The 57,527-nt window shown below is 70.0% G+C and carries 51 protein-coding genes and 1 riboswitch (1 of these 52 running past the window's edge); of the genes, 21 read left to right on the top strand and 30 right to left on the bottom strand.

Translation table 11 applies throughout. The features are described from left to right. Positions 1–412, bottom strand: the 5' portion of a protein-coding gene (locus ABT186_RS29140) for a metallophosphoesterase family protein (protein WP_351235982.1). Its footprint begins 386 nt before the window's first position; the window shows 412 of its 798 coding nt (coding positions 1–412); its start codon is at positions 410–412; its stop codon lies beyond the left edge, outside the window. Positions 413–720: 308 nt separating this feature from the next. Here ABT186_RS29140 and ABT186_RS29135 point away from each other — a divergent pair, with 308 nt between their 5' ends. Then, positions 721–2,517, top strand: a complete 1,797-nt coding sequence (locus tag ABT186_RS29135; protein WP_351235984.1) for an AMP-dependent synthetase/ligase — start codon at positions 721–723, stop codon at positions 2,515–2,517. Positions 2,518–2,539: 22 nt separating this feature from the next. Here the strand turns inward: ABT186_RS29135 and ABT186_RS29130 are convergent, their stop codons facing one another. Both ABT186_RS29130 and ABT186_RS29125 read right to left on the bottom strand, forming a co-directional pair. Next, positions 2,540–4,177, bottom strand: a complete 1,638-nt coding sequence (locus ABT186_RS29130; protein WP_502973355.1) for a GMC oxidoreductase — start codon at positions 4,175–4,177, stop codon at positions 2,540–2,542. A gap of 178 nt (positions 4,178–4,355) precedes the next feature. Beyond that, entirely contained in the window at positions 4,356–5,498 is a 1,143-nt protein-coding gene (locus ABT186_RS29125) for a glycosyltransferase family 4 protein (protein WP_351927573.1), read from the bottom strand. Positions 5,499–5,640: 142 nt separating this feature from the next. Between ABT186_RS29125 and ABT186_RS29120 the strand changes: the two genes are divergently transcribed. Next, complete coding sequence (locus ABT186_RS29120) at positions 5,641–6,873, top strand: glycosyltransferase 87 family protein (protein WP_502973356.1); 1,233 nt, start codon at positions 5,641–5,643, stop codon at positions 6,871–6,873. On the opposite strand, the gene ABT186_RS29115 is transcribed toward ABT186_RS29120, so the two are convergent. Next, entirely contained in the window at positions 6,834–8,144 is a 1,311-nt protein-coding gene (locus ABT186_RS29115) for an MATE family efflux transporter (RefSeq protein ID WP_351927571.1), read from the bottom strand. The two genes, ABT186_RS29120 and ABT186_RS29115, sit on opposite strands and share 40 nt — an antisense overlap. A gap of 102 nt (positions 8,145–8,246) precedes the next feature. On the opposite strand from ABT186_RS29115, the gene ABT186_RS29110 reads away from it, so the two are divergent. After that, on the top strand, positions 8,247–8,771 hold the full coding sequence (locus ABT186_RS29110; protein WP_351235994.1) for a PadR family transcriptional regulator: 525 nt from the start codon (positions 8,247–8,249) through the stop codon (positions 8,769–8,771). A 13-nt stretch (positions 8,772–8,784) separates the two neighbouring features. Here ABT186_RS29110 and ABT186_RS29105 read toward each other — a convergent pair whose 3' ends face one another. The 5 genes from ABT186_RS29105 to ABT186_RS29085 all read right to left on the bottom strand — a co-directional run bounded on the left by ABT186_RS29105 (position 8,785) and on the right by ABT186_RS29085 (position 14,287). After that, positions 8,785–10,005, bottom strand: coding sequence for a hypothetical protein (locus tag ABT186_RS29105; RefSeq protein WP_351927569.1), 1,221 nt, complete (start codon positions 10,003–10,005; stop codon positions 8,785–8,787). Positions 10,006–10,050: 45 nt separating this feature from the next. Then, positions 10,051–11,085 (bottom strand): C40 family peptidase, encoded by a 1,035-nt coding sequence (locus ABT186_RS29100; RefSeq protein WP_351927567.1) that lies wholly within the window; start codon positions 11,083–11,085, stop codon positions 10,051–10,053. Positions 11,086–11,303: 218 nt separating this feature from the next. Continuing rightward, positions 11,304–12,338, bottom strand: a complete 1,035-nt coding sequence (locus tag ABT186_RS29095) for a C40 family peptidase (RefSeq protein WP_351927565.1) — start codon at positions 12,336–12,338, stop codon at positions 11,304–11,306. A gap of 325 nt (positions 12,339–12,663) precedes the next feature. Beyond that, positions 12,664–14,013 (bottom strand): NYN domain-containing protein, encoded by a 1,350-nt coding sequence (locus ABT186_RS29090; protein WP_351236352.1) that lies wholly within the window; start codon positions 14,011–14,013, stop codon positions 12,664–12,666. A gap of 34 nt (positions 14,014–14,047) precedes the next feature. Continuing rightward, a complete protein-coding gene (locus ABT186_RS29085; protein WP_103843079.1) occupies positions 14,048–14,287 on the bottom strand; it encodes a hypothetical protein in 240 nt (79 codons plus the stop codon). A gap of 156 nt (positions 14,288–14,443) precedes the next feature. Here ABT186_RS29085 and ABT186_RS29080 point away from each other — a divergent pair, with 156 nt between their 5' ends. Both ABT186_RS29080 and ABT186_RS29075 read left to right on the top strand, forming a co-directional pair. Then, positions 14,444–15,175, top strand: coding sequence for a rhomboid family intramembrane serine protease (locus tag ABT186_RS29080; protein WP_351236350.1), 732 nt, complete (start codon positions 14,444–14,446; stop codon positions 15,173–15,175). Beyond that, the gene (locus tag ABT186_RS29075; RefSeq protein ID WP_351236348.1) at positions 15,172–15,453 is read left to right on the top strand and encodes an Lrp/AsnC family transcriptional regulator; all 282 of its coding nucleotides are present in this window, start codon (positions 15,172–15,174) and stop codon (positions 15,451–15,453) included. The genes ABT186_RS29080 and ABT186_RS29075 overlap by 4 nt, the downstream gene beginning before the upstream one ends. A gap of 88 nt (positions 15,454–15,541) precedes the next feature. Here the strand turns inward: ABT186_RS29075 and ABT186_RS29070 are convergent, their stop codons facing one another. The 6 genes from ABT186_RS29070 to ctaE form a co-directional block, all read right to left on the bottom strand. Then, the gene (locus ABT186_RS29070) at positions 15,542–16,915 is read right to left on the bottom strand and encodes an aminotransferase class V-fold PLP-dependent enzyme (protein WP_351927563.1); all 1,374 of its coding nucleotides are present in this window, start codon (positions 16,913–16,915) and stop codon (positions 15,542–15,544) included. Positions 16,916–17,117: 202 nt separating this feature from the next. Next, a riboswitch (SAM riboswitch) is annotated at positions 17,118–17,234 on the bottom strand. Between the two features lie 102 nt (positions 17,235–17,336). Further along, complete coding sequence (gene trpD, locus ABT186_RS29065; RefSeq protein ID WP_351927561.1) at positions 17,337–18,401, bottom strand: anthranilate phosphoribosyltransferase; 1,065 nt, start codon at positions 18,399–18,401, stop codon at positions 17,337–17,339. 139 nt (positions 18,402–18,540) lie between these two features. Continuing rightward, positions 18,541–20,178 (bottom strand): cytochrome bc1 complex cytochrome b subunit, encoded by a 1,638-nt coding sequence (qcrB, locus tag ABT186_RS29060; protein ID WP_351236342.1) that lies wholly within the window; start codon positions 20,176–20,178, stop codon positions 18,541–18,543. Then, entirely contained in the window at positions 20,175–21,248 is a 1,074-nt protein-coding gene (gene qcrA, locus ABT186_RS29055) for a cytochrome bc1 complex Rieske iron-sulfur subunit (protein ID WP_351236340.1), read from the bottom strand. The genes qcrB and qcrA overlap by 4 nt, the downstream gene beginning before the upstream one ends. Then, the gene (gene qcrC, locus ABT186_RS29050) at positions 21,245–22,057 is read right to left on the bottom strand and encodes a cytochrome bc1 complex diheme cytochrome c subunit (RefSeq protein WP_351236338.1); all 813 of its coding nucleotides are present in this window, start codon (positions 22,055–22,057) and stop codon (positions 21,245–21,247) included. The genes qcrA and qcrC overlap by 4 nt, the downstream gene beginning before the upstream one ends. Positions 22,058–22,169: 112 nt before the next feature. Continuing rightward, on the bottom strand, positions 22,170–22,790 hold the full coding sequence (gene ctaE, locus ABT186_RS29045) for an aa3-type cytochrome oxidase subunit III (RefSeq protein WP_351236336.1): 621 nt from the start codon (positions 22,788–22,790) through the stop codon (positions 22,170–22,172). 187 nt (positions 22,791–22,977) lie between these two features. Between ctaE and ABT186_RS29040 the strand changes: the two genes are divergently transcribed. Then, complete coding sequence (locus tag ABT186_RS29040) at positions 22,978–23,379, top strand: response regulator (protein ID WP_351236334.1); 402 nt, start codon at positions 22,978–22,980, stop codon at positions 23,377–23,379. A gap of 162 nt (positions 23,380–23,541) precedes the next feature. Here the strand turns inward: ABT186_RS29040 and ABT186_RS29035 are convergent, their stop codons facing one another. From ABT186_RS29035 to ctaC, 4 genes are all read right to left on the bottom strand, one after another. Further along, positions 23,542–24,852: a L,D-transpeptidase gene (locus ABT186_RS29035; RefSeq protein WP_502973353.1), complete on the bottom strand. Its 1,311-nt coding sequence runs from the start codon at positions 24,850–24,852 to the stop codon at positions 23,542–23,544. Between the two features lie 129 nt (positions 24,853–24,981). Further along, the gene (locus ABT186_RS29030) at positions 24,982–25,380 is read right to left on the bottom strand and encodes a cytochrome c oxidase subunit 4 (RefSeq protein WP_351233082.1); all 399 of its coding nucleotides are present in this window, start codon (positions 25,378–25,380) and stop codon (positions 24,982–24,984) included. After that, positions 25,377–27,113, bottom strand: coding sequence for an aa3-type cytochrome oxidase subunit I (gene ctaD / locus ABT186_RS29025; RefSeq protein WP_351233080.1), 1,737 nt, complete (start codon positions 27,111–27,113; stop codon positions 25,377–25,379). The genes ABT186_RS29030 and ctaD overlap by 4 nt, the downstream gene beginning before the upstream one ends. Next, positions 27,110–28,069, bottom strand: a complete 960-nt coding sequence (gene ctaC / locus ABT186_RS29020) for an aa3-type cytochrome oxidase subunit II (protein ID WP_351233078.1) — start codon at positions 28,067–28,069, stop codon at positions 27,110–27,112. Before ctaC ends, ctaD begins: the two co-directional genes overlap by 4 nt. 263 nt (positions 28,070–28,332) lie before the next feature. On the opposite strand from ctaC, the gene ABT186_RS29015 reads away from it, so the two are divergent. Next, on the top strand, positions 28,333–29,709 hold the full coding sequence (locus ABT186_RS29015) for a cysteine desulfurase/sulfurtransferase TusA family protein (protein ID WP_351233076.1): 1,377 nt from the start codon (positions 28,333–28,335) through the stop codon (positions 29,707–29,709). Between the two features lie 61 nt (positions 29,710–29,770). Here the strand turns inward: ABT186_RS29015 and ABT186_RS29010 are convergent, their stop codons facing one another. Beyond that, positions 29,771–30,745, bottom strand: coding sequence for a carbohydrate kinase family protein (locus tag ABT186_RS29010; RefSeq protein ID WP_351233074.1), 975 nt, complete (start codon positions 30,743–30,745; stop codon positions 29,771–29,773). A 133-nt stretch (positions 30,746–30,878) separates the two neighbouring features. Between ABT186_RS29010 and ABT186_RS29005 the strand changes: the two genes are divergently transcribed. Next, entirely contained in the window at positions 30,879–31,088 is a 210-nt protein-coding gene (locus ABT186_RS29005) for a hypothetical protein (protein WP_351233072.1), read from the top strand. 165 nt (positions 31,089–31,253) lie between these two features. Then, positions 31,254–32,795 carry a hypothetical protein gene (locus ABT186_RS29000; protein ID WP_351927559.1) on the top strand — a complete coding sequence of 514 codons (1,542 nt, stop codon included), beginning with the start codon at positions 31,254–31,256 and terminating at the stop codon, positions 32,793–32,795. Between the two features lie 94 nt (positions 32,796–32,889). Here ABT186_RS29000 and ABT186_RS28995 read toward each other — a convergent pair whose 3' ends face one another. Beyond that, positions 32,890–33,246, bottom strand: a complete 357-nt coding sequence (locus ABT186_RS28995) for a HesB/IscA family protein (RefSeq protein WP_351233068.1) — start codon at positions 33,244–33,246, stop codon at positions 32,890–32,892. A 333-nt stretch (positions 33,247–33,579) separates the two neighbouring features. Here ABT186_RS28995 and nadA point away from each other — a divergent pair, with 333 nt between their 5' ends. Continuing rightward, on the top strand, positions 33,580–34,764 hold the full coding sequence (gene nadA, locus ABT186_RS28990; RefSeq protein WP_351233067.1) for a quinolinate synthase NadA: 1,185 nt from the start codon (positions 33,580–33,582) through the stop codon (positions 34,762–34,764). Between the two features lie 106 nt (positions 34,765–34,870). Here the strand turns inward: nadA and ABT186_RS28985 are convergent, their stop codons facing one another. The 5 genes from ABT186_RS28985 to ABT186_RS28965 all read right to left on the bottom strand — a co-directional run bounded on the left by ABT186_RS28985 (position 34,871) and on the right by ABT186_RS28965 (position 41,382). Continuing rightward, positions 34,871–37,996 carry an efflux RND transporter permease subunit gene (locus ABT186_RS28985; RefSeq protein WP_351233065.1) on the bottom strand — a complete coding sequence of 1,042 codons (3,126 nt, stop codon included), beginning with the start codon at positions 37,994–37,996 and terminating at the stop codon, positions 34,871–34,873. A gap of 191 nt (positions 37,997–38,187) precedes the next feature. Next, positions 38,188–38,871, bottom strand: a complete 684-nt coding sequence (locus ABT186_RS28980) for a response regulator transcription factor (RefSeq protein WP_351233063.1) — start codon at positions 38,869–38,871, stop codon at positions 38,188–38,190. 22 nt (positions 38,872–38,893) lie between these two features. After that, positions 38,894–40,141, bottom strand: coding sequence for a sensor histidine kinase (locus tag ABT186_RS28975; protein ID WP_351233062.1), 1,248 nt, complete (start codon positions 40,139–40,141; stop codon positions 38,894–38,896). A gap of 122 nt (positions 40,142–40,263) precedes the next feature. After that, a complete protein-coding gene (gene pspAA / locus ABT186_RS28970; protein ID WP_351233061.1) occupies positions 40,264–40,542 on the bottom strand; it encodes a PspA-associated protein PspAA in 279 nt (92 codons plus the stop codon). A 42-nt stretch (positions 40,543–40,584) separates the two neighbouring features. Next, a complete protein-coding gene (locus ABT186_RS28965; RefSeq protein ID WP_351927557.1) occupies positions 40,585–41,382 on the bottom strand; it encodes a PspA/IM30 family protein in 798 nt (265 codons plus the stop codon). Positions 41,383–41,680: 298 nt separating this feature from the next. Between ABT186_RS28965 and ABT186_RS28960 the strand changes: the two genes are divergently transcribed. The 3 genes from ABT186_RS28960 to ABT186_RS28950 all read left to right on the top strand — a co-directional run bounded on the left by ABT186_RS28960 (position 41,681) and on the right by ABT186_RS28950 (position 44,230). Further along, positions 41,681–42,307 (top strand): DUF3043 domain-containing protein, encoded by a 627-nt coding sequence (locus ABT186_RS28960; RefSeq protein WP_351233060.1) that lies wholly within the window; start codon positions 41,681–41,683, stop codon positions 42,305–42,307. 83 nt (positions 42,308–42,390) lie between these two features. Continuing rightward, positions 42,391–43,092 (top strand): class I SAM-dependent methyltransferase, encoded by a 702-nt coding sequence (locus ABT186_RS28955; protein WP_351233058.1) that lies wholly within the window; start codon positions 42,391–42,393, stop codon positions 43,090–43,092. A gap of 67 nt (positions 43,093–43,159) precedes the next feature. After that, positions 43,160–44,230, top strand: a complete 1,071-nt coding sequence (locus ABT186_RS28950) for a S1C family serine protease (protein ID WP_351233056.1) — start codon at positions 43,160–43,162, stop codon at positions 44,228–44,230. Between the two features lie 43 nt (positions 44,231–44,273). Here the strand turns inward: ABT186_RS28950 and ABT186_RS28945 are convergent, their stop codons facing one another. After that, positions 44,274–44,483 (bottom strand): hypothetical protein, encoded by a 210-nt coding sequence (locus ABT186_RS28945; protein WP_351233054.1) that lies wholly within the window; start codon positions 44,481–44,483, stop codon positions 44,274–44,276. A gap of 234 nt (positions 44,484–44,717) precedes the next feature. Between ABT186_RS28945 and ABT186_RS28940 the strand changes: the two genes are divergently transcribed. After that, on the top strand, positions 44,718–45,917 hold the full coding sequence (locus ABT186_RS28940) for a bifunctional adenosylcobinamide kinase/adenosylcobinamide-phosphate guanylyltransferase (RefSeq protein ID WP_351927555.1): 1,200 nt from the start codon (positions 44,718–44,720) through the stop codon (positions 45,915–45,917). Here ABT186_RS28940 and ABT186_RS28935 read toward each other — a convergent pair. Beyond that, positions 45,906–46,988 carry a class I SAM-dependent methyltransferase gene (locus ABT186_RS28935; protein ID WP_351927553.1) on the bottom strand — a complete coding sequence of 361 codons (1,083 nt, stop codon included), beginning with the start codon at positions 46,986–46,988 and terminating at the stop codon, positions 45,906–45,908. The two genes, ABT186_RS28940 and ABT186_RS28935, sit on opposite strands and share 12 nt — an antisense overlap. A 165-nt stretch (positions 46,989–47,153) precedes the next feature. Here ABT186_RS28935 and cobT point away from each other — a divergent pair, with 165 nt between their 5' ends. From cobT to ABT186_RS28920, 3 genes are all read left to right on the top strand, one after another. Continuing rightward, a complete protein-coding gene (gene cobT / locus ABT186_RS28930) occupies positions 47,154–48,239 on the top strand; it encodes a nicotinate-nucleotide--dimethylbenzimidazole phosphoribosyltransferase (protein ID WP_351927551.1) in 1,086 nt (361 codons plus the stop codon). 126 nt (positions 48,240–48,365) lie between these two features. Further along, positions 48,366–50,159, top strand: a complete 1,794-nt coding sequence (locus tag ABT186_RS28925; RefSeq protein WP_351236907.1) for a phosphatidylglycerol lysyltransferase domain-containing protein — start codon at positions 48,366–48,368, stop codon at positions 50,157–50,159. 28 nt (positions 50,160–50,187) lie between these two features. After that, positions 50,188–50,889 carry a hypothetical protein gene (locus tag ABT186_RS28920; RefSeq protein WP_351236909.1) on the top strand — a complete coding sequence of 234 codons (702 nt, stop codon included), beginning with the start codon at positions 50,188–50,190 and terminating at the stop codon, positions 50,887–50,889. On the opposite strand, the gene ABT186_RS28915 is transcribed toward ABT186_RS28920, so the two are convergent. Further along, positions 50,829–51,590 carry a hypothetical protein gene (locus tag ABT186_RS28915; protein WP_351236911.1) on the bottom strand — a complete coding sequence of 254 codons (762 nt, stop codon included), beginning with the start codon at positions 51,588–51,590 and terminating at the stop codon, positions 50,829–50,831. The genes ABT186_RS28920 and ABT186_RS28915 overlap by 61 nt on opposite strands. A gap of 84 nt (positions 51,591–51,674) precedes the next feature. Between ABT186_RS28915 and ABT186_RS28910 the strand changes: the two genes are divergently transcribed. Then, on the top strand, positions 51,675–52,457 hold the full coding sequence (locus ABT186_RS28910; protein WP_351236913.1) for an adenosylcobinamide-GDP ribazoletransferase: 783 nt from the start codon (positions 51,675–51,677) through the stop codon (positions 52,455–52,457). A gap of 17 nt (positions 52,458–52,474) precedes the next feature. On the opposite strand, the gene ABT186_RS28905 is transcribed toward ABT186_RS28910, so the two are convergent. Further along, the gene (locus ABT186_RS28905) at positions 52,475–53,275 is read right to left on the bottom strand and encodes an endo alpha-1,4 polygalactosaminidase (protein WP_351236915.1); all 801 of its coding nucleotides are present in this window, start codon (positions 53,273–53,275) and stop codon (positions 52,475–52,477) included. Positions 53,276–53,609: 334 nt separating this feature from the next. Between ABT186_RS28905 and ABT186_RS28900 the strand changes: the two genes are divergently transcribed. From ABT186_RS28900 to ABT186_RS28890, 3 genes are all read left to right on the top strand, one after another. Then, positions 53,610–55,139: a leucyl aminopeptidase gene (locus tag ABT186_RS28900; protein ID WP_351927549.1), complete on the top strand. Its 1,530-nt coding sequence runs from the start codon at positions 53,610–53,612 to the stop codon at positions 55,137–55,139. Positions 55,140–55,441: 302 nt separating this feature from the next. Continuing rightward, positions 55,442–56,830, top strand: a complete 1,389-nt coding sequence (lpdA, locus tag ABT186_RS28895; RefSeq protein WP_351927547.1) for a dihydrolipoyl dehydrogenase — start codon at positions 55,442–55,444, stop codon at positions 56,828–56,830. 62 nt (positions 56,831–56,892) lie between these two features. Continuing rightward, positions 56,893–57,527: biotin/lipoyl-containing protein (locus ABT186_RS28890; RefSeq protein ID WP_351927545.1), on the top strand; the 635-nt coding region annotated here is incomplete at its 3' end.

The raw sequence follows: 57,527 nt of genomic DNA, 5'->3' as shown, positions 1-57,527 counted from the left end.
CCTGTCCGGCGTACTCGGGCCAAAGAGTCGGCATGTCGACATTGCCGTAGGTGGCGTACGTCGGCGCCGGGAACGCGGCGAACAGTTCGGCGTACTGCCTGCGGACCGCCTTCTCGATGGCCGCGCCGCGGTCCGCACCCACGCCGGCCCACAGTTCGGCGCCGAACGCCCGCGCCTCCTCGTAGCGGCGGGCGGTGCGCAGTTCGACCAGCCGGTCGGTGTTCTCCTCGCCGAACAGGTCCGGGAAGATCCCGCGCGAGTGGTCGGCGTAGTCGAGGAACAGGACCAGGTCACCCAGACAGATCAGGGCGTCCGCCCCGTCGCCGGCCCTGGCCAGGTCGCGCGCGTTGCCGTGCACGTCGCTGACCACGTGAATCCGTGTCCTGCGGTTACCGCCCGGTGTGGGTGCCATGACGATCAAGCGTAGGGGTGTGCGGCAAACGTGAACAGTGTCGACCGATCCTGCGGTTACTGGCCAGTCAGTAATGGCGTCGACTACTGTGCGCAAAGGAACGCCAACACGTGTGACGCACGGAACATCTCGTCGGGACCCCCTGTCGTAGAAGCCATACCGGCGGGTAACGTCCGGGCAGTCCAGTCGTGCTCAGGGTTTCAACCAACGACTCCGTAGGAAGAACCCTGCGCACCTGCCCGAGCCTTGGACCGCACCGTCGCAGCACACCGAGTCGTGGCGTCGGCGCCCTATGAGGAGCAGCAGCTTTGCGCGAGTTCAGCCTTCCGGCTTTGTACGAGGTCCCTGCGGACGGCAACCTGACCGACATCGTCCGCAGAAACGCCGCGCAGCATCCCGATGTCGCCGTCATCGCCCGTAAGGTGGGCGGTTCCTGGCAGGACGTCACCGCCACCGCCTTCCTCGCCGAGGTGCGGGCCGCGGCCAAGGGGCTCATCGCCTCCGGTGTGCAGCCGGGCGACCGGGTGGGTCTGATGTCCCGGACCCGTTACGAGTGGACGCTGCTCGACTTCGCGATCTGGAGCGCGGGCGCGATCACCGTGCCGGTGTACGAGACCAGCTCGCCGGAGCAGGTGCAGTGGATCCTCAGTGACTCGGGCGCGACCGCCTGCATCGTGGAGCTGGACAGCCACGCCACGGCCGTCGAGTCGGTGCGCGACCGGCTGCCCGCGCTCAAGCACGTCTGGCAGATCGAAGCCGGGGGCGTGGAGGAGCTGGGCCGGCTGGGCCAGGACGTCAGCGACGCCACCGTCGAGGAGCGCAGCTCGCTCGCCAAGGCGGACGACCCGGCGACCATCGTCTACACCAGCGGCACCACCGGCCGCCCCAAGGGCTGTGTGCTCACCCACCGCAGCTTCTTCGCCGAGTGCGGGAACATCGTGGAGCGGCTGCGGCCGCTGTTCCGCACCGGTGAGTGTTCCGTCCTGCTCTTCCTCCCGCTCGCGCACGTCTTCGGCCGTCTGGTCCAGGTCGCGCCGATGATGGCGCCGATCAAGCTGGGCAACGTCCCGGACATCAAGAACCTCACCGACGAGCTGGCCGCGTACCGGCCGACCCTGATCCTGGGCGTCCCGCGCGTCTTCGAGAAGGTCTACAACTCGGCGCGCGCCAAGGCGCAGGCGGACGGCAAGGGCAAGATTTTCGACAAGGCGGCGGACACCGCGATCGCGTACAGCAAGGCGCTGGACACCCCGTCGGGCCCGTCCCTCGGTCTGAAGATCAAGCACAAGACGTTCGACAAGCTCGTCTACAGCAAGCTGCGCGCGGTCCTCGGCGGCCGTGGCGAGTACGCCATCTCCGGCGGCGCCCCGCTGGGCGAGCGTCTGGGCCACTTCTTCCGCGGCATCGGCTTCACGGTCCTGGAGGGCTACGGCCTGACCGAGTCCTGTGCGGCCACCGCGTTCAACCCCTGGGACCGGCAGAAGATCGGTACGGTCGGCCAGCCGCTGCCCGGTTCCGTGATCCGTATCGCGGACGACGGCGAGGTGCTGCTGCACGGCGAGCACCTGTTCAAGGAGTACTGGAACAACGAGGCCGCGACCGCGGAGGCGCTGGCCGACGGCTGGTTCCACACCGGTGACATCGGCACCCTCGACGAGGACGGCTACCTCAGGATCACCGGCCGCAAGAAGGAGATCATCGTCACCGCGGGCGGCAAGAACGTCGCCCCGGCCGTGATCGAGGACCGCATCCGGGCGCACGCGCTGGTCGCGGAGTGCATGGTGGTGGGCGACGGGCGGCCGTTCGTGGGCGCGCTGGTCACCATCGACGAGGAGTTCCTGGGCCGCTGGGCCGCCGAGCACGGCAAACCGGCGGGCTCCACCGCGGCGTCGCTGCGCGAGGACCCGGATCTGATCGCGGCGATCCAGGACGCGGTCGACGACGGCAACGCCGCGGTGTCGAAGGCGGAATCGGTGCGGAAGTTCCGCATTCTCTCCTCCCAGTTCACCGAGGAGTCGGGCCACCTCACGCCGTCCCTGAAGCTCAAGCGCAATGTGGTGGCGAAGGACTACGCGGACGAGATCGAGGCCATCTACCGGAAGTAGCAGGCCACGTACGGCAGTCGGCTCATGGCGCGGTGTCCTCGGCGAGGACCCGCGCCATCGTCCGTTCGGCGAGCGCGGTGATCGTCACGAAGGGATTCACGCCGATCGACCCGGGCACGAGCGAGCCGTCGGTGACATACAGCTTCGAATAGCCTTTCACCCGGCCGTAGTTGTCGGTCGCTTTGCCCAGCACGCAGCCACCCAGCGGGTGGTACGTGAAGTCGTCCGCGAAGACCTTGCTCGTCGAGCCGAACAGGTCGTAGCGGTAGATGGTGGCGTTGGCCGCGTTGATCCGGTCGAACAGCTTCTTGGCCATGGCGACCGAGACCGCGCTCTGGGCCGCCGTCCAGCCGAGCTTCACCCCACCGCTCGCGGAGTCGTAAGTGAACGACGCCCGCTCGGGGTTCTTGGTGATCGCCAGATAGAGGCTGACCCAGTGCTCGAAGCCCATGGGCAGCGGGGCGATCTCGGCGAAGACGGGGTTGTCGGTGTTCGCCCAGTCGTCGATGCCCATGACCGGCATGGTCGCCTGGTTGGCGCCGACCGTGTCCCAGATGTGGTTGGCGCGCCCGAGCATGGTGTTGCCGTTGGTCCCCCAGCCGCCGCCGACACCGGCGTCCAGGTTCGGCAGGGTGCCCGTGTCCCGGGCGCGGACCAGGAGTTCGGTGGTGCCGAGGCTGCCACCGCCGAGGAAGAGGTACGTACAGCTGTACTGCTTGGTCTCGACGACCGCGCCGGTGGTGTCGATGCGGTCGGCGGTCAGCAGCCAGCTCCCGTCACTCGCCCGGCTGATGGTCTTCACCTTCTCCAGCGTGTGGATGGTGACGTTGCCGGTGCCGAGCGCGGAGGCCAGGTAGGTCTTGTCGAGGCTGCGCTTGCCGTAGTTGTTGCCGTAGATGACCTCGCCCGCCAGCGCGGACTTGGTCGCGGTGCCGAGCGCCTCGCGCTCCATGTGGTCGAAGTCGTAGACGTTCGGCACGAAGGTGGTCTTCAGGCCGGCGTTCGAGGCCGCCTTCCGGGAGGTGCGGGCGAACTGGTACCACTCCGTCGACTCGAACCACGTGGGGTCGATGGTGTTCACGCCGAGCATGGAACGGGCGCGCGGGAAGTAGGTGCCGTACATCTCGTCCGCGTCCACGGTCGGGAACTGCTCGGCGAAGTACGACTGGAGCGGGGTCACCGCCATGCCGCCGTTGACCAGGGAGCCGCCGCCCACTCCCCGGCCGACGAAGACCGACATGTTGTCGAAGTGCACGCGGTCGAGGACGCCGGGGTAGGAGTTGATGTTCTTGTTGACCACATCCAGCCACAGGAAGGTGGCCAGCGGCGCCTCGGTGCGGGTCCGGAACCACATCGATCTCTGGTCCGGGGCGGTGGTGGAACAGAAGATCTTGCCGTCGGAGCCGGGGGTGTTCCACAGCCGGCCCATCTCCAGGACGAGCGTGCGGATGCCGGCCTGGCCGAGGCGGAGGGCGGCTACGGCGCCGCCGTAGCCGGAGCCGACGACGATGGCGGGAGCGGTGTCGACTGCGTCGGGCTCGGCGGCTTGGGCGGACTGCAGGTCGATGCGGGTCAGGCCGAGTGTCGCTGCCGTTTGGAGGGCGACCATGCCGAGGATTTGACGTCTAGTCAGATGACGATGTGTCAGTTTTCCTGTCATGGGCGCAGCATCGGCGGAGGTTTGCCTTCCGGCTAGGGGTTTCGGCCGGTTTTTGGGCGCCATCCGGGGTGCCGCGCAATCCGGTCGGGCGGGTACGGGTTCTCTGTGGTTTCTCGCGCCCACGCGGCAAAGCCGCATATCGACACAGCCCCGCGCCCCTGAAGGGGCGCAACTGCTCTCACAGAAGTTCCCGGAGCCTCTCCGCCAGCAAGTCCCAGCGCCACCTCTCCTCGACCCACTGCCTGCCCCTCTCGCCCATCCTCCGGCGCAGCTCCGGATCTCCCAGAAGGGTGATGATGCGGTCCGCCGTCTCCTCCACCGAGCCGCCGCGCACGACCCAGCCCGTCTCGCCGTCCAGGACCGCGTCCGGTGCGCCGCCCGAGTCGCCGGCGACCACCGGGAGGCCCGTCGCGGACGCCTCCAGGTACACGATGCCGAGGCCCTCGACATCCAGGCCACCCCGGCGGGTGCGGCACGGCATCGCGAAGACGTCGCCCGCGCCGTAGTGTGCGGGCAGCTCCGACCAGGGCACCGCGCCCGTGAAGTGCACCGCGTCACCGACCCCGGTCTCCCGGGCGAGCCTGCGCAGGTCCTTCTCATAGGGCCCGCCGCCGACGATCACGAGTACCGCATCCGGCGCCTTGCCCAGGATGCGCGGCATGGCGCGGATCAGCGTGTCCTGACCCTTGCGCGGGACGAGACGGGAGACGCAGACCACCACCGGACGGTCCGTGAACCCCAGGCGGGCGCGGACCTCGTCGCCGCCCGAGCCCGGGTGGAAGGTCCTCTCGTCGACCCCGGGCGGCAGCTGCACCATCCGCCCGGCCGCCTGCGGCGTCAGCGCGGAGGCGATGCGCGAGCGCGTGTACTCGCCGAGGTAGGTGATCGTGTCGGTGGACTCGCCGACCCATCGCAACAGGGTGCGCGCGGCGGGCAGTTGGGCCCAGCCCGCCTCATGGCCGTGTGTGGTCGCCACCAGCCGCTCGGCCCCGGCCCGCCGCAGCGCGGGCGCCATCAGGCCGAGCGGTGCCGCCGCCCCGAACCACACCGACGTACAGCCGTGCTCCCGCAGCAGCCCCACCGCCCGCCGGGTCGCGCCCGGCGTCGGCAGCAGCATCGTCGTGCGGTCGCGTACGACGGTGAAGGGCTGCTCGGCGTCGAAGGCGGCCGTCGCCTCGACCCCCTCCCGGCTGCGCTTCCAGGTGGAGGCGTAGACGACCAGCCGCCCGGGGTCCAGGCGCAGCGCCATGTTGTGCAGGAACGCCTGGATGCCGCCCGGCCGCGGCGGAAAGTCGTTGGTCACGATCAGGGTCTTGTGCATCGTCGTCGACAGTACCGAATCCGATGTGCGACCGTACTCACAGCTCCGTACGGCCGCGCTTCATGGCCCTCGCATTGTCCGACGGGGGATCATGGCTCATCGACGCAACTGCGACGCGAGCGGCGCACGGACGGGGGATCAGGTGGACATGGCGGGCACACGGCGGTTCCCGGGCTGGCTGATCGCCACTTGGGTCCTGACCAGACTGGTCCTGCTGCTCTTCGTCTTCAAGGTGTGGATCTTCCCGGGCCCGGACATCACCACCGACGTCTCCGTGATCTACCAGGGCTGGTACGGCACCCTGCGCACCGGATCGTTCCCGCTGAACGACGTCACCTGGCAGTACCCGCCCGCCGCCGCGCTCGCGATCCTCTCCCCCGGGCTGCTGCCCTTCATGGACTACACGCAGGCCTTCTACGTCCTCGCCTTCCTCGCCGACCTGGGGGTCTTCTGCCTGCTGCAGTACGCAGGGCTGCGCCCCGGCAAGACGCTGCGCGGCGCCTGGGTCTGGGTGATCGGCGTCGCCCTGCTCGGACCGACCGTGTACGCCCGCTACGACCTGATGGTGACGGCGGTGGCCGTGGCCGCACTGCTGGCCGGGGCGCGCCACCCGCGGGTGATGGGCGCGCTCGTGGGCTTCGGCGCACTGCTGAAGGTGTGGCCGGCGCTGCTGCTGGCGGGTGCCGTGAGGCGCCGGGCCTGGTTGTCCGCGGCTGCGACGGCCGGGGTCCTCGCTGTGCTGTTCGCTCTGACGATGCCCGGGGCCTTCTCCTTCCTGACCTCCCAGCGCAACCGCGGCACCGAGGTCGAGTCGGTGGGCTCGTTGGTCTTCCATGTGGCCCGGCACTTCGGCTGGCAGGGCCAGGTGATGTTCCACTACGGCTCGGTGGAGTTCGTCGGCCCGTACGTCGACTGGGTCAGCGCGGCGGCCCTGTTCCTGACCGTGATCGCCTTCGGCTGGATGCTGCTGTGGCGGGTGAGTGTGCGGCGCATGCCGTCGCACACCATCGCGGACGCGGCGTTCGTGGCGGTGCTGATGTTCACGGTCACCAGCCGGGTGATCAGCCCGCAGTACCTGGTGTGGCTGGTCGGGCTCGCGGCGGTCTGTCTGTGCTTCCGTGGCAGCCGGATGACGCCGCCCGCCGTGATGGTGCTGGCCGCCTGCCTCGCCACGGTCCTGGAGTTCCCGGTCCACTTCGGGGACGTCGTCGCAAGCAACCGGCTGGGCGTCTCGCTCCTCTTCGCCCGCAACGGCCTGCTGGTGCTCGCCACGCTGACCGCCGCCCGGGAGCTGTGGCGCGGCACGGTCTCGCGGCCGGCCCCGACCGTACCGACTCAGGCCGCCCGCACCCAGGAGACCCTCACGCCCTCCTGACGGCGCGCGAGCAGAAGCAGCGCGCCGCACTGCAGCGCCATGGAGAGCGCGAACGCCAGACAGATGCCGGGCAGCCCGAGCCCCGACAGGACATGGGCGAGCGGTAGCTGCACCACCGTGCCGAGCAGCGTCACGCGCAGCAGCAGGGGCGCGCCCCCGCTGCCCTCGAGGACCCCGCCGAGCGCGATGAAACAGGCCATCAGCAGCAGGTACGGGCCGATGCAGCGCAGGAAGAGCACCCCGTCGTGCGCGACCGCGGGACCGGCACCGAAGGCACGCATGATCCATGGCGCGAGGGCGCACAGCAACGCCACCGCGGCCAGCCCCACCGTCCCCGACACGAGCACGGCCTGCCGCCCGATGGCCCACCTCTCGTCCCGGCCCGCGCCCCGGGTGTGCGCGGTGTGGATGGAGGCGGCCTGCCGCACGGCGTAGAAGGCCATGGTCGCGATGTACATCGCCTTGTAGGCGATCGCGTACGCGGCCACGGCCGTCACCCCGAGCCGGGCCACGATCGCGACCAGGACCAGCGCCCCGGTCTGCCGCACGGTGAAGTCGGCGGACATCGGCAGACCGGTGGTCAGCGTGCGGCGCAGGGCGGCACCGGCGGTCTCGGCGGGCGGGACGCCCAGGGAGGTCCGCAGGAGGGCGTTGCGGCGCAGGGCGCGCAGCCCCACCGCCAGGGCGACGGCACGGCACAGCACCGTCGAGGCGGCGGCGCCCGGGACGCCGTAGAGATGGATGAGCAGCGGGTCGCCGACGAGGATCAGCCCGTTGGCGAGGAGCGCGAGGCGCATCGGGGTGCGGGTGTCGCCGGTCCCCTTGAGGACGCCGTCCACAAGCTGCTGGGCGAAGAAGACCGCGACGCCGGGCAGGGAGATCGCGCAGTAGCCGACGGCGAGGGACAGTGCGGGGCCGTCGCCGCCCAGGACCAGCCGGGCGAGGGGTTCCCGCAGCAGGTAGCCGCCGGCCATGACGACCGGTGTGATCACCGCGCACAGCAGCCATCCGCCGCGTACGGCCGCGCGGACCGCTCCCGGATCCCGGGCGCCCCGGGCATGGGCGACCAGGACGGTGGTGCCGGAGGCGAAAACGAGGGCGACGCCGAGCAGCACGTTCTCCGTGTTGGTCGCGACGGCGACCGCCGCCACGGCCGGGCCACCGAGCCGGGAGACCCAGACGGTGTTGATGATCCCGGCGGCCACGGAGGCGAGCAGGGAGAAGTAGACGGGATGGGCGAGCGATATCAGCTGCTTGCGATGGGCGTTCACGGCAGTACCTCTTCCATATCCCTCGATCCGACTTACCTCGATTCGAGGTAACTCGATAAGAGGTATCATGGGTGTACGACGTCTGCAAGAAGGAGCCGACCGGTGCTGGAACTGTCGATCCTGGGCTTCCTGGCGGAGGAACCGCTGCACGGCTATGAGCTGAAGGAACGGATCAAAGCCCTGAGCGGCCATGTCCGCCCGGTCAGCGACGGCGCCCTCTACCCCGCCATCAACCGGCTGGTGGCCGCGGGCAGGCTGGACCAGCACACCGAGCCGGGGACGAGCGCGGCCCCGCGCCGCATCCTGTCGCTCACCGAGGAGGGCCGCGAAGACCTCCGGGAGCGGCTGCGGCACCCCAAGCAGGCGGAGATCACCGACCACGTGCGCTTCAACACCGTGCTCGCCTTCCTGCGTCACCTCCCGGACCGCACGGAACAGGCCAAGGTCCTCCGCCGCCGCCTGGACTTCCTCGAGACCCCGGCGAGCTTCTTCTACCGCGACGGCGAGCCCGTACGGGCCGAGGAGGCCGACGACCTGTTCCGGCAGGGCATGCTGCGGGTCGCCCGGGCGACGGGCGAGGCGGAGAGGACCTGGCTGAGGGAGGCGATCGCGCAGCTGGAGGGCTGAACTCCGGGGCGGGTCAGCCCAGTTGTTCCTTCAGATACGCCCGCCACTGCTGCGTGAACTTCTCCGGAGTCGTCCCGAGCACCTTCTGCATCGCGCCCTCGACCGCCCCCGCGCGCTTCCGGTGGTCGCCCACTGCCCGGTAGAAGTCGTTCAGCCGGGCCTCGCCCCAGCGGTCCGCGATCATCCGGCAGGCCATCCAGCCGCCCTCGTACGCCTGCGCCAGCTTCTCCGCCTCCCCGGCGAAGGCGAAGTCCCCGTCCTCCGGCAGCGCCGCCGGGACACGCCCCAGCGCGACGGAACGATCCAGTTCGGGGGCCACCTGCCGGGGCGTACGGCCGCTGCCGCGGTAGCCGACCCAGTCGGCGTACCCCTCGGAGAGCCACAGGGGCGTGGCCGGCGTGGTGTGGGCGCGGGTGGCGACATGGGTGGTCTCGTGCGTGAGCACGACCTGTTTGCCCAGGTCGCCGAGGAGGCCGTAGGCATCGGGGTTGACGATGATCCGGTCCGCGGGCGCCTGCCCCGTACCGCCCGCCTCACCGGTGGTGACCGCGGCGATCCCCCGGTATCCGGACGCCGACGCGCCGAGCAGGCCCGCCATTCCCTCCACCGACCGCGGTACGAGGACCACGACGTGCCCCGGCCAGCCGGAGCCCCATGCCCTGGTGACAGCGGGCACCGCCCGGTCCGCGAGATGCGCGTAGGTCCGCAGCAGGGTCCCCGGCTGCCCGACCCCGAGGACGAGGCTGTGCGCCCCGCGGACCACCTCGACGGCCCCCTGCTCCCACAGCTGCTGGTTGGCCCTCTCGGCGGGCTCGTCGGAGCTGACGTACCAGCGTCCGCCGGCGCGGGTCAGCCGCAGCGCGCGGGCGGCGGTGACCGGTGCCCGGTCGTAGCCCTTGACGCGATAGCGCAGTTCGGCGTCGGCGGTGGCACCGTCGCCGGTGCGGTGCAGGGCGGTGAGTCGGTACGACCAGGCGGCCAGCGGCAGGGCGCGGAGGTTGTCGAACTCCGCCGCGCCGGCGGCGAGCCTGCCGGTGGTGTCCGCGGTCCGTGCCTCGGTCGCCAGGAACGCGGACCGGTCCCCGTCCAGCACCGCCGTCGCCCGCCGGTCGAGCACCTGCTGCACGGCGGCCGTCTGGGTGTCCTGGGCCGACGCACCGCCACAGCCGACGAGCCCGGCGAGCAGCAGCACACACCCCGCCACGACCCCCGAGACACGCCCACGACCAGCCACCCGCCGATGGTACGCGCCGGTCCGCTCCCGTATGGACACCGTGGGTCAGGGCCTGGTGACCGACGAGACCGGCAGCATGCCGACGGGGTCGTAGCGCACCGCGGCCCCCGGGTGCGGCGCGTGGATGACCTGGCCGTCGCCGACGTACATCGCCACATGGCTGGCGTCGGAGCGGTAGACGACCAGGTCGCCGGGCCGGGCCTGGGAGAGCGGCACCTGGCGGCCTGCGTACCGCTGCTCCTGCGAGGTGCGCGGCAGTCCGACGCCCGCCTGCGCGTACGCCCACTGCATCAGGCCCGAGCAGTCGAAGCCGCCGGGCCCGTTGGCGCCCCACACATACGGGCGGCCGAGCGCGGAGCGGGCCGCGGCGAGGGCGGCGGCCGCGCGGGCGTCGGGCGGGGCGGCACCGGTGAGGTCGGGCACGTCCCCGCCGGAGCGGGACGCCCGTTCGTAGGCGGAGCGCTCGGCGAGCGGCAGGGAGTTGAGCAGCCGCTGGGCCTTGGCGAGCTTCTGCTCGACGGACTTCTTGTGCAGCGCGACGGCCCTGCGGCTCTTCTCCAGCTCGGCGAGCTCGTCGGCCACCTCCGCGCGCTCCTGGGCCAGTTCGCGCAGGGCGGTCTCGAGCTCCCTGAGCTGACCGGCCTGGCGGGCGCCGATCCGGTCGAGCGCGCTCGCCCTGTCGAGGTACTCGCCGGGGTTGTCGGAGAGCAGCAGCGCAAGGGAGGAGTCAAGGCCTCCGGAGCGGTACTGGGCCCCGGCGAGCGCGCCGAGCGCGTCCCGTATGGCGTTCACGCGGTCCTGCTGCCGGGCGATCCGGTCCTGTGCCCGGCCGAGCTGCCGGCGCAGCGAACCGGCTTGCTCGCCGGCCTTGTTGTACGCCTCGGTGGCCTTCTCGGCCTCCTGGTACAGCCGGTCCACCGTGGCCCGGGTCTCGTTGTGCGGCGCGGCGGCCGCCGGTACGGCGCCGAGGGCCGCGGCGGTGGCCGCCGCGGCGGTGGCCGCCGCGGCGGACAGAAAGACGGCTGTGGCGCCGCGGCCCCGGCCGAGGCCGGCTGGTGCAAGGCGGCGATGGGACCCCACGACCGGTCGCACTCCCTTCCGCTGACAAACCCCCGCCACACGGCGGGGGAAACGCGGCAGACAGTAGCCGGGTGATCACTCCCGGCTCAAAGAGTCCGACGGGCACACAAAGCGACGCCCCGCCGCTGACGCAGGTCATCGGCGGGGCGTGGGGTCAGCGGGAGTCGCTGGGATTCCCTCGTTCGGGCGGTGTGACGAGGGGCCGTGCGGAGGGTGGATCAGATGCGGACGCCGAACTCGAACGTCATGTCGGACATCGCCTCGTAGCGCACGACGGCACCCGTGTGCGGGGCGTGCAGCACCTGGCCGTTGCCCGCGTAGAGGCCGACGTGGTGGAAGTCGCCGTAGAAGATGACCAGGTCGCCGACCTGCAGATCGCTCTCCGAGTAGATACGCGTGCCGGCGTCGGCCTGCGCCTCGGAGGTACGCGGTATGGAGACGCCGGCCTGGGCGTAGGCCCAGGAGGTGAGACCGGAGCAGTCGAAGGAGCTGGGACCCGAGGCACCGTAGACGTACGGCGAGCCGATCTTGCTCTGTGCCGCGGAGAACGCGGCGGCGGCCCGGCCGGAGGCGGCCTTGGTGGAGCCGCTGATGACGCTGCGCTCGCTTGCGCGGCTGGCGCGCTGGTCCGCCGCCGCCAGAGCGGCCCTCTCCGCGGCCGTGAGGCTGTTGAGGAGCTTCTGCGCCGAGGCCAGTTTGGCCTGGACTTCCTGCTTCTGCTTGGCGAGCTCGGTGCGGGTGGCGGTCAGGTCCTTGAGCTTGGCGGAGGCTTCCTGGCGCTCCTGTGCCAGCTCGCGCTGCTTCTCCTGGATCTTCTTCAGCGCCTCGACCTGCTGGCTGCTCAACTGGTTGAGCGTCGACGCCTTGTCCAGGTAGTCGTCCGGGTTCGAGGAGAGGAAGAGCTGGACGGAGGGGTCGATGCTGCCGGTGCGGTACTGCGCACTGGCCATCGCGCCTATGCCGTCGCGGAGCTTGTTGAGCTCGTCCTGGCCGCGGGCGACCTTGTCCTGCAGGGTGGAGATTTCCTTCTGCAGCTTGTCCTGCTTCTCCTTGGCCCCGTCGAGCTTCTCGGTGGCCTTCTCCGCCTGCTCGTAGAGCGCGTCGACCTTGGCCTTGACCTCGTCCTTGCTCGGCTTCTCGCTGGGCGCGGCATTGGCGGCCTGCGCACTGAAAGCGACGGCAGCGGCGGCTGCGGTGGTGAGCACGGTCACACGTGTGCGGCTCGGCTGCTTCGGTCGACGGTGGGACGCCACGGAGGCGAGCTCCTTCTTCCTTCAGCCGCCTACCGACACGCCGGCGGGCGGTGCCCCTCCACCGTCACTCCTTATGAGTGATCGCCCGAGCGGAGGTTCGACGCCAGACCCTAGTGACCTTGCTGTGATCAGTTCAAATCCTGGGCGGGAAAATTCCCGTCACGCAATGCATTCTTTGCACTGAACTCACGTGGGGTGAGGTGGGCTTGACGCTACGTTGCGTGACGATTCCCTTAATTCGGGCATGCCCGACGGATGTTGCACTTGGTACAGGGGTTGCCCAGGGGGTTTTGGCGGCAAGAAACAAGCCCGGCAAGGGAGTCCGTTATGCCCGGGAAAGTCGCTTGAGCAGCACCGCCGACGCGACCGGCCGTGCGCCCGCCCTGGCGACCCCGTCGGCCACCTCGCGGTCGGTGGAGGCGACGATGACCGGACGACCCGGTGGCTCGGCACGCACCAGCTGGCGGATCAACTCGTCCGCGGTGACGCCCGGCTTGGAGAACAGCACCCGCACTCCGCGCGGGGGCGCGAGCAGCACGGGGGCGGCCAGTTCGGCCCCGTCGAAGACGCAGGTGACCTCGGCGCCGCTCTGCGCCGCGAGCTGCGAGAGCTGTCCGAGGAGCCGCAACCGCTGCTTCTCCAGCGGCATCTGCGGATAGCCGGTCTTGGTGACGTTGTAGCCGTCGACGACCAGATGCGCCTGCGGCAGCGCGAGCAACTGGTCGAGGATCGCGGGATCGTTTTCGGACAGCGCGCGAGCGGCGATGTCCTTCGGGGTCATCCGTCCCGGTTCGACCGCATCCACGGTCTCGGCCGGGCGTACGGAGACCGGCGGCAGCGCCAGTTCGCGCCGCAGCCCCTGCGCGGCGTCGAGGACGGTGTCGAGCAACAGCCGTACCCGCATGTCCTCGACGCTGCGCCCCTCGCGGGCCGCCCTGCGGGTGGCCTCCAGGGTGGCCTCCACCTCGCCGAGGCGCGCCTTGAGCCGGCGGGCTTCGCTCTCGGCTGCGGAGACCTGCGCCTGGCCCTCGGCCCGTACGGCCTCGACCTCGCCCTGCACCTTGCGCAGGGCGGCCTCGCCGCGCTTCACATCGCTGAAGGCGGCGCGCAGCTTGCGGTGAAGCGATTCGGCTTCCTTGCGCGCCGCGTCCAGCTCCGTGCGCAACCGCTCGGTCTCGGCGCGGGTGTGGTCGCGGGCTGCCGTCAGCTCCTCGCGCAGCCGCTCCAGCTCGGCCCGGCTCTCCTCGTCGGCACGCTCGGCGTCCGCCCGCTGGGCCTCCTCACCCGCGGCGGTCACCAGCTTCACCCAGCCCGCCGGGCGCAGTACATAGGCCGCGGCCGCCACGTCGAGCGGGTCCGCGGCCGGTGGCGGCGAGCCGGAGTCGAGAGCGCCGGTGAGCTCCGGCTGCGCCTCTCTGAGCTTCTCCGCGATGCGCTGCCGGAACAGCGGATCGGTCTCCAGGGCCGCCGCCATGGCGTTGCCGGCGAACTTGGCCCGGCGGTTCGGGGTGAACCGGGCGTACTGCCGCAGCTGCGCGGGCAGTTCGCCGAGGGTCAGCCCGCCGAAGCCGTCGGACACGATCTGCACGACCCGGCGGCGCACGCCGTCGGGCAGCGGACGGTCGAGCACCTCAGCGGTGCCGTCGACCGGCTCCCCGCCTGAAGTCTCCACCATCCGTCACCCCATTGTCCGTGCGGGGCCGCCTCCCTCAGGAGCCGGCACCCGGCCTGTCCACGAGCTCCACCTGATCCACCGCGTTGCACCAGCGGCAACGCACCGACTCGATGGTCTCACTGACCACCTCGCGCTCCTCGACCTTCGGCTCCCCGGCCAGATCCAGGTGCACATACTCGACGACCTTCGACGAGCGGGTGACGTCGAAGCGGGTGAGGTTGCCGCAGAGCGTGCAGCGCCAGCGGGTCGTCTCGGTCGGCAGGGGAACCGTCATCGTGGCTGCTCTTCCTTCTTCCAGTCTCCGTGATGCGCCAGTTTCCCTGGAGCGTGTGGCTCGTAACCCTACGGCCTGGCGGGTACCCGCCGCCCGCCCGTCCCACGCGGCGAGGCACTCTGTGCGGATTGGTCCCGTTACGCCATGCTCTGTTCCATGATCAGCACCTGGAGCAGTGCGGCCGGCAGGGCACTGCGGGGACAGCCGGCGCCGATGACGTACGGGCTGATCGCCCTGTGCTGTCTGGTCTTCCTGATCGGACCGGCTGCGGGACTGAACCCGGCCTTCGGCTCCGGGGATGCGCTGCTCACCGCCCAGCGGGCCTATTTCTCCCGCTGGGGCGTGGTCCCCGTGGAACTGTTCAGCGGGGCACCACGGGCCGCGATCACGCCCGCGACGGCGCTGTTCGTGCACGGCAGCTGGGTGCATCTGCTGGGCAACATGCTCTTCCTCTACGTCTTCGGGGCGATGACCGAGGAACGGATGGGGCATGTGGAGTTCGCCCTGTTCTACGCGGGTTGCGGCTATCTGGCGCTCCTCGCGTACGCGGCTGCCAACGCCGAATCGGCACAGACGCTGGTCGGAGCGTCGGGGGCGATCTCCGCGGTCCTCGGCGCATTCCTGTTTCTGTTCCCCAAGGCCCGGGTGACCAGTCTCTTCCCTTTCCTGCTCTTCCTGCCACTGCGCTTCCCGGCCTGGGTGGTGCTCCCCTTCTGGGCGGCCCTGCAGTGGATGGCGGCGGGCCGCGCGGCGCAGGGCCCCGGGGTGGCGTACCTGGCCCACCTCGTGGGCTTCTCACTGGGCTTCGTCTACGCATGGGTGCGCTACGGCCGTACGAGTAGGGTGAAACCACCAGCCCAGGCCCCCGAGGGAGAACACCAGCCGTGATCACCGCGATCGTGCTCATCAAGACCAGCGTGGACCGGATCCCCGAGATCGCCGAGTCGATCGCCGCGCTGGACTCAGTCAGCGAGGTCTTCTCCGTCACCGGGACGTACGACCTCGTCGCCATGGTCCGGGTGAAGGCCCACGACGACCTGGCGGACGTCATCCCCGGACGGATCAGCAAGATCCCGGGCGTCCTGGGCACGGATACGCATGTCGCCTTCCGCACCTACTCCCAGCACGACCTGGAGGCGGCGTTCGCGATCGGGCTCGACAACTAGACCGCATCGGTACGAGGACGGGGCGTGCGGCGTACCGTTCACGCCCCGTCGTGCATCCGGCCACCGGCCGGCGGCGCCCCCTCGGGGATCAGACCGCCGGGACGCAACGGCCGTCCTCCGTGCGGTAGTTCCACTTCGCGCCGTATCGGACGAGTTCCCTGACCGCGCGCACGAAGCGCTCCACGTGCTCGTCGGGAGTACCGGCGCCGAAGCTGACGCGGATCGCATTCAGCGACTTCTCACCGGGGGCTGCCTCGGGGGCGCCGCACTCGCCCTGCGTCTCCGGGTCACTGCCCAGCAGGGTGCGCACGAGCGGGTGGGCGCAGAAAAGGCCGTCGCGGACGCCGATGCCGTATTCGGCGGAGAGGGCCGCCGCGAAGTGGGAGCTGTTCCAGCCCTCGACGACGAAGGAGATCACGCCGACCCGCGGGGAGTCGTCGCCGAAGAGGGAGAGGATCTTCACCTCGGGCACCTCGGCCAGGCCTTCTCGGACCTTGCGAATGAGGTGCTGTTCGCGGGCGACGAGCGTGTCGAAACCGGCCTCGGTGAGCGCCTTGCAGGCGGATGCGATGGAGTAGGCGCCGATCACGTTCGGGGAACCGGCCTCGTGGCGGGCGGCGCTCTCGTGCCACTCCACCTCCACTCCCCCGTCCTCGCGCCGGGTGACCTTGCGGCTGGCGCCACCGCCCGCCAGGTACGGCTCGGCCTCGCGCAGCCAGTCGGCGCGGCCCGCCAGGACTCCGGAGCCGAAGGGGGCGTACAGCTTGTGACCGGAGAAGGCCACCCAGTCGACGTCGAGGTCGCGGACGGACACGGGGTGGTGCGGAGCCAGCTGGGCGGCGTCGAGGACGACACGGGCGCCGTGCGCATGGGCGGCCGCGGCCAGCTCGCGTACGGGCCACAGCTCGCCGGTGACGTTGGAGGCGCCGGTGACGCAGACGAGAGCCGGGCCGTGGGGGTCGCGGCCGGCAAGGGCGCGCTCCAGGCTCTCGACGGCCTGCTGCGGGGTGCGCGGGGCGTTGAGGCAGGTGACCCGGGCGTCACGCCACGGCAGCAGCGACGCATGGTGCTCGGTCTCGAAGACGAAGACCTGGCAGTCGGCCGGAAGGGCGGCGGCGAGGAGGTTGAGCGAGTCGGTGGTGGACCGGGTGAAGATCACCTGGTCTCCCTCGCGGCAGTCGAGGAACTCGGCCACCGTCCTGCGGGCGTTCTCGAAGAGGTCGGTGGACAGCTGCGACAGGTACCCGGCGCCGCGGTGGACACTGCCGTAGTACGGCGCGTACGCCGCCACGTCGTCCCAGACGCGCTGCAGCGCCGGGGCACTGGCCGCGTAGTCGAGCGCGGCGTAGGTGACCTCGCCACCCGTGACGAGGGGGACGGTGACATCACGCCCCAGAACGGGCAGCGCCCCGGAAATATTGCGGCAAACGGACTGGTCGGCGGCAGCGGTGGAGACGGACATGGGTGACTCCCGTGAAAGCAGGTGGAATCGCCGTGCCGGACGGCGCGCACAACGGCGCGCGGCTGCGTCGACAGCACGGGAAAAGGGGTGAAAAGGGGATGCGGAGGCGGGGCTCTGCGGCCCTATCGCATTCGCTTGCTCACGGAAGGCTCCCTCGAACGACCAGGACCCCTGGCCCCACGCTCAGTCGAAGCGTGCGAGGGGTCCGCGCTTGCCGCAGACCTCGCTGCCTACGGCCTGGTCCTCACCCGGGGCACCCCGCCACGGACGGAGGGTTGCCGGACAGCCGGCCGGGGCCGAGAGGCTGTCGCTCATGACCTGACCAGGACAGTACGGGACGTGATCGCCCGCCTGCAACTTGTGTCCGGATGCCGGGACACACGAAGGTGCCGGCGCCTCGAAGGCGCCGGCACCTCACGGCCTACTTGTTGCTCGCGGCCACCCAGCGCTCCAGCGCCCGCTTCGCCGCCCCCGAGTCGATCGACTCCGCGGCCTTCTCCATACCGGCCCGGAGCTGGTCCGCCAGGGTCCCGGAACCCGGATCCAGGGCCACCAGCGCGGCCGCCGAGTTCAGCAGTACGGCGTCCCGCACCGGGCCCCTCTCGCCCTCCAGCAGATGGCGCGCGACCTCCGCGTTGTACGAGGGGTCCCCGCCCCGCAGTGCCTCCACCGGCACCAGTTCAATGCCGACGTCACGCGGATCGAAGGTCTCCTCGGTGACCTTGCCGTCCCGGACGATCCACACCCGGGAGGTGGCCGTCGTCGTCAGCTCGTCGAGACCGTCGTCGCCACGGAAGACGAGTGAGGAGTTGCCGCGTTCGGCGAAGACGCCCGCGACGACCGGCGCCATACGCGGATCCGCGACCCCGACCGCCTGGGCCCGCACCTTGGCGGGGTTGGTCAGCGGGCCGAGGATGTTGAACACCGTGCGGATGCCCAACTGGCCGCGCGCGGCGCCCACATGGCGCAACGCCGGGTGGAACTTGATCGCGAAGCAGAAGGTGATCCCGGCCTCCTGGGCCACCTCGGCCACCCGCCGAGGGGTCAGCTCCAGGTTGACGCCGAGCTTTTCCAGGACGTCCGAGGCGCCGGACGCGGAGGACGCCGCCCGGTTGCCGTGCTTGACGACCGTGGCACCCGTGCCGGCGACGACGATCGCCGACATGGTGGAGATGTTGACGGTCTTGGCACCGTCGCCACCGGTACCGACGATGTCCACCGTCCGCCCGGGCACCTCGATCACATTGGCGTGCTCGTACATCGTCCGGACGAGCCCGTTGATCTCCTCGACGGTCTCGCCCTTGGCCCTGAGGGCCACCACGAACCCGGCGATCTGCGCATCGGTCGCCTCGCCGCGCATGATCCGGTCCATCACCCAGGCCGTGGCTTCTGCGCTCTGGTCACGGCCGTACAGCAGGGCGTTCAGTACCTCGGGCCAGGAACGGCCCGCCGCGGTGTCGCCTCCAGCGGGGGTCACAGCGCTCATAAGCCGCTCCTGGGTCGGTGTCCCGGACTACGGGACGCGCATCTCGAACGGGTCCACCCTATCCAGCCCGGAGCAGGGCGAAGGGCCCCGTCCGAACATCGGACGGGGCCCTTCGACCGTGGTGTGGCGTGCGCAGCGATCAGTGGTGGCCGTGGCCGCTTGTGATCTCCTTGTACTCCTCGACCGTGGGCTTGGGGATCTGGTTGTTCTCCCCGTAGTACGCGTTGCTCAGCTTGGCGCGCAGCTTCTCGGAGCCCTTGAACTTGCGCTCGACGCCGTTCTCGTCGACCGTCGGGCCCAGCTCCACCGGGTCGTACTGGTGGTGCGCCGTGAGCGTGTGCAGTGCGTCCTGGCTGAGCGGCTCGTGGACCTCGATGAACTCACCGTGCGGCAGCCGCTTGATGATGCCCGACTCGCGGCCGTGCAGCACCTTGTCCTTGTCCCGGCGCTGGAGGCCGAGGCAGATCCGCTTGGTGACGATGAACACGAGCACCGGGACCACGAAGAAGGCGATGCGGACGAACCAGGTGATCGCGTTGATCGACAGGTGGAAGTGCGTGGCCCAGAGGTCGTTGCCACCACCGACGAGCAGGACGAAGTACCAGGAGATCCACGCGGTACCGAAGGCCGTACGCGTCGGGGCGTTGCGCGGGCGGTCCAGGATGTGGTGCTCGCGCTTGTCGCCGGTGACCCAGGACTCGATGAACGGGTAGACCGCGATCGCGACCAGGACCAGCGGGAAGATCACCAGCGGGATGAAGACACCCAGGACGAGCGTGTGCCCCGCGACGTTGATCTCCCAGCCCGGCATCGTACGGATCAGGCCCTCGGAGAAGCCCATGTACCAGTCGGGCTGGGCACCCGTGGACACCTGGTCCGGACGGTAGGGGCCCATGGCCCAGATCGGGTTGATCTGGGCGATCGCCGCGATGGCCGCGATGACACCGAAGACCAGGAAGAAGAAGCCTCCGGCCTTGGCCATGTAGACCGGCAGCAGCGGCATGCCGACGACGTTGTTGTTCGTCTTTCCGGGACCCGCGAACTGCGTGTGCTTGTGGTAGAAGACCAGGATCAGGTGGCCAACCACCAGGCCGAGCATGATGCCCGGCAGCAGCAGGATGTGGATCGAGTAGAACCGGGCCACGAAGTCGCCGCCCGGGAACTGGCCGCCGAAGAGGAAGAACGACAGGTACGTGCCGACGATCGGCACGGACAGGATCGCGCCCTCCATGAAGCGGACACCGGTGCCGGAGAGCAGGTCGTCCGGGAGCGAGTAACCGGTGAAGCCGGTGAACATGCCCAGGACGAACAGCAGGAAGCCGAACAGCCAGTTGATCTCACGCGGCTTGCGGAACGCGCCCGTGAAGAACACGCGCATCATGTGCACGAACATGCCGGCGAGGAAGACCAGCGCCGCCCAGTGGTGGATCTGCCGGATCAGCAGACCGCCACGGACGTCGAAGCTGATGTGCAGCGTCGAGTTGAACGCCTCGCTCATCAGCTGGCCCTGCAGCGGGACGTAGCTGCCGTGGTACTCCACCTCGTTCATCGACGGGTGGAAGAACAGCGTCAGATACACACCCGTGAGGATGATGATGATGAAGCTGTAGAGGCAGACCTCGCCCAACATGAACGACCAGTGGTCGGGGAAGATCTTCCGCATGTTGGACTTGGCCAGGGAGTAGATCCCCAGCCGGCCGTCGGCCCAGTCCGCGACGCGCTCGCCGGCCGGAGCCTTTCCGCGCGGCGCAGATTCGTTGCTCTGTGTAGTACTCATCCGCGCTCCCAGAAAGCAGGACCGACGGGCTCTTCGAAGTCGCCGAGCGCTTCGAGGTAACCGTCCGCGTTGACGCCGATACGCAGCTGCGGCAGGGCGTGACCGGCCGGGCCGAAGATGACCCGGGCGCCGTCGGAGAGGTCGAAGGTGGACTGGTGGCACGGGCAGAGGACGTGGTGCGTCTGCTGCTCGTACAGGGAGATCGGGCAACCGACGTGGGTGCAGATCTTCGAGTACGCCACGATGCCCTGGTGGGACCACTCAAGTTCCCGCTTGTCCTTGATGTTCTCCGGCTGCAGCCGGACGAGCATCAGGGCCGCCTTGGCGATCTGCACCTGGAAGTCCTCGTCGGTCTCCTCCAGGCCCTCGGGCTTGGCGAAGGTGAGCGAACCGACCGCGACGTCCGAGGGACGCATCGGCTCGTTCGTGTTCATGTTGACGAGGAGCTTGCCCTTGGACCACATCGTGTGACGCAGCTTGGTGCCGGGCAGCGGGCCCAGGTCACGCAGCAGCATCACGCCGGAGAGCGGGAACAGGGCCAGCGCGCCGAACATCGTGTTGCGGATCAGCTTGCGGCGGCCGAGCGCGGACTCCTTGGCACCCTGCTTGAAGTCGGCCATGACCTTGGCCTTGACCTCGGGGGGCGCCTCGATGGGGTGACGCTCGTCGGCGATCTCCACGTCGGACATCAGGGTGCGGGCCCAGTGGACCGCGCCCGCGCCGATCGAGAACAGCGCCACGCCCAGCGTCAGGCCCAGCGCGAAGTTCATCGCGCTGATGTGCCCGATCGGGAAGACGAAGATCGACTTGTCGTTCGGGATCGTGACGTACGAGGCGATGAAGCCGACGGTGGCCAGCATCGACACGGTGAACAGCAGGGCGACCGCGCGCTCGGAGCGCTTGGCGGCCCGCTCGTCGATGTCCTGGATGCGGTGCTCGTGGGGCGGCAGCCCCGGGTCGGCGAACGGGTTCCGCTCGTCCGCGACCGTCACGGCACCGGGCGCGTGCTCGTTGTGTCCTGCGGACTGCTGAGCCGGCAGGTTCTCTTCTGGAATGTCTTGGCTACTCATGACTTCTTGGCCTTTGCGGTCCGAGCGGCGACCCAGACGGCGACCGCGATCAGCGCACCGAGTCCGAAGATCCAGCCGAACAGGCCCTCGGAGACCGGACCGAGACCGCCCAGCTCGAGCCCGCCGGGGTTCGTGGTCTGGTCACCGTTGACCGCGTTGAGGTACGCGATGATGTCCTTCTTGTTCTGCTGCGACAGCGTGGTGTCCGGGAAGGACGGCATGTTCTGCGGGCCGGTCTGCATGGCCTCGTAGATGTGCTTCGGGTCGACACCCTCGAGGCTCGGGGCGTACTTGCCGTGCGTCAGCGCGCCACCCTTGCCGGTGAAGTTGTGGCACTGCGCGCAGTTGGTGCGGAAGAGCTCGCCGCCCTTGGCGATGTCGGCGCCCTCGGGGCTGTAGTCGTTCTTCGTCGGCACGGACGGGCCGGCGCCGAGGGAGGCGATGTACGCCGCGATCTGGTCGATCTGGGCCTGCGTGTAGATGTTCTTCTTCGCCGGCACCTGGGCGCCCTGCGAGGTGGCGGCCGGCATACGGCCGGTGCCGACCTGGAAGTCCACGGCCGCGGCGCCCACGCCCACCAGGCTCGGACCGTCGGAGCTGCCCTGACCGCCGGTGCCGTGGCAGCTGGCGCAGCCCACCTGGTAGAGCTTCTTGCCCTCTTCGATGGCGAGGGACTGGGCGGTTTCATCGGCCTGCGCCTTGCTCGCGGGCGCGAACGCGGCGTACAGCCCCCCGGTGGCCGCCAGCGCGAGGAGTAGTACGACGACAGCCGCCAGCGGATGGCGTCGTCGTGCGGAGAGCTTTTTCACGGATTACCCCGGTGTCAGGATCTTCTGCGTCGATGCTTCTGGAAATGGATCGGATCGTCGCGGGCGATCGGTTCTCCCCGTTCGGGTGAACGTCGCCGCGCCCGGCGGCCGACTACTTGATCATGTAGATCGTGGCGAAGAGGCCGATCCAGACGACATCGACGAAGTGCCAGTAGTAGGACACGACGATGGCCGCGGTCGCCTGCTCGTGCGTGAACCTCTTCGCCGCGTAGGTGCGGCCGAGGACCAGCAGGAAGGCGATGAGGCCACCCGTCACGTGCATGCCGTGGAAGCCGGTGGTCAGGTAGAACACCGAGCCGTACGGGTCCGAGGACAGCGAGAGGCCGTCCTTCTTGACCAGCTCGGTGTACTCGAAGATCTGCCCGCCGACGAAGATCGCGCCCATGATGAAGGTGACGATGAACCAGCCCCGGAGCTTCTTCACATCACCGCGCTCGGCCGCGAACACGCCGAGCTGGCAGGTGAGGGAGGAGAGCACCAGGATCGTGGTGTTCGTCGCCGAGAACGGGAAGTTGAGATGGCTCGCCATCTCCTTCCAGTGGGCCGGCCCGGTCACCGATCGCAGGGTGAAGTACATCGCGAAGAGGGCCGCGAAGAACATCAGCTCGGAACTCAGCCAGATGATGGTTCCGACGCTGGTGAGGTTCGGCCTGTTGACCGACGGGTGCGCGTGCCCGGTTTCTACTGTCGTTGCTGTCGCCACGACCGACATTATGTCGGTCGCTTATCTCGCCCTCACTCCGGGGGGTGCCGTTCGGAGTGTCCGTACCGCGTGTACTGCCCGTATGGCCCATCGAAGCCCTGTCCGAACCGCTGTTGACCGCGTGTTCAAGGGAGTAGCATCCGCCACAACGGTCCATTCCGTACGACGGCAGAAACCACTGCGTACCGGAGGAAGCATGCAGCCGACCGCCACGGTGCTGGTCTACAGCGACGACTCCACCACCCGCGAACAGGTGCGGCTCGCGACCGGGCGCAGGCCCGCTCCGGACGTTCCCCTGGTCGAGTTCGTCGAGTGCGCGACGCCGGGCGCCGTCGTCAGGGAGCTGGACAAGGGCGGCATCGACGTGTGCGTCCTGGACGGCGAGGCCGTGCCGATGGGCGGGATGGGCGTCTGCCGGCAGATCAAGGACGAGATCTTCAACTGCCCGCCGGTGCTGGTGCTGATCGCTCGGCCGCAGGATGCGTGGTTGGCCACGTGGAGCCGTGCCGATGCGGCGGTGGCTCTGCCTGTCGAGCCGGTTGAGTTCGCCTCGGCTCTGGCTGCGTTGTTGCGGCGCAAGGCCCTTTTGAGCGCCTGAGAGCTCGGTCGCTCAGCCTGGTCTGCGGCTGCGGCTGCGGGTTCATCGGGGCTTGTCGCTCCCCCAAGCTCTCGGCTTCGCTGGAACAGGGGGACCCCCATCGCGGCGGAGCCGCACGATGTCACGGCCCCGCGCCCCTGACGGGGCGCGGATCTCCCCGTCTCACATCGACTCCGGGCGCAGTCTTGACTGGTCCTGGGGGGCCGGGGCGTTGGCGGTGTCCGCGGCCAGGGCGCTGCCTGTGCGCCACTTGCTCCAGGCGAGGTTCCAGTCGCCGAAGCCGTTGTCGAACGGGGTCATCTGCTGGCCCTTGGAGTTGACGACCTTGACGATGTCGCCCGGCCGCACGGCGCCGAAGAACCACTGGGCGTTGCCGGTGCTCATCCCGGTGCAGCCGTGGCTGACGTTGGCGTATCCCTGGGAGCCGACGGACCAGGGCGCGGCGTGCACGTACTCGCCGCTCCAGGTCACCCGGACGTCCCAGTAGACGTTCAGGTCGTAGGAGTCCGCCGAGTTCGCGGAGATTCCGATGGTGGTCCCGCGCATCCGTACGACGTAGCTCTTGGCCAGCACGACCTTGACCCCGTTGCGGGTCTCGTAGCCGGGCCTGCCGGTGGTGATGGGGATCTGCTTGATCACCTGGTCGTTCTTGTAGACCGTCATCCGGTGCGCGCCGGCGTCCGTGAGGGCGACTATGCGGTCCCCCGTGGTGAGCTTCAGAGGCTTTGTATCCCCGCCCCAGAGGCGGTCGGCGACCTTCACGCCCGCGAGGTTGCTGTGGGCCGTGATCGTGGCGTGGACGGGCCAGTAGTCCTGGGGCCGGTAGTGCAGCGTCTTGTCGTTCACCCAGTACCAGGAGCCCTCCACGGCGGGCACCGAGTCCACCCTGAGGGCGCGTTCGACGACCGCCCGGGACGCCTTGTCCTTGACGGGTTCGCTGAGTTCGGCGGTGACGGGCTGGCCGACGCCGTACGTGCCCGTGTCGGGGCCGAAGGTGACGTTCAGCAGTTTCTTGGTCTTCGGCGTGCTGGTGTCGAAGTCGACGACCTCACGACCGGGATTGCCGTGATCGTCCTCCGTGCTCACCTGCACCTTGTAGTGGGTGCCCGAGGCCAGCGGTGAGGTGCTGTGCCAGCGGCTGCCGTCGGCGGAGAGTTCACCGGCCACGTAGCGCCCCTGGGCATCGGTGGCCGTGACGTCCGTGATGCGTCCGTCAAGCCGCGTGGCCGTGATCTCCAGGGGCTTGTCGGGGTCGGCCTTCTTGTTGGTGCCGACAGGGGCGTTGAAGGCGATCTGCCCCGTCGCGTCGTACGGCTTGGACGCGAGCGGGTGCTCGTCGGATCCGCAGGCGACAAGGCCCGCGCCGAGGGCGGTCACCAGCAGGGTGCAGCTGACGACCGTGCGGTGTCGTGGGCGTGTCGGCAGGCGCGCATCGGGCGCCGCGGCGCCCCGGAAGAAGACTGTCTGGCTCATGGATTCACGCTATGAACGTCTGTCAACCATGGCGCGCCGGACGATCCGGATGGGGGACGAAGCCGGTGGCAAAAGAGGGAGCCCGGACCTCCTGACGGAGTGTCCGGGCTCCCTTGCGCTCGACGCGTGTTACTGGGTGCGGTTCTCGCCGCGGTAGTACTCGAAGACCCAGCCCCACAGGCCCACCAGAATCAGCGGGGCCGAGAAGTACAGCAGCCACCAGCCGATCGCGATCGCCAGGAAGGCGAGCGCGCCACCGACACCGAGGGCGAGCGGCTGCCAGCTGTGCGGGCTGAAGAAGCCGACCTCGCCGGCGTCGTCCGCGACGTCGGCCTCCTTGTTGTCCTGGGCGCCCACGTCGACCCGCCGGGCCGTGAAGGCCAGGTAGTAGCCGATCATCACGCTCAGGCCGAAGGCCAGGAAGAGCGCGGTGGTGCCGGCCGGCTCCTTCGACCACACGCCATAGATGACGGCCATGGCGAGGATGAAGACGGCCAGCCAGAGGAACATCTTGCCCTGGATCTTCACTTGCCGGCCTCCTTGCCACCAGCGACGGCCTTGCTACCGGCACCGGCGTGCTCGAGTTGCTCGAGCGCGGCGATCTCCGGGTGGTGCAGGTCGAAGGCGGGGGATTCGGAGCGGATCCGCGGCAGGGTGAGGAAGTTGTGCCGCGGCGGCGGGCAGGAGGTCGCCCACTCGAGCGAGCGGCCGTAGCCCCACGGGTCGTCGACCTCGACCTTCTTGCCGTACTTGGCCGTCTTCCACACGTTGTAGAGGAACGGCAGGATCGACAGGCCGAGCAGGAAGGAGGAGATCGTCGAGACCGTGTTCAGGGCCGTGAAGCCGTCGGCCGCGAGGTAGTCCGCGTAACGGCGCGGCATGCCCTCGGCACCCAGCCAGTGCTGCACCAGGAACGTGCCGTGGAAGCCGATGAACAGCGTCCAGAAGGTGATCTTGCCGAGGCGCTCGTCGAGCATCTTGCCCGTCATCTTCGGCCACCAGAAGTGGAAGCCGGAGAACATCGCGAAGACGACCGTACCGAAGACCACGTAGTGGAAGTGCGCCACCACGAAGTACGAGTCCGAGATGTGGAAGTCCATCGGCGGCGAGGCCAGGATGACACCGGTCAGACCACCGAACGTGAAGGTGATCAGGAAGCCGGTCGCCCAGAGCATCGGTGTCTCGAAGGACAGCGAGCCCTTCCACATCGTTCCGATCCAGTTGAAGAACTTCACGCCGGTGGGGACGGCGATGAGGAACGTCATGAAGGAGAAGAACGGAAGCAGCACGCCACCGGTGACGTACATGTGGTGCGCCCACACCGTGATCGACAGACCGGCGATCGCGATGGTCGCGCCGATGAGGCCCATGTAACCGAACATCGGCTTACGGCTGAAGACCGGGATGACCTCGGAAATGATGCCGAAGAACGGTAGCGCGATGATGTACACCTCTGGATGGCCGAAGAACCAGAAGAGGTGTTGCCACAGCAGTGCGCCGCCGTTGGTCGCGTCGAAGACGTGGGCACCGAACTTGCGGTCCGCCTCCAGGGCGAACAGCGCGGCCGCCAGGACCGGGAAGGCCAGCAGGACGAGCACACCGGTCAGCAGCACGTTCCACACGAAGATCGGCATGCGGAACATGGTCATGCCGGGCGCGCGCATGCAGATGATGGTGGTGATGAAGTTGACCGAGCCGAGGATCGTGCCGAAGCCGGAGAAGGCCAGACCCATGATCCACATGTCGGCGCCGATGCCCGGCGACCGGACCGCGTCCGACAGCGGGCTGTAGGCGAACCAGCCGAAGTCGGCCGCGCCCTGCGGGGTGAGGAAGCCACCGACCGCGATGGTCGAGCCGAACAGGTAGAGCCAGTAGGCGAACATGTTCAGCCGCGGGAACGCCACGTCGGGCGCGCCGATCTGCAGCGGCATGATCCAGTTCGCGAAGCCTGCGAACAGCGGCGTCGCGAACATCAGCAGCATGATCGTGCCGTGCATCGTGAACGCCTGGTTGAACTGCTCGTTCGACATGATCTGCAGGCCCGGACGGGCCAGCTCGGCGCGCATGAGCAGGGCCATGACGCCGCCGATGAGGAAGAAGGCGAACGACGTGACCAGATACAGCGTGCCGATCGTCTTGTGGTCGGTGGTGGTCAGCCACTTGACGACGACGTTGCCGGGTCGCCTGCGCCGGACCGGCAGCTCGTTCTCGTACGAGTCCTCAGCTGCCGCGGCACCCTGGGGTTCGTTGAGGATGCTCACAGGTTGTTCGTCTCCCGGTTCTTCTCGTGGCTCGTCTGCGCGATGCCGGCGGGAATGTAACCGGTCTGCCCCTTCTTGGCGAGGTCCTTGAGGTGCTGCTCGTAGCGATCGGGGGAGACGACCTTCACGTTGAACAGCATCCGGGAGTGGTCGACGCCGCAGAGCTCGGCGCACTTGCCCCTGAAGGTTCCCTCCTCGTTGGGGGTCACCTGGAAGGCATTGGTGTGGCCCGGGATGACGTCCATCTTCATCAGGAACGGCACCACCCAGAAGGAGTGGATGACGTCACGCGAGGTGAGGACGAAGCGGACCGTCTTCCCCTTGGGGAGCCAGAGGGTCGGGCCGGGCATGTTGGTCTGCGGGTTCCGCGTGGCGGGCGTACCGAAGTCGTAGACACCGCCGGCGTTCGCCGGGAAGTCGTTCTTGAACCGGTCCGGAATCGCGTTCAGATTCGGATCGGTCTTCGCGTCGCCCGTCACCCCGGGGACCGGAGTGACGTAGTTGAAGCCCCAGCTCCACTGGTAGCCGACGACGTTGATGGTGACGTCGGGCTTCTTGGAGAGGCTGAGGAGCTTCGTCTCGTCGCGGGCCGTGAAGTAGAAGAGCACCGAGACGATGATGAGCGGGACCACCGTGTACAGCGCCTCGATCGGCATGTTGTACCGGGTCTGCGGAGGAACCTCGACCTTGGTGCGGCTGCGCCGGTGGAACATGGCGCTCCACAGGATCAGGCCCCAGACCAGCACGCCGGTGGCGAGCGCGGCAGCCCAGGAGCCCTGCCACAGGGAGAGGATCCGCGGAGCCTCTTCCGTGGCCGGGGTGGGCAAACCAAGGCGGGGGAAGTCCTTGTATGTGCAACCGGTTGCGGTCGCCAGGACCAGGCCCGCGGTCAATGCCTGCAGCAGCTTCCGCCGCATCGGGCGCCGCGGCGAGCGGTCGGAGCCGTTGGGACTCACGTAGCGCCTTCCCGAGAGTCTCGCCCGCGCTGTACGGCTGCGGCCTGGCCTTCTCGCTGGTCGGTCGCCGCCCTGCGTCGGGCAGGGGTTTGGATGTTTATGCGGACCAAACCCTACTGGACGCTATTTGGGGGCGCGCGGGGAGGGTACCCAACGCGCCGCCGGACACCCCGAAGGGATGGAATGACCGGCTCCGGCTCTTATCTGACGGAGCCTTCGGGCCCTTCGGAGACCTGCGTGTTCGCAAGAGTTAGCGTTGCCGTGTGGCCTACTTCGACGCGGCGTCCGCCGCTCCTTTGCATCCCGTCGCCCGCCAGGCCCTGCAGGCCTCGCTCGACGAGGGGTGGGCCGATCCCGCCCGACTGTACCGCGAGGGGCGCCGGGCCCGGCGCCTGCTGGACGCGGCACGCGAGGCGTCCGCCGAGGCGGTGGGCTGCCGCCCGGACGAGCTGGTGTTCACCCCGTCCGGCACACGGGCGGTGCACTCCGGGGTCGAGGGGGCGCTGGCGGGCCGGCGCCGGGTCGGACGCCACCTGATCGTGTCAGCGGTCGAACATTCCTCGGTACTCCATTCGGCGGAGGTGTTCGAGACGGACGGCGGGACGGTGACGCAGGTGCCGGTGTCCCGCGCGGGAGCCGTCACCCCTGGGGCGTACGAGGCCGCGCTGCGACCGGACACCGCGCTGGCCTGCCTCCAGTCGGCCAACCACGAGGTGGGGACGGTCCAGCCGGTGGCCGAGGTGGCCGCCGTGTGCCGTGCGGCCGGGGTGCCGCTGCTGGTGGACGCGGCACAGTCGCTGGGCTGGGGGCCGGTGGAGGGCGACTGGTCGGTACTGACGGCCAGTGCGCACAAATGGGGCGGACCGTCGGGTGTCGGGCTTCTCGTCGTGCGCAAGGGAGTGCGGTTCGCGCCTCAAGGGCCCCTGGACGAGCGGGAGTCGGGGCGGGCGGCCGGGTTCGAGAACATCCCGGCGATCGTGGCGGCCGCGGCGTCGCTGCGGGCGGTGCAGGCGGAGGCGGCCGCGGAGGCGGTACGGCTGCGGGAGCTGACGGAGCGGATCCGCGGCCGGGTGCCGCAACTGGTCCCCGATGTGGAGGTGGTGGGCGACCCGGGCCGTCGGCTGCCCGGGATCGTCACCTTCTCCTGTCTCTATGTCGACGGGGAGGCACTGCTGCACGAGCTGGACCGTGCGGGCTTCTCTGTGTCGTCCGGATCGTCCTGTACGAGCAGCACGCTGACGCCGAGCCATGTGCTGAAGGCGATGGGGGTGCTGAGCGAGGGGAACGTCCGGGTGTCGCTGCCGTCCGGGACGCCGGCGGAGGAGGTCGACCGGTTCCTCGCGGTGCTGCCGGATGCGGTGGCGACGGTACGCGAGAAGCTCGGCGCGCCGGCCCCGCGTACGGTTGCGCAGGAGGACGCCCTCGTCGTCGACGCCCTCGGCAAGCTCTGCCCGCTCCCGGTGATCGAGCTGGCGAAGGTCATCGGGGACGTGCCGGTGGGCGGGACGGTCCGCGTCCTCGCGGACGACGAGGCGGCCCGCCTGGACATTCCCGCCTGGTGCGAGATGCGGGGGCAGGAGTACGTCGGGGAGGAGCCGGCGGAAAAGGGTGCGGCGTACGTGGTCCGCCGGCTCTCCTAGGCACGAGCAAGTACATACGGGTAGCGGGTACGCCCGTGGAGGCACCCGCCCCGCCCCGGCGTCAGGCCAGGTGCTCCTGGACCTCCACCGCCGCCTCGTCCCCGTACGCCTTGGTGAAGCGGTCCATGAAGTGAGCACGGCGCAGCTGGTACTCCTGGGTGCCCAGCGTCTCGATGACCAGCGTCGCGAGCATGCAGCCGACCTGGGCCGCGCGCTCCAGCGGGACGCCCCAGGCCAGGCCCGACAGGAAGCCCGCGCGGAAGGCGTCTCCGACGCCCGTCGGGTCGACCTTCGCCGTCTCCTCGGGCACGCCGACCTCGATGGGGTCCTCACCGGACCGCTCGATGCGCACGCCCCGCGAGCCGAGCGTGGTCACCCGGTGGCCCACCTTCGCCAGGATCTCGGCGTCCGACCAGCCCGTCTTGGTCTCGATGAGCCCCTTCTCGTACTCATTGGAGAAGAGGAAGGTCGCCCCGTCCAGCAGTATCCGGATCTCGTCGCCGTTCATGCGCGCGATCTGCTGCGAGAAGTCGGCGGCGAACGGGATGGCCCGGGAGCGGCACTCCTCCGTGTGGCGCAGCATCGCCTCCGGGTCGTCGGCGCCGATCAGCACCAGATCAAGCCCGCCCACGCGGTCGGCGACCGTCTTGAGCTCGATGAGCCGGGCCTCGCTCATCGCGCCGGTGTAGAAGGAGCCGATCTGGTTGTGGTCGGCGTCCGTGGTGCACACGAAGCGGGCCGTGTGCTGGGTCTCGGAGATGCGCACGGACGCCGTGTCCACCCCGTGCCGGTCCAGCCACGCCCGGTACTCGTCGAAGTCCGAACCGGCCGCGCCGACCAGGATCGGACGGGTGCCGAGCTGCCCCATGCCGAAGGCGATGTTCGCCCCCACCCCGCCGCGCCGTACGTCGAGGCGGTCGACCAGGAAGGAGAGGGAGACCGTGTGCAGCTGGTCCGCGACGAGCTGGTCGGCGAAGCGGCCGGGGAAGGTCATGAGGTGGTCGGTGGCGATGGAGCCGGTGACTGCGATACGCACGGCGAGGACACGCTCCTGTGGCGGAGGGGGATTGACAGTTCACGCTACCGGGTCGGCCCGGCCCTCTGAAGGAGGCAAAACTACCCGATAGTAGATCTTTCTTCGTGGGCTCCGTCGTGCCTACGGTTCCATCATGACGAAGATCGAGGTCCATGGCACTGCCCCGCTCGACCTGGAAGGAGATCTGGCGTCACTGCGCGGCGACTGCGCCCGTATGGCACCGCACTGGGCCGCGCCCTCGAAGACCGCTCACCCGCCGGTCTCCCCGTCCCTGATCCACGGAGTCAGCGTTCCGCCGGCCTCGGCCCGCCTCCTGGACGCGATGTCCGACTACGGGGACTGACGGGCCGCCCTAGGGGGCCGGGCGCGGAGGCGAGGGAACCGTGCGCTCCCCCGCTGCGTCCCATCGCCGTCCCCCGTATAGGGGAGGCGGTGTACGACCTTGCTGTGGCCTTGTGCGGTACGGCGGGGTCTGCTGGGACAGCAGTGGAGCCGAAGGAGCGATGCGGTGAACACCGAGCGACCCGACGACGCGAGTGACGCCACCGAGGTCACCGAGGACGCGGAGGGGACGACGCCGCGCCTGCGGCGCTCTCCGGTGGTGGTCGCCTCGGTGGCGGCCGCGGTCCTGCTCGTCGGGGGCGGCGGGGCCTATCTCGCCGCGACGGCGTCCGGCGGCTCGGGCGGCTCCTCGGCGCCGGGCGATGACGGCACTCCCCCGGCGCTGGCCCTGGACGGCTACAGCGAGGGCGGCGCACCGGGCATCGCGGTGGGCGAGCCCAACCCGTACGGCACGACGTACACCGTGCAGGGCAAGCTTCCGGACGGCCCGAAGTCCGCGCCCGTGTACTGGGCGAAGGGCGAGGTGACGCGGGACGAGGTGGCCCGGCTCGCCAAGGCGCTGGACCTGAGCGGCACACCGAGGCTCGTCGGTGACACCTGGCAGGTGGGGGCCACGAAGGACGGCGCCGATCCGAATCTGCGGGTGAACAGGGACGCGCCGGGGATGTGGACGTTCAGCTCGTACATACAGGGAACCGGCAACTGCGCCAGCAAGACGTGCGGGCCGGTCGGGTCCGGGATGGCGGGTGCGCGTCCGGGGCCGGTGAGCGAGGAGGCGGCGAAGAAGGCGGCCGCTCCCGTACTCAAGGCGGTAGGCCAGGACGACGCCAAACTGGACGCGTCGCAGCTCATGAACCGGGTACGGGTGGTGAACGCCGACCCGACGGTGGGCGGGCTGCCGACCGACGGCTGGACCACCGGGCTCCAGATCAGCTCCGAGGGCAAGGTCATCGGCGGCAGCGGCAGCCTGAAGACGCCGGTGAAGGGCGACACCTATCCCGTCATCGGGGCGAAGAAGACGCTGGACCTGATGAACGGCGCGAAGACGTCGTACGGCCGCAAGGGCATCGGCGGCTGCGCCAGCCCCGTACCGGTGAAGGACCGGGACGAGGTTCCGTGCAAGTCGTCCACCGCGGCGCCGAAGCGTGCGTCGGCGCCCGTGGAGAGTGCGGTGTTCGGGCTGGCCAGGCACTCGGTGAGTGGGAAGGCGGTGCTGGTGCCGTCATGGCTGTTCCAGGTACGGCCGGCCGGGGAGAGCGACTTCACGGTGACGCATCCCGCGATCGACCCGCAGTATCTGGCCGCGCCGCAGCCGCCGGGGCAGCCGAGCGGGACTCCGGTTCCCCGCACGAGCGGACCGGGCGACCAGCCGTCGTCGGCGCCCACGAAGCGGGATGTGAAGGTGATGGGCTACACCGCAGACGACAAGGACCTCACCATCGCCTACGAGGGCGGGGTGTGCGCCGACTACTCGGCGTCCGTGAGCGAGAGTTCCGGCAAGGTGACGGTGACCGTGACCGAGACGCCCTGGCAGGGCAAGGTCTGCATCATGATCGCCAAGATCTATCACGAGACGCTGCACCTGAAGGCGCCGCTCGGCGACCGCGAGGTGGTCGGCTCGGACGGCAAGCGGATCCCTGAGGAGACGGCGGGCACGCTGCCGAAGGCGTCCTCCTCCACCGGTGCGGGGGCGATGCAGCCGCAGTAGGCGCCAGGCGGAGCACGGATGCGCAAAGGCGGCGTCCCCGTCGAGGGGACGCCGCCTTTGTACGCCTACCGGTTGCCGGTGATGTGGCGGGTGCTCAGCTGAAGGAGTCGCCGCAGGCGCAGGAGCCCGTCGCGTTCGGGTTGTCGATGGTGAAGCCCTGCTTCTCGATGGTGTCGACGAAGTCGATGGTGGCGCCACCCAGGTACGGAGCACTCATGCGGTCGGTGACGACCTTGACCCCGCCGAAGTCCTTCTCCACGTCGCCGTCGAGGGCACGCTCGTCGAAGAAGAGCTGGTAGCGCAGGCCGGAGCAGCCGCCGGGCTGGACCGCGACGCGCAGCGCCAGGTCGTCACGGCCTTCCTGGTCGAGCAGGGCCTTGACCTTGGCCGCGGCGGCGTCGGTCAGGATGATGCCGTCGGTGACGGTGGTGGTCTCGTCCTGTACGGACATCTACATCTCTCCCGGGTTGTACGGAGACTGCTTGCCGACGAGTGCAACCGGCGTGGCCGCGGATTCATTCCGGGCCCTGCACGCGGTTTTCCCTTGGCTTCTTTTTTCATGCTCGCACATGCGCCGAAACACGGACAGCGACCTGTGGACGGCGGGCGACCGGAACGTGTCGGAGCGCACCGGGATTCACGTCACATCGACGCTATCGCCATCGTCAAACTGACGTGAAGCAGTTATGATAGATAGCGTCAATTCGACGAAAAGGCTTTGTCCCGCATGTCCCGTCGGCCCGCCTCCGGGCCGACGAGCCGCAGAACAGAAAGGGTGCGTGTCGTGACCACCGCCCAGACCCAGGAGCTCGACGTACAGCCGACGCCCCTCGCCCTGCTGCTGCTCGGCCGTGAGGCCGACCCGAGGAGCGAACGGGGCGTCGAGTGTCCCGGCGACCTGCCCTCGCCGTCCGACCCGGACCTGGTCGAGCGCGCCCGCGCGGCCAAGGAGAAGCTCGGCGACAAGGTCTTCGTGCTCGGCCACCACTACCAGCGCGACGAGGTCATCCAGTTCGCCGACGTCACGGGCGACTCCTTCAAGCTGGCCCGGGACGCCGCGGCACGGCCGGAGGCCGAGTACATCGTGTTCTGCGGTGTGCACTTCATGGCGGAGTCGGCGGACATCCTGACGTCCGACGACCAGAAGGTGGTCCTGCCGGACCTGGCGGCGGGCTGCTCCATGGCCGACATGGCGACGGCCGAGCAGGTCGCCGAGTGCTGGGACGTGCTGACCGAGGCGGGCATCGCCGAGCAGGTCGTACCCGTCTCCTACATGAACTCCTCCGCGGACATCAAGGCGTTCACCGGCAAGCACGGCGGCACGATCTGCACGTCCTCGAACGCGAAGCGTGCCCTTGAGTGGGCGTTCGAGCAGGGCGAGAAGGTCCTGTTCCTGCCGGACCAGCACCTGGGCCGGAACACGGCGGTGCGGGACATGGGCATGTCGCTCGACGACTGTGTCGTCTACAACCCGCACAAGCCGAACGGCGGACTGACCGCCGAGCAGCTGCGCGCCGCGAAGATGATCCTGTGGCGGGGCCACTGCTCGGTGCACGGGCGCTTCAACCTGGACTCGGTGAACGACGTGCGCGAGCGGATCCCGGGTGTGAACGTGCTGGTCCACCCGGAGTGCAAGCACGAAGTCGTGGCAGCGGCGGACCACGTCGGCTCGACCGAGCACATCATCAAGACGCTGGAGGCGGCACCGGCCGGCTCCAAGTGGGCGATCGGTACCGAGCTGAACCTCGTACGCCGACTGGCGAACCGTTTCGCGCCGGAGGGCAAGGAGATCGTCTTCCTCGACAAGACGGTCTGCTTCTGCTCGACGATGAACCGCATCGACCTGCCGCATCTGGTGTGGGCGCTGGAGTCCCTGGCCGAGGGGAACCTGGTCAACCGCATCCAGGTCGACAAGGAGACGGAGGCGTTCGCGAAGCTGGCACTGGAGCGGATGCTGACGCTGCCGTAGTTCCCCGGCTTCGCATCTGACAGGAGGCCCGGTCCGCGCATTCGTGCGGACCGGGCCTCCCGTCATGGGCAGAAGTGCCGGGGTACGCGGCCCCCGGCACGCGGGACTACACCCCGGCGGGTTCCGGCTCCCCGGACTCCCTCGCCTGTGCCGTCACCCCCGCCTTCTTCTCCCGCTTCGCCGCCTTCTTCTTCGCGCGGCGCTCCTTGCGGAGTTCCAGCATCGCGTACAGGGTCGGGACCAGCAGGAGGGTCAGCACGGTCGAGGTGACCAGGCCGCCGATCACCACCACCGCCAGCGGCTGCGCGATGAAGCCGCCCTCGCCCGTGACGCCCGCGGCCATCGGGAGCAGCGCGAAGATCGTCGCCATCGCCGTCATCAGGATCGGGCGGAGACGGTGACGGCCTCCCTCCACCACGGCCTCCACGATGCCGTAACCCTGCTTCCGGTATTGGTTGATCAGGTCGATCAGCACGATCGCGTTCGTCACCACGATGCCGATCAGCATCAGCATGCCGATCATCGCCGGCACGCCCATCGGGGTGCCGGTGGCGACCAGGAGGCCGATCGCACCCGTCGCCGCGAACGGGATCGAGACGAGCAGGATGAGCGGCTGCACCAGGCTGCGGAACGTCGCCACCAGCAGCATGAACACGATCGCCACCGCGGCCAGCATCGCCAGGCCCAGGTTCTTGAACGCGTCGTTCTGGTCGGACGTGACGCCGCCGATCTGCGCCTTGGCGCCCGCCGGAAGCTTCAGCGCGTTGATCTTCGACTGGAGCTGCGAGCTGACCCCGCCCGTGTTGTCACCGGTCGGCCGGGCCGTGATCGTCGCCGCCCGCTGGCCGTCGATCCGGGTCATCGACACCGGGCCGTCCACCAGCTGGACCGTCGCGACGTCACCCAGCTTCACCGGACCCAGCTGCAGCTTCTTCAGCTGGTCCAGGGTCTCGGCCGGCTTCGCCGACTTGATGACGATGTCCCGCTCGGTGTCGCCCAGGATCGCCGTGCCGGTCTTCGTGCCCTGTACGGCCTGTGCGACTGCCGCGCCGAGCGTCTGGTCGTTGAGACCGGCCGCCGCCGCACGGGAGTTGGCCTTGACCGAGATACGCGGCACGCTCTGCGCCAGGTCGCTGGACACGTCCGTGACGTCCTTGAGCTTCGCGACCTCGGCCCGGACCTGCTCCGACGCCTTGCGCAGCACGTCCGCGTCGGCCGCCTTCACGACCACGCTCAGATCCTGGTTGCCGAAGCCGTCCCCGGCCGACACCGTGGTCGTACCGATCCCGGACAGCTTGGCCAGCCCGTCCTCGATGCGGTTCTGCACGTCCTTGTACTTCGCGGAGCTGTCCACCATGACCGAGTACGACGCGTGGTTGGTGTCGGTGCTGCCGCCGAACGCCGCCAGGAAGCCGGACGAGCCGACCGTGGCCTGGTAGTCCTTGACGCCCTTCACCCCGTCGAGCATCTTCTCGATCTTCTTGGCCTGGACGTCCGTCGCCGCCAGGCTCGTGCCCGGCTTCAGCTGCTGCTTGATGGTGAGGACCTGCTGCTCGCCCTGGTCGAAGAAGTTGGTCTTCAGCAGGGGCGCCATGCCGAAGGTGGCGATCAGGACGACCACCGCGATCGCCACACTGGTGAGACGGCGCCGGGTCGCGAAGCGCAGGACCGGCACGTAGAAGCGCTGCAGACGGCTCTTCGCCTCCTTCTCCTCCGCCGCGCGGCGCGCTTCCTCCGCGTCCTCGGACATTCCCTTGGGGGCGCTCAGGAACCAGTACGACAGGACCGGGACGACCGTCAGCGACACCAGCAGCGAGGCCAGCAGGGCCGCCGTCACGGTCAGGGAGAACGAGCCGAAAAGCTCGCCCACCATGCCGCCGACCAGACCGACCGGCAGGAAGACGGCCACCGTCGTCAGCGTGGACGAGGTCACCGCGCCGGCCACCTCGCGGACCGCGGTGAGGATCGCCGAGTGGCGCTCCTCGCCGTAGCCGAGGTGCCGCTTGATGTTCTCCAGGACCACGATCGAGTCATCGACGACCCGGCCGATGGCGATGGTCAGCGCACCGAGCGTGAGCACGTTCAGCGACACGTCGCGCGTCCACAGGACGATCAGCGCCAGGACGACGGAGAGCGGAATGCTCACTGCCGTGACGAGGGTCGAGCGGAGCGACGCGAGGAAGACCAGGATCACCAGGACCGCGAAGAGCAGACCCAGCGCACCCTCGGTCGTCAGTCCGTCGATGGACTTGGACACCGCCGGGCCCTGGTCGCTGACCACGGTGATGGTGGCGCCGGAGCCGAGGTCCTTGCGCAGGCCGGGCAGCTTGTCCTTGACCGCCTTGGAGATGGAGACCGCACTGCCGTCGTGGTCCATGGTGACGGTCACGGCGAGGCTGGGCTTGCCGTCCGTACGGGTGATGGAGTCGGCCTTGGCCTCCTCCTCCTTGACCGTGGCGACGTCACCGAGGCGTACGGGCTTCTTGCCGGCCTCGCCCGTGACCATCAGGTCCTGGATCTGCTGCAGCGAGGTGAGGCCGCCGCCGACCTGGACCGTGCGGTTGCTGCCGTTCTCGTCGAAGGAGCCCGCCGGGACGGTCGCTCCGCCCGCCTGCAGGGCCTGGCCGAGCGCGACCGAGGTCAGCCCGGCCTGCGCGAGCTTCGCGTCATCGGGCGTGACGGTGACCTGGAGGTCCCGTACGCCGTTCACGGTCACCTGGCCGACGCCGCCGATGTCCTTCAGCGCGGGGACGACCGTCTTGTCGAGCTGGTCGGCCAGGGACTGCTGGTCCTTGTTCGAGGTGACCGCGAGGATGACGGTCGGGATGTCGTCCGTCGAACCGGCGATGACCTGCGGGTCGACCGAGTTCGGGAGCTGGGTGCGCGCCCGGTTGACGGCCTGCTGGACATCGGCGACGAGCTGCTTGGTGTCGTTGCCGTAGTCGAAGGACGCCTGGATGACGGCGTTGCCCTCGCTCGCCGTGGAGGTGACGCCCTTGATGCCGGAGACGGCCTTCAGGGTGTTCTCGAGCGGCTCGACGACCTGCTTCTCGACCACGTCGGGGGACGCGCCCTGGTACGGCGCCAGGACGGACACGACGGGCAGGTTGATGGTGGGCAGGAGTTGCTGCTTGAGCTGGGGGATCGCGATCGCGCCGAAGACGATCGCGACGATCGACATCAGCCCTATCAGGGCCCGTTGCGCGAGGCTGAATCGGGACAGCCAGGACATGGGTCGGCGTCTCTCTCTGTGGCTGAGCGGAAGGTTGGGAGCGCATGTGAGCGCCCACCCCTACACCCTGAGCCATCGAACGACCCCGTTCCGTCGCCCCAGGGTCCATTTCCTTATCCGCCGCCTACTGCGGGCGCAGTACGGCCAGATGGAGGTCGCTCCACCCGTGGATGTACCGGACCGGGGCCCGCTCACTCCACCCTGGGGCGTACCAGCCCGGACTCGTACGCGATGACCACGAGCTGCGCCCGGTCGCGTGCGCCCAGCTTGGCCATGGCCCGGTTGACGTGCGTCTTCACCGTCAGCGGGCTGACCTCCAGACGCTCGGCGATCTCGTCGTTGGAGTGGCCGCCGGCGACCTGGACGAGCACTTCGCGCTCCCGGCCGGTGAGTGTGTCGAGCCGGTCGGAGCGGGCCGGGTCGCGTCCGTCGTCCTCGCCGTCGCCCTGGGCGAGGAACCGGGCGATGAGCCCCTTGGTGGCGGTGGGCGACAGCAGCGCCTCACCGCCGTGGGCGACCCGGATGGCGTTGAGGAGTTCCTCGGGCTCGGACCCCTTGCCGAGGAACCCGGACGCCCCGGCGCGCAGCGACTGCACGACGTAGTCGTCGACCTCGAAGGTGGTCAGTATGACCACCCGGACCTGGGCGAGGCCGGGGTCGGCGCTGATCAGGCGGGTGGCGGCGAGGCCGTCCGTACCGGGCATCCGGATGTCCATGAGGACGACGTCGGCACGCTGTTCCCTGGCCAGCCGGACCGCCTCCGCGCCGTCGGACGCCTCGCCCACCACCTCCATGTCCGGCTCCGAGTCGACGAGCACACGAAAGGCGCTGCGGAGCAGCGCCTGGTCGTCGGCGAGCAGGACACGGATGGTCATACGGGCCCTCCCTGGGTGCGGGTCATACGGTCTCCCCGGCTGCGGCCGTCGCGTTGTTCTCGAGCGGCAGGATCGCATGGACCCGGAACCCGCCTCCGTAGCGGGGACCGGCGGTGAGGGCGCCGCGCAGTGCGGTGACGCGCTCCCGCATGCCGAGCAGGCCGTGCCCGCCGTGTCCGTCGGCGTTCCGGGGTCCGCCGTTCTCGGGTCCGGCGCCCTCGCCCGTGCCGTTGTCGAGGACCGTGATCTCCACATTCGGTCCCACGCGTACGACGCTGACCTCGGCCTTCGCCGTTTGGCCCGCGTGTTTCTGCACATTGGTGAGGGCTTCCTGGATGACGCGGTACGCGGCGAGGTCGACGGCGGCGGGCAGGGTGGTGCCCTGGTCGGCGCGGGCGATCTCGACGGGGAGACCGGCGTTGCGGAAGGTGTCGGCGAGTTCGTCGAGGAGGGCGAGACCGGGCGCGGGCTCGGTGGGGGCCTCGGGGTCGCCGGACTGCCGGAGCAGACCGACGGTGGCGCGGAGTTCGTTGAGCGCGGACCGGCTGGCCTCGCGGACGTGGGCGAGGGCTTCCTTCGCCTGGTCGGGCCGCTTGTCCATGATGTGCGCCGCCACTCCCGCCTGCACATTGACCAGGGCGATGTGGTGGGCGACCACGTCGTGCAGGTCGCGGGCGATGCGCAGCCGTTCCTCGGCGACGCGGCGGCGGGCCTCTTCCTCGCGGGTGCGCTCCGCCCGCTCGGCACGCTCCCTGATGGCGTGCACGAAGGCGCGGCGGCTGCGGACGGCGTCGCCGGCGGCCGCGGCCATCCCCGTCCAGGCGAAGATGCCGAGGTTTTCCTGGGCGTACCACGGGAGGGGGCCGCCGAGCATGGCCGTGGCGGTGAGCACGGTCATGGTGAGCAGGCCGACGCGCCAGGTGGTGGGGCGGTCGGTGGTGGCGGCGACGGTGTAGAGGGCGACGACCGCGGACATCGCGACAGGGGCTCGGGGGTCGGCGGTGACGAGTTCCACGACGGAGAAGGCGGCCGTGACGGCGAGGACGGCCATGGGATTGCGACGGCGGTACACCAGGGCCGCCGCCGAGAACACGATGAGGGTGAGGCTGAGGGCATCCGGGCTGCGAACGCCCCACGTGGGGTTGCCTTCGGTGTGGGGGTCGACGAAGGAGCCGCAGACCATGCAGGCGAGAACGCCGAACGCGAGTACGGCGTCCAGGGCCAGGGGGTGGGCGCGCAGGCCGTCCCTGGTGCGTTCCAGTGTGCTCACGCGTTCACGTTACGGGGCGCCGACGAGGGATGGAACCGGCGTCGTCCGGTGCCCGGCGCCGGGCGTGCGGTTCAGGGGCTGCCGCCCCCGGGCCCGGCTCATGCCCGGCAGCCGAAGAAGCCTCAGCCTGGGATCAGCCCGTCGTCGTTCAGCAGTTCACGGACCTCCGCCAGGCTTGCGTCCGGGGACGGAAGGATCAGTTCCGACGGCTCCAACGAGTCGTCCGGGAGCGGGGTCCCCAGGCGGCGAACCGCGTCCAGGAGGGCGTTCAGGGTGCGGCGGAAGCCCGGCTCGTCCCCGTTCTCCATCTCCCGGAGCAGTTCGTCGTCCAGTTTGTTCAGCTCGGTGAAGTGGGCGTTGTCCAGCTTCACCTGCCCCTCCCCCATGATCCGTACGATCATGTCGCCCTCCTCAGGCGTGGGACCCGGCGGATGATGAGTGGCTTACTGCTTGTCGAAGCGCGGAGTGTCCTGGGACTGGGACTGGGACTGGCCCTGACCCTGGCCGCCCTCGATCGCCTGCCGCTCTGCGGACGAGCCGCCGGCCAGCTCCGCCTTCATGCGCTGCAGCTCCAGCTCCACATCCGTACCACCGGAGAGCCGGTCCAGCTCGGCCTGGATGTCGTCCTTGGCCATGCCGGAGGGGTCGTCCAGGGCACCGGAGGCGAGGAGTTCGTCGATCGCGCCGGCGCGGGCCTGCAGCTGGGCCGTCTTGTCCTCGGCACGCTGGATCGCCAGGCCGACGTCGCCCATCTCCTCGGAGATACCGGAGAAGGCCTCGCCGATCCGGGTCTGCGCCTGGGCCGCCGTGTACGTCGCCTTGATGGTCTCCTTCTTGGTGCGGAAGGCGTCCACCTTCGCCTGGAGGCGCTGGGCCGCCAGGGTGAGCTTCTCCTCCTCGCCCTGCAGGGTCTGGTGCTGGGTCTCCAGGTCCGTCACCTGCTGCTGGAGCGCGGCACGCCGGGACAGCGCCTCACGGGCCAGGTCCTCGCGGCCGAGCGCGAGCGCCTTGCGGCCCTGGTCCTCCAGCTTCGACGACTGCTGCTGCAGCTGGTTGAGCTGGAGCTCCAGGCGCTTGCGACTGGTCGCCACGTCCGCAACACCGCGACGCACTTTCTGCAGCAGCTCCAGCTGCTTCTGGTACGAGTAATCGAGGGTCTCGCGCGGGTCCTCGGCCCGGTCAAGGGCCTTGTTCGCCTTCGCGCGGAAGATCATCCCCATACGCTTCATGACACCGCTCATGGGCTTCGCGCGCCCCCTTCTGACGGACTCCAGCTCACAAGTCTGCGACAGGACCACAGTACGGGCCCTGCATCCATTACCGCACTGTTCGGGAACGGATGCGGTCATCCCCAAGGACGACTGCGTACGATCCCGCTCCGGCGTAGGGAGTAGGTGTCCCCCGAGGTTACGTACGGGGTGACTCCCGGATTCCCTCAGCCGCCTTCCGGAAGAACGTCGGCGGTCTTCCTTTTGAGGCCCCTCTGTCCCAGTACAGACGTCCGGTGTTGCCGGATCGTTCCCCACTCGGCTGGGGTCCATGCGGGCAGACCCCTTACCCTTGGGTTTTGTGTTCCGTAGCCGTGCCAAGGAAGAGAAGGCCCCCGCCGACAAGGCGCCGGTGACCGACTCCAAGCAGCCCCGTGACCCGCAGGCCCCGAAGGGCCGCCCCACGCCCAAGCGCAGTGAGGCCCAGTCCCAGCGGCGCAGCGTGGCCAACACGCCGACGACGCGCAAGGACGCCGCCAAGCGGCAGCGCGATGAGCGCCGCGCCCACATGGAGCGGCAGCGGCAGGCGCTCGCCGGCGGTGACGAGCGTTATCTGCCGGCGCGGGACAGGGGCCCGGTCCGCAAGTTCGCGCGCGACTACGTCGACGCCCGCTTCAACGTCGCCGAGTTCTTCCTGCCGATGGCCGTGGTCATCCTTGTGCTGAGCATCGTGCGGGTGCCCGCGCTGCAGAACATCGCGCTGCTGCTGTGGCTCGTCGTGATCGTGCTGATCGTGCTCGACTCGCTCCTCTCCGGCTTCCGGCTGCGGAAGCGGCTGAACGAGCGCTTCCCGGACCAGAACAAGCGTGGCGCGATTCCCTACGCGCTGATGCGCTCCCTGCAGATGCGCCGGCTCCGGCTGCCGAAGCCGAAGGTCAAGCGCGGAGAGCGGCCCTGAGCACGGATTCCTTCTCCGCGGGTGCGGCTGAGGCCTGGCTGAGCAAGCTGGGGGGTCTGCGTGATGTCGTACGGCAGGAGCTGGTGGCCCGGCAGCTCGACGAGCAGATAGCCGGGCGGTTCCCGGTCGGCCGGCGGCTGCGGGTGCTCGACGTGGGGATGGGACAGGGCACCCAGGCGCTGCGCCTGGCGCGGGCCGGGCACCGCATCACCGGCCTCGAGCAGGACCAGCGGATGGTCGCCGTGGCCCGCGAGGCCCTGTCCGCCGAGCCGGAGGGTATCCGGGAGCGGGTACGGATCATCGAGGGCGACGGCCGGGACACCGGGGTGCACTTCCTGCCGGGAAGCTTCGACGTGGTGCTGTGCCACGGCGTACTGATGTACGTCGAGGAGCCGGACGCCCTGCTGGCCGGGCTCGCCAGGATGCTCGCCCCCGGCGGGCTGCTGTCCCTGCTCGTGCGGAACGGGGACGCGCTGGCGATGCGGCCCGGGCTGTCCGGGGACTGGGGTACGGCGCTCGCCGCCTTCGACACCACCACCTATAGCAACCGGCTCGGGCTCGACGTACGGGCCGACCGGCTGGAGGCGCTGACCGCGACGCTGGCGGGGATCGGGGCGCCGCTGCACGCGTGGTACGGGGTGCGTGTCTTCACGGACACGGCTGCCGACGGGGCGGAGATCCCTCAGGACGTGGAGAGCCTGCTGGCCGCGGAGGAACGGGCGGGGCGTACGGATCCGTACCGGCGGGTGGCCGCGCTGCTGCACCTGTGCGGTGTGCGGGGCTGAGGCGGCACCGGACCCGTTCGGACGCACCGGAAAAGCCGGGCATACGCCCCGAGGGGAGACTCGGGGCATGGACGCTTCCCGTACCCGTGCGCTTCGCCGGCTGTGCGCCCCGCTCCTCGTCTGTTCCCTGGTGCTGATCGGTGGCTGTACCGACTCCGCCTCCCCCGCCAGGAAGGACGCCGCGACGCCCACCGCGTCCGGACGCCCGGTGGCGGCGGGCGATCTGCAGAGCGAGTACCAGAGGGTCATCAAGGACGCGCTGCCGTCCGTCGTGCAGATCCGGGCCGGACAGTCCCTCGGGTCCGGAGTGGTGTACGACGACAGGGGCCATGTCGTCACCAACGCGCACGTGGTCGGGAACGAGAAGACGTTCGCGGTGACCACCGCCGGCAGCGAGAACCCGCTCACCGCGAGCCTCGTCTCCTCGTACCCGGCGCAGGACCTCGCCGTCATCAAGCTGGACAAGGTGCCGCCCGGGCTGAAGGCGGCCGTCTTCGGGGACTCGGCCAAGGTCGAGGTGGGGCAGATCGTGCTCGCGATGGGCTCGCCGCTCGGTCTGGCGTCGAGTGTGACCCAGGGGATCGTGTCGGCGACCGGACGGACCGTCAGCGAGGTGGCCACCGACGGCGGTACGGGCGCCACCATCGCGAACATGGTGCAGACCTCGGCGGCGATCAACCCGGGAAACAGCGGGGGCGCCCTGGTCGATCTCAAGAGCCAGGTCATCGGCATTCCCACGCTGGCCGCGATCGACCCCGACCTCGGGGGCGGCGCGGCGCCCGGCATCGGGTTCGCGATCCCGGCGTACACGGTGAAGACGATCGCCGGCCAGATCATCAAGAACGGCAAGGTCACTCACTCGGGACGGGCCGCGCTCAACATCACCGGCCGTACGGTGGTGAACGCCGCCACCCAGCCGGTCGGCGTCGCGGTGGTGGACGTCAAGAACGGGGGCGCGGCCGACAAGGCGGGCCTTCAGGCCGGGGACGTCATCACCAGGTTGGGTGACACGGACATCACCACGATCACGTCCCTCTCCGTGGCCCTGGCCGCCGAGAAGCCGGGTCAGAAGACGACGGTGACGTACCTGCGGAACGGGACTCGGAAGACGGCCGAGGTCACCCTGGGCGAGCAGTAGCGGGGGTGGGCGAGGGCCCTCGCGGCCCTCGCCCGACGGACAGTCACTCGTCGGCGTGCAGGCTCATCGGGCCGTAGATCTCCGTGCCCTCCTCGAACAGCCGCACCTGGTCGGCGCCACCGGCGAGCAGTTCCTTCCAGTGCTCCCCGATCCAGGACTCGGCGTCTCCCTGTGTGGTGAACTCCTCGGGCGCGACCGCGGGCTGGACCTCCGTCCCGTCGGCCTTCTCGAACCGCCACGTCCATGCCGCCATGTACGCCTCCCAGATGTGAGCACATGCAGAGCAGAAGCCGGATCTTGGTCCGGCTCCTGCCCTGAGCCTATGCGCTCCGCCGGGCGCATGGTCAGAGGACCGGGGGTCCTCCGTAGAGCTGACGGCCATCTGTGGCCGGTCGCCCCCGTGCGGTGGAGCCGCTCATGTCACCGCTCGCGCCCTTACGGGGCCTCGGACGCGCAAGACCTGCGGCGACACGCGAAAATCAGGTCCGTGGAAGTGACTTTGCTCGGCACCGGCGCCCCCGCGGGACTCCCCCGCCCCGACTGTCCCTGCGCGTCCTGCGCGCGTGCGCTCGGGGAGGAGGTGCGCGGGGCGACCGCCGTGCTCGTGGACGGGACCCTGCTGCTGGACCTCACCCCGGGCGCGGCGTTCGCGGCCGCGCGGGCGGGGCACTCGCTGGCCGGCGTACGGCAGGTGCTGCTGTCGCATCCGCACGAGGGTCCCCCGGTCGAGGTCCCGGCGGGCCTGCCGCAGCCCGGGCGGGTGCCGGACGGACGGGAGTTGGCGCTGCTGACCGGGCACCGGGTGCAGGCACTGGCGATGGACGGGCCGGGCACGGGGTACGCGGTGACCGGTCCCGACGGACTGCGGCTGCTGTATCTGCCGCCGGGCGCGGCGCCCGCGGGCCTCCAGGAGTCCGCGGAGCCGTACGACATGGTGGTCGCGGACGTCGTGGGGCGTCCCGATGGGCTGGCGAAGCTGCGGGCGGTGGGGGCGGCCGGGCCGACCACCGATGTCATCGCCGTGCATCTCGATCACGACGTGCCGCCGGGTGCGGAGCTCGGGCGACGGCTCGCGGCGGCGGGAGCGAGGGCGGTACCGGACGCGACCACCCTGACCGTCGGCGCCTACAAGCACGTACCGGACGTACCGCGACGCACTCTTGTGCTCGGCGGGGCGCGGTCGGGCAAGTCGGTGGAGGCGGAGCGGCGGCTCGAGGCGTTCCCGGACGTGCTGTACGTGGCGACAGGCGGGTCGCGGAACGGGGACACGGAATGGGCGGCGCGGGTGGCCGCGCACCGGAAGCGGCGGCCCGGGTCCTGGCACACCGCCGAGACCTGCAACCTCGTACCGCTGCTGCGGCAGGATGGGCCGCCGCTGCTGATCGACTGTCTGTCGCTGTGGCTGACCGACGGGATGGACGCGGTGAACGCGTGGGACGACGCGGAGTGGGCGGGAGGCGGTGAGCGGGCGCTGCGGGCACGGGTGGAGGAACTCGCGGCGGCGGTCCGTGAGACGCGCCGCACGGTCGTCGCCGTCTCGAACGAGGTCGGCTCCGGCATCGTCCCCGCGACCGCGTCCGGCCGCCGCTACCGCGACGAACTCGGCCGGCTGAACACGGCATTCGCGGCCGAGTGCGAGCACATCCTGCTGGTAGTCGCCGGACAGGCCCTGACGCTACGCGGCTGACCCCGACCTGCGCGCGACGATCCGGTAGGCGTTGGAGAAGCGGGTGCGCCGCAGCACGGGTGCCAGTGTGTGGTCCAGAGCCGTGGCCGTGGCCACCAGGGGTGCGCCGGCCGCCACCAGCGCCGTGCGCAGCCGGCGCTGGAAGCCCGTCGGCGGGACCGCCCGCCACGGGGCGTCCGGGGCGGGCAGCACCCGGGCCAGGGCCAGGGCGAGGGCGCCCGCGATGTCGTAGGGCGTGTGCGGCTCGCGCCGGTTCGTGGTGACGATCACGCAGCCCAGGGCCTCCAGCTCGGCCAGCAGATTGCTCAGCGGCATCAGATGGAGGTGGCGGGGCTGGCCGTACGACACCCACCACTTGCCGAGCAGCGCACCGAACGCACAGTCGGGGTCGGGGACTTCGATGAGCAGATGGCCGCCGGGGCGCAGCACTGTCAGCGCGGCGCGCAGTTCCGCGCGCGGGTCGGGGGTGTGCTCCAGATGGTGGAACATGCTGACGACGTCGTAGCGGGAGCGCAGCCGCTCGATGATCTCCGGGTCGGTGAGCCGACCGCGGTGGGCCTCCTCGATACGGCCCGCGGCCCGTGCCTTCTCGACCCGCCGGGTGGGGTCGAGGCCGTCGAACGACGTGTACGGGTGGACCTCCTTGGCCGCCTCCGGGAAATGGCCGTGGCCGGTGCCGACGTCGAGCCAGCTCTCCGGCTCCGGGAAGGGCAGCATCGCGCGGGCCGCGGCCCGGTGGCGCCGGGTGCTGCCGCGGGCGGCGAGGAGGCGTTCGGCGAAGCCGTCGAGTCCCTGGTGCCCCTCGTGGAAGTCGCGGTGGTAGAAGGCGAGCCCCTCGGCGGTGAGGCGGGGGTTCTGGAAGGCGTGGGCGCAGTCCCGGCACTCGTCGACGGCGAACGTGCCCGGCTTGTGCTGCACCAGGTCCGGCGTGCGCAGCCGGGTGCGCAGCCGCTTCGAGCCGCACCAGGGGCAGTCCTCGCGGCGGGGCTCCTGGAACCGGTCGGTGCCCTGGGCGAGTTCACCGAGACACTCGGCGCGGCGCGCGTCGGCCGTCTCCGGGTTGGGGGACATGGGCGGCTCCTGGGGGCGTGACCATGAGGACGCACGACGACGTGCCCATGAGGGCGCACGACAATACGTACCTAAACGGTACGTACGGGACCTCGCTCATCGGCGCAATGACGTGCCGTCGACGTGGCGCCGCCGCGTTCGATCTCTGCCGGTACTGTTCGGCGAATGAGCTCGCTTAATCTCGACGACTTCACCGATCTGATCGAGCGCCCCGACGGCGGGGTGCGCCGCGACGCGGAGGCGCGCCGGGAACGTCAGATCGTGCCGCCCGGGGCACTGGGCCGCCTCGACGACCTGGGTGAGTGGCTGGCGGCCGCGCAGTCCGCCGTGCCGGTGCGGCCGATCGAGCGGCCACGTGTGGTGCTGTTCGCGGGTGACCACGGGGTCGCCGCACTGGGTGTGTCGGCGCGGCCCGCGGGCAGCGCGGACCGGCTGGTGCGGGCGGTGCTGGAGGGCGCCGGCCCGGCGCCGATCCTTGCGCGGCAGCTGAACGTGCCCGTGCGCGTGGTGGACATGGCGCTGGACTGCGATCCGGAGTCGCTGCCGGAGGACGTCGTACGGCATCGGGTGCGGCGCGGCAGCGGACGCATCGACATCGAGGACGCGCTGACGCCCGAGGAGGCGGAGGCGGCATTCCGGGCGGGGATCGCGGTCGCGGACGAGGAGGCGGACGCCGGGACGGACCTGGTGGTCCTCGGCGATGTGAGCGTCGGCGGCACGACGCCGGCCGCCGTGCTGATCGCCGCGCTGTGCGGGACGGACGCATCCGTGGTGACCGGGCGCGGCGGCGTGGCGATCGACGACCTGGCGTGGATGCGCAAGTGCGCGGCCGTACGGGACGCACTGCGGCGGGCCAGGCCGGTGCTGGGCGACCAGTTGCAGTTGCTGGCGGCGGTGGGTGGAGCCGATCTGGCCGCGATGACGGGCTTCCTGTTGCAGTGCGCCGTGCGCAAGACCCCGGTGATCCTGGACGGCGTGGTGTCGGCGGCGTGTGCGCTGGTCGCGCAGCGGATCGCGTTCCGTGCGCCGGACTGGTGGCTGGCCGGGCAGAACAGCGGTGAGCCGGCGCAGGCGAAGGCGCTGGACCGGATGGCGCTGGAGCCGCTCCTCGACCACGGAGTGACCGTCGGCGAGGCGACCGGGGCACTGCTGGCGCTGCCGCTGGTACAGGCGGCCGCGGCACTGGCGGCGGAGCTCCCGGAGAAACCGGAGGAGGCTGCCGAGGAATCCGAGAACGCCGAGAAGGAGTAGTCGGGCAGGGCGAGTTCGGCCTCTCCCCTCACCGGGCCGAGGGGACGGGGCAAGGGGCCGACCGGCCGGATTCTGCCTCGTACCGCTCCTCCGCACACCCCCAAGCGCCCCATATCATCGCCCTTCATGGGAGATGCCCGTTTTACTGCGGAACAGGAACGCACGGTTCGGTCGGGGGGCGGGGCGGGGCGCTCCGGTCGGGCCTCCCGGCGGGCCGCGGCGTTCGCGGTCTGGTATCTGCGCGCCGTCACGTTCATCAACTTCCTGTCCGCCGTGTGGGTCTCCTTCGGGCAGGACGTACGGCGGCACAACCAGGAGAACCTCTTCACGCCGTACCTGCTGACCGCGGGTTTCGCCTCCGGTGTGTTCACGATGTTCCTCGCCGTCACCATGCGACGGCGCAAGCGGGCCGCGTGGATCCTCAACCTGGTGCTCAGCGGACCGTTCCTGCTGCTGTTCACCTTCGCCATGGCCTTCCCGGAGATCCGGCAGTACGCGCAGAACTGGGTCTCCCTGGTCCTCACCGCGGCTTTCGTCGGCTCGCTCCTCATCGGGCGGCCGGAGTTCTACGCCAAGGGCGACCGGTCCAACCCCCGGCTCGCCGCCGCTGTCGCCGTCGGCGGACTGCTCGTCTCCTCACTGCTCGCCACGTTCCTGGTGACCGTCACCAACAACGCGCACGACGCCCACCGTTCGACATTCCTGGAGCGCTGGCGCTATGGCACCCTGCGGCTCGTCTCGGTCGCCGCCGACGACTCGCACTACCCGGGGATCGCCACGCCCAACTGGGTCAACGTCGCCATCAACGTCTTCAGCACGCTGCTGGTCCTCGCCGTCCTCTACGCCGCCTTCCGCTCCCGGCGTGCCGTCGACCCGATCACCGAGGACGACGAGAAGCGGCTGCGGGCGCTCCTCGCCAGACACGGCGACCGGGACTCGCTCGGCTACTTCGCGCTGCGCCGGGAGAAGAGCGTGATCTGGTCACCCACCGGCAAGGCGGCGGTCGCGTACCGCGTCGTCGGCGGTGTCTCGCTCGCCTCCGGCGATCCGATCGGGGACCCGGAGGCATGGCCCGGTGCCATCGAGCCCTGGCTCGCCGAGGCACGCGCGCACGGCTGGATCCCGGCCGTGATGGGCGCGAGCGAGGAGGCCGGGACCGTGTACGCGCGGCACGGCATGGACGCGCTCGAACTCGGTGACGAAGCCATCGTGGACGTCGGCGAGTTCACCCTCGAAGGGCGGGCCATGCGCACCGTGCGCCAGGCCTGCAACCGTGTGAAGCGCGCCGGTTACACGGTCCGCATCCGGCGCCACGAGGACATTCCGGCCGAGGAGATGGCGTTACTCCTGGAGAAGGCCGACGACTGGCGCGACGGGGCCACCGAGCGCGGGTTCAGCATGGCACTCGGGCGGCTCGGCGACCCTGAGGACGGCCGGTGCGTGATGCTCGAATGCACGGACGCCAAGGGTGAGTTGCGCGCACTGCTGTCCTTCGTGCCCTGGGGGCCGCACGGGCTGTCGCTCGATCTGATGCGGCGTGACCGGGACTCCGAGAACGGGCTCATGGAGTTCATGGTCCTCGAACTGCTGCGCCGTGCACTGGAGATCGAGATCACCCAGGTCTCACTCAACTTCGCCATGTTCCGTTCCGTCTTCGAACGTGGCGCACGGCTCGGCGCCGGACCGGTGCTGCGGCTGTGGCGTTCGCTGCTCAGCTTCTTCTCGCGCTGGTGGCAGATCGAGTCGCTGTACCGGGCCAATGCGAAGTACCGGCCCATCTGGGAACCGAGGTTCCTGCTCTTCGAGAAGAGCGCGGACCTGCTGCGCATCGGCGTGGCCTCGGCGCGCGCCGAGGGGTTCCTGGAGGCTCCGGGACTGCCGAAGTGGCTCCATCGCAAGCACCTCCAGTCGCACAGATGAGGACCACCGGACAGATGAGGACCGCTGGATGAACACCCTCGCCCGGCTGGCCCGAGCCGAATGGGGACCGCTGTACATCACCGTGCGCCAGGCCCTCGCGCGGCGGAGTTGGCGGGCGGTCCCGATGACGCTCGCGGCGGTGTGCCTGACGTCGGTCCTGCAGTTCGTGCAGAACCAGTCGTGGGGCTTCGGGTTCGTGCAGCACATCGGGTCCGTACGGGCCGCGGAGCCACTGCCGCTCGCCCTCCTGCGCACCCCGTTGTCCCTGTGCGTACCGGCCCTGGATCTGCCGGTGTGGGGCGCGCTGCTGCAGATCCTCTTCGTCGTCGGGATCGCCGAGATCTGTCTGGGCTGGTGGCGCACGCTCGTCATCGCGTACGTCGCCACACTGGCCGGCACGCTGTACGCGCGCGTGGGCATCGGCCTGGGCCCGCACCATCCGCTGGGGCTGCCCGGGACGGACGCGCAGGTGGTCGACACCGGCCCGTCGGCGGCGGTGATCGGGCTCGCCGTGTTCCTGTGCTGGTGGTACCGCGCGTACTTCACGGGGGGCATGGTGATCGCGGCGATGGTCGGGGAGCTCGTGCTGAAGCAGAACCTGGCGGGCAAGGAGCACATCGCCGCGATCGGAGCGGTGCTGGTGCTGTGTGTGCTGTCGGAGGTGCGCCATCACCGGTGGTCGGGCAACCGGGTGGGATGCGGATCGGGTCTGCCGCCGATCCAGTCCTGAAAGCTCCGGCTCAGGCGGGCCCAGCGCCGGTCGTGGTGGTAGGCCCGCAGGCCCGCCTTGGCGCGGGCGCGCGGGCGGCGGCGGTAGAAGCGTCTGGCCCACGGAGAGCCGGGCCGGGCCAGCCGGATCGCGCCGGCCAGGGCGACCACCGGGACGATCACCCCGAAGATCGCGGTGCGGGCCTTGCCCTTGCTCAGGGCCAGCAGAGAGAAGAGGAAGTTCACCGCGACGGTCGCGATCACGCTGCCGCGGTCCTGCAGTTCGTCTGCGGAGAGGTCGTTGACGCCGAACGGCGCGAATCCGGCCAGGACCAGGCCGACCAGGGCCGCGGTGACCACGACGACCTCGACGCTCCTGCGGCCCTCCTCGGTCCAGTAGACGTCGGCCAGATGCAGGATCAGGGCGAACTCGTCCAGGACGAGGCCCGCGCCCACGCCGAAGACGATCGCGAAGAATCCGGAGCCGAAGCCCTGACGGCTCGCGAGCGCGCCGAAGCCGCCGATGACGGTGAGGATGACGCCGGGGACGACGTGGTGGATGTGCACACCGCCGGCTTTGACGTTGCCGAAGGGGCCCTTGCCGGCGTGGATGAGGCGGGTGATGACACGGGTGATCACGAATGTCAGCACGAAGGAGGTGAGCGCGAGCAGCATGGGGAGTTTGCCGGGCTCGATGATGTTGCGCTGCAGCCAGTGGCCCATAGGTGCAGTGTGCCTGCGGGGGTGTGCCGCTGCCCGTCGGCGGCACGATTGCCCGCAGCCGCGCAAGCTGCGTAATCTGCGCCGGTGCTCAGGATCCCGCCCCTCCACGGCCCCCGTTTCGCCTTCGGCACCCTCACCGTGCTCCCCGTCGAGGTGACCCGCTGGGACCGGGACGCCGCGCGCGGTGGGATGTTGTGTGCGCCCCTCGCCGGGATCGTCGTGGGAGGGCTTGCCGGGCTGCTCGGCGCGGTGCTGCTTGTGCTGGGGGCCGGGCCCCTGCTCGCCGCGGTCTGCGCCGCCGCCGTGCCGGCCGTGCTCACCCGAGGGCTGCACCTGGACGGGCTCGCCGACACCGCCGACGGGCTCGGCAGCGGGAAGCCCGCCGAGGAGGCGCTGCGGATCATGAAGCAGTCCGACATCGGGCCGTTCGGTGTGATCACGCTGCTGTTCGTGCTGCTCGCGCAGGTGGCGGCGCTGGCGGAGGCGTACGGCGACTCCTGGGCGCGGGGCGCGCTGGCCGCCCTCGTCTCGGCCGCCGCCGCCCGGCTGGCGCTCACCCTGGCCGCGCGCCGTGGCGTACCGGCCGCTCGGCCGGAGGGGCTGGGGGCCGCGGTCGCAGGAGTGGTACCGCTGCCCGGTGCACTGGCGGTGGCCCTCGCCGTGACCGCGGCGGCGGCTGCCGGGGGCGGGCTGTTCGGGGCGTACGGCGCCGTCCGCACGGCGGCCGCGGTGGTGGTCGCGGTGGCCGCCGCGGAGCTGCTGCTGCGCCACTGCACCCGCCGCTTCGGCGGGGTGACGGGCGACGTCTTCGGCGGGCTCGCGGAGACCGCGGCTACGGCCGCGCTGGTCGTACTGGCGCTCGGCTAGCCCCCGGGTGCCGCGGTTCAGCAGGGCTGCCGCCAGACCCCCAGCTCGTACTTCTTGAGCATCGAACTCAGCTTCAGCCGACGGGATTCGGGGCAGAAGCGCGCGGTCGGCAGTTCGTACTCGACGTGGAAGACGGCCTTGCCGGCGGCGATGAACGGCTTCAGCCGGCCGCACTCGCCGTACTGGGCGCACTGTTCGTCGACCGCGAAGTCGAAGTCCCCGACCAGCTCCGGGATCTGGTCGAGGTCGTTCTTCAGACCGACGGCCATTCCCCGCTCATGGGCGAGTTTCGCGACGAGCCGGTTGTAGCGGAGCTGGTCGTCGGCCTTGAGGGGGAAGCCCGTGTCGTTCTTGTAGCCGTCCATGTTGTCGGGTTCCACCGCGTCGAAGCCCTTCTTGCGGCACATGTCGAGGCGGTCCGCGATCAGGGGTTCGAGGACGTCGGTGCGGCGGATGTCGAGCCAGCGCTCGCCCTTCCAGCCATTGCCCTTGCCCAGCACGGACTTCGGGAACTTCTTCGCGTCCGGGCGGAACTCCTCCCAGGCTCCGGTGGACACGTAGCAGATGACCTTGCGGCCCTTGCCGTGCAACGCGCCGACGGTGGCCTTCGGGTGGTCGAAGCCGTCGATGTCGTAGACCGGTACGTCGACGGAGGTGTCGAGGCGCCCGCTGAGCTGCCACTGCCAGGCGACACCGGGGCGCGGCTGCCAACGGGCGCCGCCCGGTCCCCCGCCCCCTTCCGTGTCCTTGCCGTCGGTGGCGGTGGTGCACCCCGCGAGCAGCAGGAGCAGGGCGACGAACAGAATCGGGTGCTTCACGGGGCGGGCTCCAGGGCGTGCGGCAACATACCCCAAGGATGATCGCCGACGCCCGGCACCACACAGTGCATCAGAGCCCCCGGGGGCGCTCACCGGAACGCGACGACTGTGACTCAGGTCACCGGGAGTGGGGCGTGGGAAATGACCATGGCGCCACGGAACGATGAACACCCGCAGGAATGAGCGAAACCGGCGGCCGCGCGTAGGCTCGTGCCGGGTGTTTCCCAGCCCAGGTGGGAACCGGACGTCCGGGGGATCTAGGGTCGGTTTCCGGGCCGGTCGACCCCATCCCGTTCGGCCACCGAAACTCAATCGGAAGCGAGATTTCACCACCGTGACTGCTCTCACTCTCAGCACCGCCGCGGCAGCCGGCCTGCGGGCCGACGCGATCGTGGTCGGTGTCGCGAAGGGCACCGAGGGCCCGGTCGTCGCACCGGGCGCCGAGGCTGTGGACCAGGCGTACGACGGCAGGCTCGCCGCGATCCTCGAGACCCTGGGCGCCTCGGGCGCCGAGGGCGAGGTGACCAAGCTGCCCGCGCCCTCCGGCTTCAAGGCGCCCGTCGTGGTGGCGGTGGGCCTCGGTGCCGAGCCCGAGAAGGACCAGGCGTTCACCGCCGAGTCGCTGCGTCGCGCCGCCGGTTCCGCGGCCCGTGCCCTCGCCGGATCCAAGAAGGCCGTCTTCGCGCTGCCGATCACCGCACCCGCCGACGCCGGCGCCATCGGCGAGGGCGCCCTGCTCGGCGCGTACGCGTTCGACACGTACAAGGAGAACGGCCGCAACTCCAAGAACGGCAAGAACGGCAAGGCCCCGCTCGCCGAGGTCGCCCTGCTCGGCGGCAAGCCCCGGGACAAGGCGTACAAGGCGGCCGTCGAGCGCGTCATCGCCGTCAGCGAGGAGCTCAACCGCGCCCGCGACCTGATCAACATGCCGCCGAACGACCTGAACCCGGCGGCCTTCGCGGTCCTCGCGCAGACCGCGGCCAAGGACCATGGCCTCAAGGTGCAGGTGCTCGACGAGAAGGCGCTGGCCAAGGGCGGCTACGGCGGCATCCTCGGCGTCGGCGCGGGCTCCGCCTCCGCTCCCCGCCTGGTGAAGCTGTCGTACACGCACTCCAAGGAGGCCAAGCACCTGGCCTTCGTCGGCAAGGGCATCACCTACGACTCGGGCGGCATCTCGCTCAAGCCGGCCGGCCACAACGAGACGATGAAGTGCGACATGAGCGGCGCGGCGGCGGTGTTCGCCGCGGTCGTGGCCGCCGCCCGCCTCGGTCTCGAGGTCAATGTCACCGCCTGGCTCGCCCTCGCCGAGAACATGCCCTCCGGTTCCGCGACCCGCCCGGGTGACGTGCTGCGCATGTACAGCGGCAAGACCGTCGAGGTCCTCAACACGGACGCCGAGGGCCGGCTGGTCCTCGCGGACGCGCTGTGGGCGGCCTCGGAGGAGAAGCCGGACGCGATCGTGGACGTCGCGACCCTGACCGGCGCGATGATGCTGGCGCTCGGCAGCCGCACCTTCGGGATCATGGCGAACGACGACGCGTTCCGCACCGCGATCCACGAGGCCGCCGAGGAGGTCGGCGAGGACGCCTGGCCGATGCCGCTGCCGGAGCACCTGCGCAAGGGCATGGACTCCCCCACGGCCGACATCGCCAACATGGGCGAGCGGATGGGCGGCGGCCTGGTCGCCGGTCTGTTCCTGAAGGAGTTCATCGGCGAGGGCATCACCTGGGCCCACCTCGACATCGCGGGCCCGGCCTTCAACGAGCAGGCCCCCTTCGGCTACACCCCGAAGGGCGGTACGGGTTCGGCGGTCCGCACGCTGGTCCGGCTCGCGGAGCTGACGGCGGCCGGCGACCTGGGCTGATCGCACGGGCGCGGATGAGGGCGGCCCGGGACTCCGACGGAGTCCCGGGCCGCCCTCATGGTTGTACGGCGTTACGCCCTCGACGAAATCCGTACGATCGCGGACGGCCGCGACCTCCCGACGTGATGGATCAGACGTCTCAGACACCGGCCCGGCGTCTCGATCGCCGCCGACAAGTGCAAAGATGGGTTCTCGGCAGGACAGGGCCCCCACCGAAGGGCCGAAGCAACAAGCGGCCGGACACCAGCCGCCGACCGGTCATCGAGGACCGGCGCACGGCGCACATGCATGGAGGACGTGACGTGGCGAACGACGCCAGCACCGTTTTCGACCTAGTGATCCTCGGCGGTGGTAGCGGTGGTTACGCCGCGGCCCTGCGCGGGGCGCAGCTGGGCCTGGACGTCGCCCTGATCGAGAAGGACAAGGTCGGCGGCACCTGCCTGCACCGGGGTTGCATCCCCACCAAGGCTCTGCTCCACGCCGGTGAGATCGCCGACCAGGCCCGCGAGAGCGAGCAGTTCGGTGTCAAGGCCAGCTTCGAGGGCATCGACGTACCGGCCGTGCACAAGTACAAGGACGAGGTCATCTCGGGCCTGTACAAGGGTCTGCAGGGCCTGATCGCCTCGCGCAAGGTCACCTACATCGAGGGTGAGGGCCGCCTCTCCTCCCCGACCTCCGTCGACGTGAACGGTCAGCGGATCCAGGGCCGCCACGTGCTCCTGGCGACCGGTTCCGTGCCGAAGTCACTGCCCGGCCTGGAGATCGACGGCAACCGCATCATCTCCTCGGACCACGCCCTCGTCCTGGACCGTGTGCCGCAGTCCGCGATCATCCTCGGCGGCGGCGTCATCGGCGTCGAGTTCGCCTCCGCGTGGAAGTCCTTCGGTGCCGACGTCACCGTCATCGAGGGCCTCAAGCACCTCGTCCCGGTCGAGGACGAGAACTCCTCCAAGCTTCTTGAGCGCGCCTTCCGCAAGCGCGGGATCAAGTTCAACCTCGGCACCTTCTTCCAGAAGGCCGAGTACACCCAGAACGGTGTCAAGGTCACCCTCGCCGACGGCAAGGAGTTCGAGGCCGAGGTCCTCCTCGTCGCCGTCGGCCGCGGCCCGGTCTCCCAGAACCTGGGCTACGAGGAGGCCGGGGTCGCCATGGACCGCGGTTACGTCCTCGTCGACGAGTACATGCGGACCAACGTCCCGACCATCTCCGCCGTCGGTGACCTGGTCCCGACGCTCCAGCTCGCGCACGTCGGCTTCGCCGAGGGCATCCTTGTTGCGGAGCGTCTGGCCGGTCTGAAGGTCGTTCCGATCGACTACGACGGCGTGCCGCGGGTGACGTACTGCCACCCGGAGGTCGCCTCCGTCGGTATCACCGAGGCCAAGGCCAAGGAGATCTACGGCGCGGACAAGGTCGTCGCTCTCAAGTACAACCTGGCGGGCAACGGCAAGAGCAAGATCCTCAAGACCGCGGGCGAGATCAAGCTCGTCCAGGTCAAGGACGGTGCCGTGGTCGGCGTCCACATGGTCGGCGACCGCATGGGCGAGCAGGTCGGCGAAGCCCAGCTGATCTACAACTGGGAGGCGCTGCCGGCCGAGGTGGCCCAGCTCATCCACGCCCACCCGACGCAGAACGAGGCGCTCGGCGAGGCCCACCTCGCCCTGGCCGGCAAGCCCCTCCACTCCCACGACTGACGCCTTCAGTCTTCGGGCGCGACGACACAGACTTCCGCAATTCCTAAGGAGCAACCGAAACCATGGCGGTTTCCGTAACCCTTCCGGCGCTCGGTGAGAGCGTCACCGAGGGCACAGTCACCCGCTGGCTGAAGGCCGAGGGCGAGCGCGTCGAGGCCGACGAGCCGCTGCTCGAAGTCTCGACCGACAAGGTCGACACCGAGATCCCCGCCCCCGCCTCCGGCGTGCTGACCTCCATCAAGGTCGCCGAGGACGAGACGGTCGAGGTCGGCGCCGAGCTGGCCGTCATCGACGACGGCACGGGTGCCCCCGCCGCGGCTCCGGCCCCGGCCGCCGTCGAGGCGCCCGCCCCGGCCGCCGAGCCCGCCCCGGCCCCGGTCGCCGAGGCTCCGGCCGCCCCGGCTCCCGCTGCTGCCCCCGCCGCTCCGGCGGGTGCCGCCGTCGGCACCGATGTGGTCCTGCCCGCGCTGGGCGAGTCGGTCACCGAGGGCACCGTCACCCGCTGGCTGAAGTCGGTCGGCGACAGCGTCGAGGCCGACGAGCCGCTGCTCGAGGTCTCCACGGACAAGGTCGACACCGAGATCCCGGCGCCCGCCTCCGGCGTGCTCCTGGAGATCGTGGTCGGCGAGGACGAGACCGCGGAGGTCGGCGCCAAGCTGGCCGTCATCGGCGCCCCGGGTGCCGCTCCCGCGGCCGC

Origin of the sequence: Streptomyces sp. NPDC001634 (genome assembly GCF_040298185.1) — a bacterium.
In the GTDB taxonomy this organism is placed as follows: domain Bacteria; phylum Actinomycetota; class Actinomycetes; order Streptomycetales; family Streptomycetaceae; genus Streptomyces.
Note: the sequence above shows the minus strand (reverse complement) of the source record. Positions and strands in the feature narration are given on the sequence as shown.

Excerpts from the sequence above, each read along its gene's own strand:
- ABT186_RS29130 (WP_502973355.1), bottom strand. The coding sequence starts at position 4,177 with ATGACAGGAAAACTGACACATCGTCATCTGACTAGACGTCAAATCCTC.
- ABT186_RS29125 (WP_351927573.1), bottom strand. The coding sequence starts at position 5,498 with ATGCACAAGACCCTGATCGTGACCAACGACTTTCCGCCGCGGCCGGGC.
- ABT186_RS29090 (WP_351236352.1), bottom strand. The coding sequence starts at position 14,013 with ATGGTGGAGACTTCAGGCGGGGAGCCGGTCGACGGCACCGCTGAGGTG.
- ABT186_RS29085 (WP_103843079.1), bottom strand. The coding sequence starts at position 14,287 with ATGACGGTTCCCCTGCCGACCGAGACGACCCGCTGGCGCTGCACGCTC.
- ABT186_RS29080 (WP_351236350.1), top strand. The coding sequence starts at position 14,444 with ATGATCAGCACCTGGAGCAGTGCGGCCGGCAGGGCACTGCGGGGACAG.
- ABT186_RS29070 (WP_351927563.1), bottom strand. The coding sequence starts at position 16,915 with ATGTCCGTCTCCACCGCTGCCGCCGACCAGTCCGTTTGCCGCAATATT.
- trpD (WP_351927561.1), bottom strand. The coding sequence starts at position 18,401 with ATGAGCGCTGTGACCCCCGCTGGAGGCGACACCGCGGCGGGCCGTTCC.
- qcrB (WP_351236342.1), bottom strand. The coding sequence starts at position 20,178 with ATGAGTACTACACAGAGCAACGAATCTGCGCCGCGCGGAAAGGCTCCG.
- qcrA (WP_351236340.1), bottom strand. The coding sequence starts at position 21,248 with ATGAGTAGCCAAGACATTCCAGAAGAGAACCTGCCGGCTCAGCAGTCC.
- ctaE (WP_351236336.1), bottom strand. The coding sequence starts at position 22,790 with ATGTCGGTCGTGGCGACAGCAACGACAGTAGAAACCGGGCACGCGCAC.
- ABT186_RS29040 (WP_351236334.1), top strand. The coding sequence starts at position 22,978 with ATGCAGCCGACCGCCACGGTGCTGGTCTACAGCGACGACTCCACCACC.
- ABT186_RS29035 (WP_502973353.1), bottom strand. The coding sequence starts at position 24,852 with ATGAGCCAGACAGTCTTCTTCCGGGGCGCCGCGGCGCCCGATGCGCGC.
- ABT186_RS29005 (WP_351233072.1), top strand. The coding sequence starts at position 30,879 with ATGACGAAGATCGAGGTCCATGGCACTGCCCCGCTCGACCTGGAAGGA.
- ABT186_RS28995 (WP_351233068.1), bottom strand. The coding sequence starts at position 33,246 with ATGTCCGTACAGGACGAGACCACCACCGTCACCGACGGCATCATCCTG.
- ABT186_RS28985 (WP_351233065.1), bottom strand. The coding sequence starts at position 37,996 with ATGTCCTGGCTGTCCCGATTCAGCCTCGCGCAACGGGCCCTGATAGGG.
- ABT186_RS28980 (WP_351233063.1), bottom strand. The coding sequence starts at position 38,871 with ATGACCATCCGTGTCCTGCTCGCCGACGACCAGGCGCTGCTCCGCAGC.
- pspAA (WP_351233061.1), bottom strand. The coding sequence starts at position 40,542 with ATGATCGTACGGATCATGGGGGAGGGGCAGGTGAAGCTGGACAACGCC.
- ABT186_RS28965 (WP_351927557.1), bottom strand. The coding sequence starts at position 41,382 with ATGAGCGGTGTCATGAAGCGTATGGGGATGATCTTCCGCGCGAAGGCG.
- ABT186_RS28960 (WP_351233060.1), top strand. The coding sequence starts at position 41,681 with ATGCGGGCAGACCCCTTACCCTTGGGTTTTGTGTTCCGTAGCCGTGCC.
- ABT186_RS28950 (WP_351233056.1), top strand. The coding sequence starts at position 43,160 with ATGGACGCTTCCCGTACCCGTGCGCTTCGCCGGCTGTGCGCCCCGCTC.
- ABT186_RS28945 (WP_351233054.1), bottom strand. The coding sequence starts at position 44,483 with ATGGCGGCATGGACGTGGCGGTTCGAGAAGGCCGACGGGACGGAGGTC.
- ABT186_RS28935 (WP_351927553.1), bottom strand. The coding sequence starts at position 46,988 with ATGTCCCCCAACCCGGAGACGGCCGACGCGCGCCGCGCCGAGTGTCTC.
- cobT (WP_351927551.1), top strand. The coding sequence starts at position 47,154 with ATGAGCTCGCTTAATCTCGACGACTTCACCGATCTGATCGAGCGCCCC.
- ABT186_RS28925 (WP_351236907.1), top strand. The coding sequence starts at position 48,366 with ATGGGAGATGCCCGTTTTACTGCGGAACAGGAACGCACGGTTCGGTCG.
- ABT186_RS28920 (WP_351236909.1), top strand. The coding sequence starts at position 50,188 with ATGAACACCCTCGCCCGGCTGGCCCGAGCCGAATGGGGACCGCTGTAC.
- ABT186_RS28915 (WP_351236911.1), bottom strand. The coding sequence starts at position 51,590 with ATGGGCCACTGGCTGCAGCGCAACATCATCGAGCCCGGCAAACTCCCC.